Source organism: Stutzerimonas stutzeri KOS6, assembly GCF_000307775.2.
GTDB classification, from domain to species: Bacteria; Pseudomonadota; Gammaproteobacteria; order Pseudomonadales; family Pseudomonadaceae; genus Stutzerimonas; species Stutzerimonas stutzeri_B.
Genome location: NZ_KK020679.1, coordinates 75,547 through 117,534, shown reverse-complemented (window position 1 = coordinate 117,534; position 41,988 = coordinate 75,547). Strand labels below are relative to the sequence as shown.

Annotated in this window: 31 protein-coding genes; 14 read left to right on the top strand and 17 right to left on the bottom strand. The window is 60.6% G+C overall.

What is annotated here, in order from left to right; all coding sequences use genetic code 11:
• Nucleotides 1-299: 299 nt before the first annotated feature.
• From B597_RS46005 to B597_RS45990, 4 genes are all read left to right on the top strand, one after another.
• Nucleotides 300-1,640 carry a TRZ/ATZ family hydrolase gene (locus tag B597_RS46005; protein WP_031323871.1) on the top strand — a complete coding sequence of 447 codons (1,341 nt, stop codon included), beginning with the start codon at nucleotides 300-302 and terminating at the stop codon, nucleotides 1,638-1,640.
• A gap of 131 nt (nucleotides 1,641-1,771) precedes the next feature.
• Complete coding sequence (gene ubiG / locus B597_RS46000) at nucleotides 1,772-2,470, top strand: bifunctional 2-polyprenyl-6-hydroxyphenol methylase/3-demethylubiquinol 3-O-methyltransferase UbiG (RefSeq protein WP_003296646.1); 699 nt, start codon at nucleotides 1,772-1,774, stop codon at nucleotides 2,468-2,470.
• Complete coding sequence (gene mupP, locus B597_RS45995; RefSeq protein ID WP_003296647.1) at nucleotides 2,470-3,141, top strand: N-acetylmuramic acid 6-phosphate phosphatase MupP; 672 nt, start codon at nucleotides 2,470-2,472, stop codon at nucleotides 3,139-3,141. The genes ubiG and mupP overlap by 1 nt, the downstream gene beginning before the upstream one ends.
• 78 nt (nucleotides 3,142-3,219) lie before the next feature.
• Nucleotides 3,220-3,966 carry a YciK family oxidoreductase gene (locus B597_RS45990; RefSeq protein WP_003296648.1) on the top strand — a complete coding sequence of 249 codons (747 nt, stop codon included), beginning with the start codon at nucleotides 3,220-3,222 and terminating at the stop codon, nucleotides 3,964-3,966.
• Between the two features lie 65 nt (nucleotides 3,967-4,031).
• On the opposite strand, the gene rluB is transcribed toward B597_RS45990, so the two are convergent.
• The 5 genes from rluB to prmB all read right to left on the bottom strand — a co-directional run bounded on the left by rluB (nucleotide 4,032) and on the right by prmB (nucleotide 9,256).
• Nucleotides 4,032-5,171 (bottom strand): 23S rRNA pseudouridine(2605) synthase RluB, encoded by a 1,140-nt coding sequence (rluB, locus tag B597_RS45985; RefSeq protein ID WP_003296649.1) that lies wholly within the window; start codon nucleotides 5,169-5,171, stop codon nucleotides 4,032-4,034.
• A gap of 108 nt (nucleotides 5,172-5,279) precedes the next feature.
• On the bottom strand, nucleotides 5,280-5,924 hold the full coding sequence (locus B597_RS45980; RefSeq protein WP_024162592.1) for a bifunctional 4-hydroxy-2-oxoglutarate aldolase/2-dehydro-3-deoxy-phosphogluconate aldolase: 645 nt from the start codon (nucleotides 5,922-5,924) through the stop codon (nucleotides 5,280-5,282).
• A 17-nt stretch (nucleotides 5,925-5,941) separates the two neighbouring features.
• The gene (gene pgl / locus B597_RS45975) at nucleotides 5,942-6,655 is read right to left on the bottom strand and encodes a 6-phosphogluconolactonase (RefSeq protein ID WP_003296652.1); all 714 of its coding nucleotides are present in this window, start codon (nucleotides 6,653-6,655) and stop codon (nucleotides 5,942-5,944) included.
• Nucleotides 6,642-8,111, bottom strand: coding sequence for a glucose-6-phosphate dehydrogenase (gene zwf, locus B597_RS45970; RefSeq protein ID WP_003296653.1), 1,470 nt, complete (start codon nucleotides 8,109-8,111; stop codon nucleotides 6,642-6,644). The genes pgl and zwf overlap by 14 nt, the downstream gene beginning before the upstream one ends.
• 221 nt (nucleotides 8,112-8,332) lie before the next feature.
• Nucleotides 8,333-9,256, bottom strand: a complete 924-nt coding sequence (gene prmB, locus B597_RS45965; RefSeq protein ID WP_003296654.1) for a 50S ribosomal protein L3 N(5)-glutamine methyltransferase — start codon at nucleotides 9,254-9,256, stop codon at nucleotides 8,333-8,335.
• A 294-nt stretch (nucleotides 9,257-9,550) separates the two neighbouring features.
• Here prmB and B597_RS45960 point away from each other — a divergent pair, with 294 nt between their 5' ends.
• The 3 genes from B597_RS45960 (at nucleotide 9,551) to folE (ending at nucleotide 11,564) form a co-directional block, all read left to right on the top strand.
• The gene (locus B597_RS45960; RefSeq protein ID WP_003296655.1) at nucleotides 9,551-10,147 is read left to right on the top strand and encodes a cysteine hydrolase family protein; all 597 of its coding nucleotides are present in this window, start codon (nucleotides 9,551-9,553) and stop codon (nucleotides 10,145-10,147) included.
• Between the two features lie 208 nt (nucleotides 10,148-10,355).
• The gene (locus tag B597_RS45955; protein ID WP_003296657.1) at nucleotides 10,356-10,913 is read left to right on the top strand and encodes a Smr/MutS family protein; all 558 of its coding nucleotides are present in this window, start codon (nucleotides 10,356-10,358) and stop codon (nucleotides 10,911-10,913) included.
• Nucleotides 10,914-11,018: 105 nt separating this feature from the next.
• On the top strand, nucleotides 11,019-11,564 hold the full coding sequence (folE, locus tag B597_RS45950) for a GTP cyclohydrolase I FolE (protein ID WP_003296659.1): 546 nt from the start codon (nucleotides 11,019-11,021) through the stop codon (nucleotides 11,562-11,564).
• Between the two features lie 46 nt (nucleotides 11,565-11,610).
• Here folE and B597_RS45945 read toward each other — a convergent pair whose 3' ends face one another.
• Together B597_RS45945 and B597_RS45940 are read right to left on the bottom strand one after the other, a co-directional pair.
• Entirely contained in the window at nucleotides 11,611-12,213 is a 603-nt protein-coding gene (locus B597_RS45945; RefSeq protein WP_003296660.1) for a glutathione S-transferase family protein, read from the bottom strand.
• Between the two features lie 40 nt (nucleotides 12,214-12,253).
• Complete coding sequence (locus B597_RS45940) at nucleotides 12,254-13,420, bottom strand: aminotransferase-like domain-containing protein (protein ID WP_003296662.1); 1,167 nt, start codon at nucleotides 13,418-13,420, stop codon at nucleotides 12,254-12,256.
• A gap of 80 nt (nucleotides 13,421-13,500) precedes the next feature.
• Here B597_RS45940 and B597_RS45935 point away from each other — a divergent pair, with 80 nt between their 5' ends.
• A complete protein-coding gene (locus tag B597_RS45935) occupies nucleotides 13,501-13,944 on the top strand; it encodes a MarR family winged helix-turn-helix transcriptional regulator (RefSeq protein ID WP_031323869.1) in 444 nt (147 codons plus the stop codon).
• 104 nt (nucleotides 13,945-14,048) lie between these two features.
• Here the strand turns inward: B597_RS45935 and rpsA are convergent, their stop codons facing one another.
• The 8 genes from rpsA to mtnA form a co-directional block, all read right to left on the bottom strand.
• Nucleotides 14,049-15,731: a 30S ribosomal protein S1 gene (gene rpsA, locus B597_RS45930; RefSeq protein ID WP_003296664.1), complete on the bottom strand. Its 1,683-nt coding sequence runs from the start codon at nucleotides 15,729-15,731 to the stop codon at nucleotides 14,049-14,051.
• Between the two features lie 195 nt (nucleotides 15,732-15,926).
• Nucleotides 15,927-16,616: a (d)CMP kinase gene (gene cmk, locus B597_RS45925; RefSeq protein ID WP_003296665.1), complete on the bottom strand. Its 690-nt coding sequence runs from the start codon at nucleotides 16,614-16,616 to the stop codon at nucleotides 15,927-15,929.
• Nucleotides 16,613-18,856: a bifunctional prephenate dehydrogenase/3-phosphoshikimate 1-carboxyvinyltransferase gene (locus B597_RS45920; RefSeq protein ID WP_003296666.1), complete on the bottom strand. Its 2,244-nt coding sequence runs from the start codon at nucleotides 18,854-18,856 to the stop codon at nucleotides 16,613-16,615. The genes cmk and B597_RS45920 overlap by 4 nt, the downstream gene beginning before the upstream one ends.
• Entirely contained in the window at nucleotides 18,853-19,962 is a 1,110-nt protein-coding gene (gene hisC, locus B597_RS45915) for a histidinol-phosphate transaminase (RefSeq protein WP_003296667.1), read from the bottom strand. Before hisC ends, B597_RS45920 begins: the two co-directional genes overlap by 4 nt.
• Nucleotides 19,963-20,043: 81 nt before the next feature.
• Nucleotides 20,044-21,141, bottom strand: coding sequence for a prephenate dehydratase (gene pheA / locus B597_RS45910; RefSeq protein ID WP_003296669.1), 1,098 nt, complete (start codon nucleotides 21,139-21,141; stop codon nucleotides 20,044-20,046).
• Nucleotides 21,141-22,226: a 3-phosphoserine/phosphohydroxythreonine transaminase gene (gene serC, locus B597_RS45905; RefSeq protein ID WP_003296670.1), complete on the bottom strand. Its 1,086-nt coding sequence runs from the start codon at nucleotides 22,224-22,226 to the stop codon at nucleotides 21,141-21,143. The genes pheA and serC overlap by 1 nt, the downstream gene beginning before the upstream one ends.
• Nucleotides 22,227-22,341: 115 nt before the next feature.
• On the bottom strand, nucleotides 22,342-25,152 hold the full coding sequence (gene gyrA / locus B597_RS45900; protein WP_003296672.1) for a DNA gyrase subunit A: 2,811 nt from the start codon (nucleotides 25,150-25,152) through the stop codon (nucleotides 22,342-22,344).
• A gap of 145 nt (nucleotides 25,153-25,297) precedes the next feature.
• Nucleotides 25,298-26,374, bottom strand: coding sequence for an S-methyl-5-thioribose-1-phosphate isomerase (gene mtnA / locus B597_RS45895; protein ID WP_003296674.1), 1,077 nt, complete (start codon nucleotides 26,372-26,374; stop codon nucleotides 25,298-25,300).
• 400 nt (nucleotides 26,375-26,774) lie between these two features.
• Between mtnA and imuA the strand changes: the two genes are divergently transcribed.
• The 6 genes from imuA (at nucleotide 26,775) to B597_RS46135 (ending at nucleotide 39,131) form a co-directional block, all read left to right on the top strand.
• Entirely contained in the window at nucleotides 26,775-27,401 is a 627-nt protein-coding gene (imuA, locus tag B597_RS45890; RefSeq protein ID WP_003296675.1) for a translesion DNA synthesis-associated protein ImuA, read from the top strand.
• A gap of 35 nt (nucleotides 27,402-27,436) precedes the next feature.
• A complete protein-coding gene (locus tag B597_RS45885) occupies nucleotides 27,437-28,816 on the top strand; it encodes a Y-family DNA polymerase (protein WP_051519772.1) in 1,380 nt (459 codons plus the stop codon).
• Nucleotides 28,813-31,890 (top strand): error-prone DNA polymerase, encoded by a 3,078-nt coding sequence (locus B597_RS45880; protein ID WP_024162589.1) that lies wholly within the window; start codon nucleotides 28,813-28,815, stop codon nucleotides 31,888-31,890. The genes B597_RS45885 and B597_RS45880 overlap by 4 nt, the downstream gene beginning before the upstream one ends.
• Nucleotides 31,891-32,539: 649 nt before the next feature.
• Nucleotides 32,540-34,159, top strand: a complete 1,620-nt coding sequence (locus B597_RS45875; RefSeq protein ID WP_003296678.1) for a methyl-accepting chemotaxis protein — start codon at nucleotides 32,540-32,542, stop codon at nucleotides 34,157-34,159.
• A gap of 206 nt (nucleotides 34,160-34,365) precedes the next feature.
• Nucleotides 34,366-37,347, top strand: coding sequence for an EAL domain-containing protein (locus B597_RS45870; RefSeq protein WP_003296679.1), 2,982 nt, complete (start codon nucleotides 34,366-34,368; stop codon nucleotides 37,345-37,347).
• A 308-nt stretch (nucleotides 37,348-37,655) separates the two neighbouring features.
• Nucleotides 37,656-39,131 carry a sensor domain-containing diguanylate cyclase gene (locus tag B597_RS46135; protein WP_051519770.1) on the top strand — a complete coding sequence of 492 codons (1,476 nt, stop codon included), beginning with the start codon at nucleotides 37,656-37,658 and terminating at the stop codon, nucleotides 39,129-39,131.
• Between the two features lie 289 nt (nucleotides 39,132-39,420).
• On the opposite strand, the gene B597_RS45865 is transcribed toward B597_RS46135, so the two are convergent.
• Both B597_RS45865 and phnX read right to left on the bottom strand, forming a co-directional pair.
• The gene (locus B597_RS45865) at nucleotides 39,421-40,941 is read right to left on the bottom strand and encodes an acetaldehyde dehydrogenase ExaC (protein ID WP_003296681.1); all 1,521 of its coding nucleotides are present in this window, start codon (nucleotides 40,939-40,941) and stop codon (nucleotides 39,421-39,423) included.
• A 113-nt stretch (nucleotides 40,942-41,054) separates the two neighbouring features.
• Complete coding sequence (gene phnX, locus B597_RS45860; RefSeq protein ID WP_003296682.1) at nucleotides 41,055-41,882, bottom strand: phosphonoacetaldehyde hydrolase; 828 nt, start codon at nucleotides 41,880-41,882, stop codon at nucleotides 41,055-41,057.
• Nucleotides 41,883-41,988 lie beyond the last annotated feature (106 nt).

Sequence of the window (41,988 nt, the reverse complement as noted above, 5' to 3'; positions counted from 1 at the left end):
ACCCTGTCAGCGCGGCGCATTCTACTCGAATCCGCCATCCGTGCAACCCTTTTTTTTCGCTAACCTTTTGATTTACAAGAGGTTTTGCTTAAGGACTGCGCCGGAAGTGGTGCGCATTATAGGGGCCTGAGAATCAACGTCAACCGTTTATTTCAAAAACATTCCTGCCCGCTCCCGACCCACGAGCACTATATATAGAGGAGAGGAAACACACGCAGCACAGGAGACTCCGAACAGCTGTCTTCAATCCAGCACCTCCAGCCATTACACTAAACGCCCTACTCCAGCCACGGCTTCCCATGTCCCGGCAAAGCTATCCTCCGTTAGATCTGCTGCTATTTCCAACCTGGCTTGTTCCAGTAGAGCCAGCAGGGGTAGTACTGAAAGGCCACGGACTCGGCATACGGGACGGACGTATCGCACTTGTCGCCCCGCGAACCGAGGCGCTCAAGCACCCTGCCAACGAGACCCGAGATCTCGAGGGAATGCTACTCGCGCCCGGCCTGATCAACGCACACGGCCACGCGGCGATGACGCTATTTCGAGGTCTTGCCGACGACTTACCGCTTCAACGCTGGCTTCAGGACCACATTTGGCCCGCCGAATCGCACTGGGTCGATGAGGATTTCGTGCGATGCGGTACCGAGCTGGCCATCGCCGAACAGCTGAAAAGCGGGATCACCTGCTTTTCGGACATGTATTTCTATCCCGGTGTAGTGAGCGAACTGGCACACAAGCACGGCGTGCGAGCACAGATCACCGTTCCGGTATTGGATTTCCCCGTTCCTGGGGCGCGGGATGCTGACGAAGCGATACGAAAAGGCGTCGCCCTTTTCGACGACCTCAAGCATCACCCCCGCATCACCATCGCCTTCGGCCCACATGCGCCCTATTCGATTACGGACAACAAGCTCGAGAGCATCCGAATTCTGGTGGCAGAGATGGATACCGGCATTCACATGCATGTCCATGAAACCGCGCATGAAATTCAGGAAGCGCTGCAGGCTTATGGCGAGCGACCACTGGCTCGACTTGCAAGATTGCAGTTACTGGGGCCTCGCTTCCAGGCGGTGCATATGACTCAGGTCAACGATGAAGATCTTGCGTTGCTTACAGAGCATAACTGCAGCGTAATTCACTGCCCGGAATCCAATCTCAAGCTAGCCAGTGGCTTCTGCCCCGTTGAGCGTTTATGGGAGGCCGGAGTCAACGTGGCGATCGGGACCGACGGCGCAGCAAGCAACAACGATCTGGATCTGCTGGGCGAAACCCGTACCGCCGCCTTGCTGGCCAAAGCAGTTGCCAGCTCGGCCACTGCATTGGACGCGCATCGTGCTTTGCGCATGGCTACGCTCAATGGCGCGCGCGCATTGGGCATCGACGATCACACCGGTTCGCTGGAGATTGGCAAATTTGCCGATCTGGTAGCGTTCGATCTGTCCGGCCTGTCTCAACAACCCATATACGACCCCGTTTCCCAACTGATCTACTCCACCGGAAGGGACTCGGCACGGCATCTCTGGGTTGGCGGCAAGCAACTACTCCAGGACGGTTGCCTGACCCGGATGGACGAACAACGTGTTATCGCAGACGCTCGCCGCTGGGGCGAGCGAATCGCTAGCACGAACAGGTGTCGATGAGGGCAAAACGTTCTAGCGCGACAAACTGACATATGAACGGCAGGGGCAGCGAGGCCCCTTCCATATTCGAAGCTGGCAACATGAGCGCTTGCAGCTCAAGCTTCCCCATCAAGCTTTAAACGGACCGCACCATGAGCAATGTCGACCACGCTGAAATTGCTAAATTCGAAGCCCTTGCACATCGCTGGTGGGATCGCGAAAGCGAATTCAAACCGCTGCACGAGATCAATCCGCTGCGCGTGAACTGGATAGACGAGCATATCTCTCTGGCCGGAAAGAAGGTCATCGATATTGGCTGCGGCGGCGGCATTCTCAGCGAAGCCATGGCCCACCGGGGAGCCCAGGTGACCGGTATCGACATGGGGGAAGCACCGCTGTCAGTGGCCCGCCTGCATCTTCTCGAATCCGGACTCGAGATCGACTACCGGCAGATAACCGCCGAAGCCATGGCGAAGGAAGCGCCGGGGCAATTCGATGTCGTCACTTGCCTCGAGATGCTCGAGCACGTGCCCGATCCGGCATCGGTCATTCAGGCATGTTGCACGTTGGTCAAGCCGGGCGGCCATGTGTTCTTTTCGACGATCAACCGCAACCCGAAAGCCTATGCGTTCGCCATCATTGGGGCGGAATACGTGCTTCAACTGCTACCGCGTGGTACGCACGACTTCAAGAAATTCATCCGCCCATCGGAGCTTGGGGCCTGGAGCCGCGAAGCCGGCCTGGCGGTCAAGGACATCATCGGGCTTACCTACAATCCGCTGACCAAGCACTACAAGCTTTCTGCGGACGTCGATGTCAACTATATGGTCCAGGCCATCAAGGAGGCGTGATGCGCCTGCGCGCTGTTCTCTTCGACATGGACGGTACCCTGCTCGATACCGCTCCCGACTTCATAGCCGTGGCACAAGCCATGCGGGCTGTCCGCGACCTGCCGCCAGTGTCCGAACAACAGATACGCGACGTAGTCTCGGGTGGCGCCAGAGCGATGGTACTCGGTGCGTTCGACGTCGATCCTTTCTCTGACGAGTTCGAGCAGTTGCGCCTCGAGTTCCTGGCGCGCTATCAGGAACATTGCGCCATACACAGTCACCTGTACGACGGCATGGCCGAGCTTCTGGACGAGATCGAGCGATCAAACCTGCGCTGGGGTGTCGTAACCAACAAGCCACTGCGATTCGCCGAGCCAATCATGCAGCAGTTGGGTCTCGCCTCGCGATCGGCCGTCCTGGTCTGCCCAGACCACGTCACCAACAGTAAACCCGACCCCGAGCCCATGCTTCTGGCATGCAAGCAGCTCGATCTGGATCCTTCCGCCGTCCTGTTCGTTGGTGACGACCTCAGGGACATCGAGTCCGGCCGCGCAGCGGGAAGCAGGACAGCCGCAGTTCGCTATGGCTATATCCATCCCGAAGACAACCCCAGCAATTGGGGCGCGGACGTCGTGGTGGATCATCCGCTGGAGCTCCGGCAAATCCTGGATAGGGCACTGTGCAGCTGTTAAAACGCCAACCACGGTGCTAACCGCTCGACATCAGCTGTTGAGCGCAAACAAACACCATAACGATTTACGAGGCAACCGATGTTCGAGTACTCCGCCCGCCCCGACCTGCTCGCAGGGCGTATCATTCTGGTTACCGGAGCCGGTCGCGGCATCGGCGAAGCTGCCGCGAAAGCCTATGCCGCGCATGGCGCAATTGTGCTGTTGCTGGGCAAGAACGAAGACAATCTGAATCGCGTCTACGACGATATCGAAGCGGCAGGATATCCGCGCCCCGCCGTTATCCCGTTCAACCTGGAAACCGCATTGCCACACCAGTACGACGAACTGGCGGCCATGATCGAGCAAGAGTTCGGGCACCTTGACGGTCTGCTGCACAATGCAGCGATCGTCGGCCCACGCACACCGCTAGAGCAGTTGTCTGGAGACAACTTCATGCGGGTGATGCAGGTGAATGTGAACGCAATGTTCATGCTGACCAGCACTCTGCTACCACTGCTCAAGCTCGCCAAAGACGCCTCGGTGATCTTCACATCAAGCAGTGTCGGCCGCAAAGGACGCGCCTATTGGGGAGCCTATGCAGTCTCGAAATTTGCTACCGAGGGCATGATGCAGGTGCTTGCCGATGAAGTGGATGACACTGCACCGATTCGGGCCAACAGCGTCAACCCCGGCGCAACCCGCACGGACATGCGGGCAAAGGCCTATCCTGGCGAGAATCCGACAGCCAATCCGCTTCCGGCTGACATCATGCCCGTTTACCTGTACCTGATGGGTCCGGACAGCATCGGGGTCAACGGCCAGGCACTGGATGCACAGACGAAATAGCCAAGTGTCGCGAAGTGGCTGCGCAGTTGGACAGACCATCCAACTGCGCTTTGTGCAGGAGTCGATCAGGGGCGCTTGGTGCGATCCCGACCGAAACCCGGGCGCTGGCCATCACCGGCGGGCTTTCTGGAAGGACCTGACGAACGGCCGGCCCCATCGTTGCGTTTTCCACCCTTGCGCGCATCGCCCGGACGCTCCGCGACGGGTGTGCCCCGGCCCTTGTCATTACGCCCCTCGCTAACGCGAGGCTTGCGCCCGCCTTGATCGCCCCTTGGGGCCCTCGGGTTTTCAGAGGCAGGCACATCGGCCTCGTTCGCCGAACGCAATATCCGCGGGCGTCGCTCACCGCGCCCCAGCGGCTTGGCCACCTTGCGCTGCATACGGTCGATCTTTTCCTTGGCCTTGGCCTTCATGCTCGGCAGCGCGACCGGCTTGAGCCCGACCTCCTGACTGAGGATATCTACCTCGGTTTGCGACATCTCTCGCCAACGGCCCATCGGCAAATCGGATGTCATGAACACCGGACCGAAACGAACGCGCTTCAATCGGCTCACGACGAGCCCCTGAGATTCCCACAGCCGGCGGACCTCACGGTTACGGCCTTCCATCACCACGCAGTGATACCAATGGTTGAAGCCTTCACCGCCAGGTGCTTCCTGGATGTCGGTGAAGCGGGCCGGACCATCTTCCAGCATCACGCCGGTTTTGAGCCGCTCAATCATTTCATCGTCGACTTCGCCACGCACCCGAACCGCATACTCGCGATCCATCTCATAAGAAGGGTGCATCAGCCGATTGGCCAGCTCGCCGTCAGTCGTAAACAGAAGAAGGCCGGTAGTATTGATATCGAGGCGGCCAATGTTGATCCAGCGCCCTTCTTTGGGTCGGGGCAAGCGATCGAACACGGTCGGCCGACCTTCCGGATCGTTGCGGGTGCATATCTCGCCATCAGGCTTGTTATAGATCAGCACGCGGCGAACCACTTCGCTGGCTTCTTCCCGCTTGAGCAGCCGGCCGTCCACCGCAATCGCATCGTGGGAATCGACGCGCTGCCCCAAGCTGGCAACAGCACCGTTGACCTTGACCCGGCCCTCGACGATCCATTTTTCAACATCGCGGCGCGATGCCATGCCCAGGCGGGCCAGGACTTTCTGCAGCTTTTCGCCGTGCGTTACGTGAGTGCTTGTTTCTTCGTGCTCGGTCATCTGGGCACCTCCCGGTGTGGCATTCCGATTGAAAGGGCGCGAATCATACGCGCATCGAAGACGTTGCACCAACCACAGTCGAGATCAAAGACAATGCGCAGGCCGGCGCTAGCTCAGCGCAACGAGGGCTTCGGCCGTCTTTTGCTGGATGCCGGACCAATCTTCACTGGTCAGCTGCTCGCTGTCGATCATCCATGTCCCCCCTACGCACATCACGTTGGGCAGCGTCAGGTACTGAGCGGCATTGGCTGCATTGATACCGCCGGTCGGACAGAAGCGAACATCGGTGAACGGACCGCCCAAGGCCTTCAGCGCGGCAACGCCACCGCAGACCTCGGCGGGAAAAAGTTTGAAACGACGATAGCCCAGAGCATAGCCTTCCATGACGTCCGAGGCGCTGCCGGTACCGGGCAGCAACGGAACCGAGCAATTTAGCCCCGCTTCCAGCATTTCTCGTGTAGAGCCAGGCGTGACGATGAATTGCGCTCCTGCTGCCTCGACCTCATCCATCATGCGTCGATCCAGTACGGTTCCTGCGCCAATACAGAGCTCGGGGCGCTCTGCGCGCAACCGGCGGATCGCCGTCAGCCCATGGCTGGAGCGCAGGGTAATCTCCAATGTACGCAGGCCGCCGGCTGCCAGTGCGTCGGCGAGCGGCAGGATCTGCGCTTCGCTGCCAATCGTGATAACCGGCAAGATCCGCGCCTCGACACAAATACGTTCGATCAGAGCATTTTTCTGAGTCATGTTCATGCAGGAGTCCTCAGCCCTCACGGGCACCAGTAAATCTCGAGCGGTGAATGCAAGAGCGCCCGGATCGGCATCTGCAGCGGATCGACGCCCAACGCTGTGCGCAAGGTGTCCAGCTTGTTCGCACCCTGTATGGCGAGACACTGCATTCGTGAGCCTGCCAGCAACGGGTAAGTCAGGCTGAGCCGCTCTTGCGGCTCGGTGGGTGCCAACATGGGCAGGCAGCGCGCCTCACAGTCCGCGCGCAAGGCGCGGGCAAGCTCCGGGTTCCCGGGGAACAGCGAAGCGGTGTGGCCGTCATCTCCCATCCCCAGGACCAGCACGTCGATCGGGCGCTGCAGCTGCGCCAACGTCCTGTCCGCGAGCGTCGCCGCTTGCGCAAGGGTGTCGGCAGGCTGATAGAGCCCTAACAGGCGAGCCTCGCGCGCCTCGTTCTGCAACAGATAGCGACGCACCAGACCCTCGTTGCTGGCGGCATCGCTGGGCGGCACCCAGCGCTCGTCCGCCAGACAAATCTGCACCCGCGACCAGTTCAGCTCACGCCGGGAGAGCGCCTCGAAAAAAGGAACGGGGCTGCGCCCGCCGGACACAACGAGACTGGCCAGACCATGGGTCTGCACAGCATATGCCAGTGCCTTGGCGACATTGTCCGCCATCAGTTCAGCCTGTCGCTGCACATTGGCCGAGCTATGCGCCACCACACCGGTGGGAAGATCCAGTTCAGAGATCGCCATACCACGCCCTCCCGTCACGTGTAATCATTGCAATCGAAGCGACCGGCCCCCATGAGCCAGCCGGGTAAAGCTTGAGTTCAGCGCCGAGTCGACTCCAGCCTTCAATGAGTTGATCGCACCATTGCCAGGCGTACTCGACTTCATCCCGTCGCACGAACAGATTCTGATTGCCCTGCATGAGCTCAAGCAACAGGCGCTCGTAAGCGTCCGGAATACGAGCGCTCTTGTAGGTTTCGGAAAAATTCAGTTGTAACGGGCCGCTTCTCAGATGCATGCCTTTGTCGAGCCCTTGCTCTTTCGTCATCACTTGCAGCGCAATGCCTTCGTCAGGCTGCAGCCGGATGATCAGGCGATTGCTGATCAGTGAGCGCTGCTCGGGCGCGAAGATATAAAAAGGCGGCTCCTTGAAGTGAATGACGATCTGCGAAAGCTTCTGTGCCATGCGTTTACCGGTGCGCAGATAAAAAGGCACGCCTGACCAACGCCAGTTACAGATATCTGCCCGCAACGCTATGAATGTCTCGGTACTGCTTTGGCTATTGGAATTTTCCTCATCCAGATATCCAGGCACCGTAACACCCTCTACGTTCCCAGCCGCATATTGCCCGCGGACGACCCGCTGATGGATATCTTGCGCCGTGATCGGAGCGAGTGCCTTGAGCACCTTGACCTTTTCGTCGCGAATACTGTCAGCCGTCAGGTTGCTAGGCGGGTCCATCGCGATCAGGCACAGCAACTGCAGCAGATGATTCTGCACCATGTCACGCAATTGGCCGGCCTGATCGAAATATCCCCAGCGCCCTTCGATCCCTATGGTTTCGGCAACCGTGATTTCCACATGAGAAATGTGGTGCTGGTTCCACTGTGTTTCGAACAGACTGTTGGCGAATCGCAGCGCGATCAGGTTCTGAACGGTTTCCTTGCCCAGATAATGGTCAATGCGATAGATGCGGCTCTCCGGGAAATGCTCGGCAACCGCATCGTTGATGACGCGAGAGGAATGCAGGTCATGTCCAATGGGCTTTTCCAGCACAATCCGCGTCTGTTCGGCGAGCCCAGCCGCGGCAAGGAATCTGCAAATGTCCCCGTATACGGCCGCAGGGGTCGCAAGATAGGCGATCAGGGGCAGCCCAGCTGTTACACATTCTTCAAGCGCTGCGTAATCCTCACCCCGGCGAAAATCCATGGACAGGTAATGCAGTCTGCCAATGAAGCACTCGAGTGCCAGCTCATCGAGCTCGCCTGCGACAATCCGCATGCGCAGCGCCTGCTCGATTCGCGCCTTCTGCGCGGCGGGCTCGCCGCTGTCTCGCGACAAAGCCAGGATCTGCGTGTCGGCGTGCAACAGCCCAGCGCGGTCCAGCTGGTACAACGCTGGAAACAGCTTGCGCAGCGCCAGATCGCCCAAGGCGCCGAACAGGACGAAGGTGATGGGCTCTACGGTGATGCCTGCCATGGTCCGTCCGCTTGAAATACTGGAGTTCAGTGAGTGCGGCTTGAGCACTACGACGATCCATCAGGCAAGGGCAAAGCTAACGCAGCACCGCATGAGGATCGGACGTCAAAGCAACAGACCACCTGCAAGGGCAAACGCTCGGAACACGGGCGCTTTTTCGTGCCCCGCTGACGTATCCGCCCAGCCCAGCTATGCGCACAGCCCAGCTATGCGCACAGCCCTTAACTATTCGTCAGGCGAGCGCGGAACAGCGCCTGATGATCACGGCACTGCTTCGCTGCCAGCAGAAATACACCATGCCCACCGCGCGCGAACTCCAACCAGGTGAAATCCACTTCCGGGTACAGCGCCTGAACATGAACCTGGCTGTTACCCACCTCAATGATCAGCACGCCATCATCGCTAAGGTGATCCGCTGCTTCTGCCAGCATGCGGCGCACGAGATCCAGGCCATCGTCACCGCAAGCCAGCCCAAGGGCCGGCTCATGCCGGAATTCATCGGGCATGTCGGCAAAATCCTCGGCATCGACATACGGCGGATTCGAAACGATCAAATCGAAGCGCTGCTTGGGCAGAGCATCGAACCCATCGCTCTGAACGGTATAAACACGATCGTCCAGCCCATGCTGCTCGATATTGCGGTTGGCCACTTCGAGCGCATCGAACGACAGATCGGCCAGCACCACTTCCGCCTCGAGGAACTCGTAGGCGCAGGCGATGCCGATGCAACCAGAGCCTGTGCAGAGATCCAGTATCCGCGCGGGCGTCTTCGCCAACCAGGGCTCGAAACGATGCTCTATGAGTTCTGCTATGGGGGATCGCGGTACCAGCACCCGCTCGTCCACGATGAACGGCAGACCGCAGAACCATGCCTGCCCCAGTAGATAGGCCGTCGGTACACGCTCATCGATACGACGCCGCAGCAAAGCCTGCAGGTATTCGCATTCGTCTGCCTCTAGGCGGCAGTCCAGATAGCTGTCGGACATTTCCCAGGGCAGATGCAGTGCGCCCAACACCAACTGGCGCGCGTCGTCCCAAGCATTGTCGGTGCCATGACCGAAGAACAATTGCTCCGCCTGAAATCGACTGACGGCCCAGCGGATGTAATCGCGCAGGGTGCGCAAACGGGAGAGCGAAGCAGTCAAGAGCAAATCCCCTGTAAAAAAGGCGCAAGTCTAACAGGCAACCGGAAACTCGAACCACGCCGGCAATGGCTTGCATGACTGCGCGCCAGGCCAGCCCGCAGCCTTGCTATCGTCCTCAAGCGCACGGCCGGTGAGCGCGTTACTGTCCCGGGCCTGTGCCGAACATCGCACGTCACAGTCGGTCGAGGCGATGACGGTTCGACTCACGGGTCACTAACGAAACACTGCGCAGACGGTTCACATCCGGACGATCTGGCGCCACAATCAGCCCCCTCACAGCACAAGGAGTCGACAATGACCAAGCCACAGACCATGCTCCAGCTCAGTGGTCGCAGCTATAACCCGGCGGCGCTGACGAACGCCACCCTGTTGGTCATCGACGTGCAGGAGGAATACCGCAGCGGAGTTCTTGCGCTGCCAGCCCTGGATCGGGCGCTGCCGGAAATTGCTCGCCTGCTGGCTGCCGCACGGGAAGCCGGCGCCCCCATCGTTCACGTCCACCACCTGGGCATCAGTGGCGGCTTGTTCGACCCGCAGGGGTTTCGCGGACAGATAATGCCCGAAGCGGCACCCCAGCCCGGCGAGTCCATCGTGGCAAAGCGACTGCCCAACGCTTTTTCCGGTACCGAACTGCACGAACTGCTACAGAAACTCGGCCGTCTCGACCTGATCGTGTGCGGCTTCATGACCCATTCGAGCGTCAGTACCACGGTACGAGCCGCCAAGGACTACGGCTACCGCTGCACTCTGGTCGACAGCGCCTGCGCAACCCGCGATCTGCCGATGGGTGATGGCAGCATCGATGCCGAGCAGGTCCACCGCATGGAAATGACCATCCTCGCAGACAATTTCGCCGTCTGCGTTCCGAATGTCGACGCCCTGAGACGCTGACGCCCACGCTTCTGCCGACTGAATTTGCATGCGCCTATCGGCCTACGAAAGACGATCGCATGGGTATCTGACCATCGTCTTTCGCTGGCAGCATTTCGTCTCGTCGCTGCAGCTGGTCAGGACGATGCGTCACGAACCCCCAGGGGCAAGGGATGGCATTCGCCAACCACCTCGGCTGGGGTAAACTGGCGCCCGGTTCGGAGGCCCCATGCAAGACGACGACTTTTCCTTATTCCAATCGGCAGTGCGCGGCGTCAGGCCGATCCGGCATGACCGCGCCGAAATCGGTAAAGCACGCAGCAATCGTGAGCAGATCGCGACCCGCCGCAGCAATGCCACCGTCAGTAATGAAACGGCTCGTGTCGACGGTCTATCCGATCAGTTCGTCATCGATGTTGGTGCCGAAGATGAGCTTTACTGGGCTCGCGATGGCGTTCAGGACAGCCAGGTGCGCAAGTTGAAAGCCGGCCAGATTCCATTCGAGGGGAGTCTGGATCTGCACGGCATGACCGTGGAGAAGGCGCGCGAACAGCTGTGGGACTTCATCGCCGAAGCCACGAAGCTCGAGATTCGTTGCGTCCGCGTGACTCATGGCAAAGCGGCCAGAGTGGATGGCAAGCGGCCGCTGATCAAGAGCCACGTCAATACCTGGCTTCGACAGCACCCTCAGGTGCTGGGATTCACCTCCTGCCTGCCACGTCATGGCGGGACCGGAGCAGTCTATGTGATGCTCAAGCGCACCATGCTCGAAGGTCGTGACGAATAGCCGAACTCCAGATGGCGTGCTGGCGGCTACTCGACACACTTGCCAGCGGAGCGGCCTCAACCTACCCTGCGCGTCTGCGCCCCATGAACCCTGACAGGTAGTTCAATGTCCCTGGAACAACACTACACCGCGATTCTCGGCCAACTCGGCGAGGACGTTAGCCGCGAAGGGCTGCTCGACACGCCCAAGCGCGCCGCCAAAGCCATGCAGTACCTGTGCAAGGGCTATCAGCAAACCCTCGAGGAAGTCACCAACGGCGCGCTGTTCACCTCAGATAACAGCGAGATGGTGCTGGTCAAGAATATCGAGCTGTACTCGCTGTGCGAACACCACATGCTGCCCTTCATCGGCAAGGCCCATGTCGCTTACCTGCCTAACGGCAAGGTACTTGGACTATCAAAGGTGGCTCGCATCGTGGATATGTATGCTCGTCGACTCCAGATCCAGGAAAACCTGACTCGCGAAATCGCCGAAGCGATGCAACAAGTCACCGGCGCATCTGGCGTTGCGGTGGTCATCGAAGCCCAGCACATGTGCATGATGATGCGCGGCGTGGAGAAGCAGAACTCGTCGATGGTCACATCGGTGATGCTGGGTCAGTTCCGCAATAACGCCGCGACCCGCAGCGAGTTTCTCGGCCTGGTGAAGTAGCGCCGCTCCCACAGTAAGACAGGGCCCTTGCGGCCCTGCTTTTCGTTCAATCGTACATGCCGACATGCCGTGGATGGCTGGCGACACGCTCCAGCCATCGGCGAATTGCAGGGTAGTCCTCGAGGCTGAAGCCTCCCTCTTCAGCCACATGCGTGTAGGCATACAGTGCAACGTCGGCAATCGAGTAATGCTCACCCACCAGGTAGGGCGTGCGTAGCAACTGCTGCTCCATTACGTTCAACGCGTGGTAGCCATCGAGCTGCTTGGCTTGGTATTCCTCCCGGCGATCCTCGGGCATGCCGAGATACACCTTGATATAGCGGGCGACAGCCAGGAATGGCTCATGGCTGTACTGCTCGAAGAACTGCCACTGCAGCACCTGAGTGCGCAGCCGCGGGTCCGTTGGCAGGAACTCGCTACCGTCGGCCAGATAGTTGAGGATAGCGTTGGACTCCCACAGGCAGGCTCCATCCTCGAGTTCCAGAACCGGAATCTTGCCATTCGGGTTCTTCTTGAGAAACTCCTCGGAACGGGACTCACCGCGGAGGATATTGATAGGAATCCATTCGTATGGCTGGTCCAGCAAATGCAGCATCAGCTTGACCTTGTAGCAATTACCCGATCTGTAATCACCATAGACTTTCAACATGATCCCTCCGATCGACCCGCAAAGCAGGTCACGATATTCCTCAGGCGGCTTCCAGCGCTTTAGCTTCGCGGATGACCTGCGCCAGACGACGTACCCCTTCTTCCATTCTCGCAGCGGCAACATGGCTGAAGTTCAGCCGCAAGTAACCGGGATTGGCATCCGGGTCCACGAAGAAGGGCTCGCCGGGCATGAACACCACATCATTGGCGAGCGCCTGATCAAGCAGGGTTCGGGTATCCAGCGGCTGCTTCAGCGTCAGCCAGAAGAACAGCCCGCCCTGCGGCAGCTGCCAGGTCGCCAGATCGCCGAAATGCTCGCTGAGCGCAGCCTGCATGGCATCACGACGAACACGGTAGAAGTCCCGCAACTCCGCAAGATGCTCTCGATAACGCTCACTACCCAGCCACTGCAGCGCCTGCCATTGTCCGATCCGATTGGTATGCAGATCAGCCGATTGCTTCAGTCGTAGCAAATAAGGGAACAGATCCGGCGAGGCGATCAGATAGCCGACGCGCAACCCAGGCAGCAGCGTTTTGGATACGGTGCCGGTGTAAATCCAGCTTGCTCGTTGCAGACGTGAAACGATGGGCCTGGCGCTGCCCTGATCGAAAACCAGCTCCCGGTATGGTTCATCCTCCAGCAGCGTCACGCCAAACTCGTCGAGCAGGCTGGCGACGGCGTCACGCTTGTCCTCGCTGTAGCGAACTGCAGAAGGATTCTGGAATGTGGGAATCAGATAGGCGAAGGCAGGCTGGTGCTGCTCCAGCGTGGCGCGCAGGGTAGCCAGATCCGGTCCATCGACCTGCTGGGGAACCGCCAGGCATTCGGCTCCGAACAATTGAAAGGACTGTAGCGCGGCGAGATAGGTTGGCGCCTCGACCAGCACCTCGGTACCCGAATCGATAAAAAGCTTCGATGCGAGGTCCAGCGTCTGCTGCGAGCCACTGACGATCAGCACCTGGCTCGCCTCACAGGGCACGCCTAAAGCTCGTGCTTGCGCGGCGAGAGCCTCACGAAGAGCAGGCTCGCCTTCGCTCATGCCGTACTGCCCCATGCCAGCCGGCAGCTCGGTCCAATCGACCGCGGGCAGCATCGCCTCGGCCGGCAGTCCGCCAGCGAAGGACATTACTTCCGGGCGCTGGGCTGCAGCGAGGATTTCACGAATGAGAGAACTTTTAAGGCGAGTAATGCGTTCGGAGAAGGCCATTTTCATACCAGATGCGAGGCGCTGCAAAACAAGTCAAACTTCTTGACCGAAATTACGCCTCTCAAGACAAATACGTCAATATGCCTGACCTAAAAAAAAGCGCAGTGCAGCGCCAGATCATGGAGAGCTTCTTTCTCGGCTATCAGGCCTTCACGGCCAAGCCTGACGAAATGCTCGCCCGCCGCGGCCTGTCCCGCGTACACCACCGCATCCTGTTCTTCATCGCGAGTTATCCGGACCTGAGTGTCAAGGAGCTATTGAGCTATCTCGGCGTTTCCAAACAGGCACTGAATACGCCGATGCGCCAGCTGATCGAGATGCATCTGGTCGAAAGCCTCACCGCCGAAGATGACAAGCGAAAGCGCATGCTGCGCTTTACCGCAGAAGGGGCGAAGCTGGAGCAGGCCTTACGCAGGGAGCAGGTCCGCCTGCTTCAACGCGCCTTCAATGATGTCGGCGAGCAGGCCGTGGATGGCTGGCTGGCTGTCAACCAGGCGCTTGCCATGGAGAAGGCCAAAGGCTAGACGAACATCCCGCGACTCTACCGAATGGCTTCATCGTTCGAGCGCTTTCTCGCAGACACAAAAAAGGGCGACCGAAGTCGCCCTTTTTCATGAAGAACCCGAACTTAGTTCTGGTTTTCCATCTGAGCACGGATCAGATCACCAATGGTGGTCGGACCGGTGCTTTCTACTTCCTGCTTGGTGCGCAACTCTTTCATCGCATCCTTTTCGTCTTCGACGTCTTTGGACTTGATGGACAGGCTGATCACGCGGGACTTGCGATCGATGCTGATGATCTTGGCTTCGACTTCGTCGCCTTCCTTCAGCACGTTGCGTGCATCTTCAACGCGGTCGCGGCTGATTTCGGAAGCCTTCAGAGTGGCCTCGATATCGTTGCCCAGGTCGATGATCGCACCCTTGGCATCAACTTCCTTGACGGTACCGCGAACGATGCTGCCCTTGTCATTGACGGCGGCATAGTTGGAGAACGGATCGTCTTCCAGCTGCTTGATGCCCAGGGAGATGCGCTCACGCTCCGGATCGACCGACAGAATGACGGTGTCCAGCTCGTCGCCCTTCTTGAAGCGGCGGACAGCTTCCTCACCCTGCTCGTTCCAGGAGATGTCGGACAGGTGAACCAGACCGTCGATGCCGCCGTCCAGACCAATGAAGATACCGAAATCGGTGATCGACTTGATGGTGCCGGAGATGCGGTCGCCCTTGTTGAACTGGCCGGAGAAGTCTTCCCACGGATTGGACTTGCACTGCTTGATGCCCAGGGAGATACGACGACGCTCTTCGTCGATGTCCAGAACCATGACTTCCACTTCGTCGCCGACCTGAACGACCTTCGACGGGTGGATGTTCTTGTTGGTCCAGTCCATTTCGGAGACGTGCACCAGACCCTCGACACCCTCTTCCAGCTCGGCGAAGCAGCCGTAATCGGTCAGGTTGGTGACGCGCGCCTGCACGCGGGTGCCTTCCGGGTAGCGAGCCTTGATGGCAACCCATGGGTCTTCGCCCAGTTGCTTCAGACCCAGCGATACGCGGTTGCGCTCGCGGTCGAACTTCAGCACCTTGACATCGATCTCGTCGCCAACATTGACGATCTCGGACGGATGCTTGATGCGCTTCCAGGCCATGTCGGTGATGTGCAGCAGACCATCGACGCCGCCCAGATCAACGAACGCACCGTAGTCGGTGAGGTTCTTGACGATACCTTTGACCTGCTGGCCTTCCTGCAGGGACTCGAGCAGAGCTTCGCGCTCGGCACTGTTCTCGGCTTCCAGCACGCTGCGACGGGAAACGACAACGTTGTTGCGCTTCTGGTCGAGCTTGATGACCTTGAACTCGAGCTCTTTGCCTTCCAGGTGGGTGGTGTCGCGCACAGGGCGGACATCGACCAGCGAACCCGGCAGGAACGCGCGGATACCGTTGACATCGACGGTAAAGCCACCCTTGACCTTGCCGTTGATGACACCCTTGACCACTTCTTCTGCAGCGAAAGCCGCTTCCAGAACAATCCAGGATTCCGCGCGCTTGGCTTTTTCACGGGACAGCTTGGTTTCGCCAAAGCCATCTTCAACCGCGTCCAGAGCAACGTGAACCTCGTCACCCACCTTGATGGTCAGCTCGCCCTGCTCGTTGTAGAACTGCTCGACCGGGATGACGCCCTCGGACTTGAGGCCGGCATGCACGGTGACCCAGTCACCGTCGATGTCGACCACGATGCCGGTGATGATGGCACCCGGCTGCATGTCGAGGGATTTAAGGCTTTCTTCAAAAAGTTCTGCGAAGCTTTCGCTCATGTTGATTCCTGCTGTTTTCAGGCGAGGATCCGCCCAATCTCCACATCCCAGACAATGTGGGTTCATTCATATAAAAAAAGGCCTGCGGGACTGGATCTGGTCTCCCACATGCCTCCTTGTTAACGGCCCGGGGCCGCACATCCTATTGGCTGCGCCAGCCTCGAAGTCCGTCTGGCCACCTTTCGGCAGCTCCGCTCATCCAGCCAAATCGCGGTCGGCGACTTCGCTCAGAATTCGTTGCAGCACGTCTTCGATGGAGAGTGTAGTGGAATCCAGCTGAATGGCATCGTCTGCCGGCTTCAGCGGGGCCACCGCACGCTGGGTATCGCGATCGTCGCGCTCCCGGATCTCCTCAAGAAGACTCGCGAGATTAACATCATCACCTCGTGCCTTCAACTGCAAGAAGCGCCTGCGCGCCCGTTCCTCCGCACTCGCGGTGAGGAATATCTTCAACGGCGCATCAGGAAAGACGACCGTGCCCATGTCACGACCGTCCGCTACAAGCCCTGGAAACTCGCGAAACGCCTTCTGCCGCTGCAGCAGTGCAGTACGGACGACCGGCAGCGCTGCCACTTGGGATGCACCAGCGCCGACGCTCTCGTTGCGGATGGATTCGGTGACCTCCTCCCCTTCCAGAGTGATGATCATGCCATGCCCGTCGCGGGCTGCGCCGAACTGCACGTCGAGGTGTTCGGCCAGTACCTTCAGCGCTTCTTCGTTGGTGAGGTCGACACCATGGTTGCGCGCGGCAAAGGCCAGCAGACGATACAAGGCACCTGAATCGAGAAAATTCCAGCCGAGTTGCCCGGCGAGCAATGCCGCGACCGTCCCCTTCCCGGAGCCGCTCGGCCCGTCGATGGTGATGACCGGTATGGGCTTGATCATGAAGCGCCCTCCGAATGAACGTGCATCCCGGCCCGCTGGGCCAGGTCGAGGAAGTTGGGGAACGACGTCGCCACGTTCGCGCAATCGTGGATGCGAATCGGACCACTGGCACGCAGCGCCGCCACGCTGAACGACATGGCTATACGATGATCGCCATGCGCCCACACCTCTCCGGAGCCAATCGCCCCTCCCTCGATGACAATGCCGTCTGGAGTCGGTTCTGCCTGGATGCCCAAGGTCTGCAGTCCGTCAGCCATGACCTGAATGCGGTCCGACTCCTTGACGCGCAGCTCCTCGGCACCGCGCAGGGTGGTGCGCCCCTCCGCGCAGGCCGCTGCAACGAAGAGCACCGGGAATTCGTCGATAGCCAGCGGCACCAGATCTTCAGGAATGTCGATGCCCTTGAGCTGCGCGCCACGCACGCGGATGTCCGCCACAGGCTCACCGCCCACCTCACGGGGATTCTCCAGGGAGATATCGCCACCCATCAGCTTGAGAATGTCGATCACGCCGGTCCGGGTCGGATTCACGCCAACATGCTCGAGCACGATCTCGGACCCCTGCGCGATACTCGCCGCCACCATGAAGAATGCCGCGGAAGAAATATCGGCAGGGACCTCGATATGGGTGCCGCGCAATTTGTGCCCGGGCTCGACGCTCGCGGTACTGCCTTTGACCGTTACCGGGTAGCCGAAGCCCCGAAGCATCCGCTCGGTATGATCACGAGTCGGCGCCGGCTCGGTCACAGAAGTCTGGTCAGCCGCATACAGGCCGGCCAGCAGCAGACAGGATTTGACCTGCGCACTGGCCATCGGCATTTCGTAGTGCATGCCGGATAGCCGCTGGCCGCCACGAATGGTCAGCGGCGGGCGCCCTTCGGGCGCCGTCTCGATAACGGCTCCCATCTCACGCAAGGGCTTGGCGACGCGATTCATAGGGCGCTTGGACAGCGATGCATCGCCGGTCAGCGTGGTATCGAACGGCTGCGCAGCAAGCAAGCCGGAGAGCAGCCGCATGGAAGTGCCGGAGTTACCGAGATAGATCGGGCCAGGCGGAGGCTTCAGCCCGTGCAAGCCAACGCCATGGACTGTCACGCGGCCCTGCTGTGGCCCCTCGATCACTACGCCCATGTCTCGAAAGGCCTGAATGGTGGCAAGGGCATCTTCGCCTTCGAGGAAACCCTCGACCTCCGTCACGCCCTCGGCCAGAGAACCGAGCATGATCGAACGATGGGAGATGGATTTGTCGCCAGGGACCCGCAGATGGCCAGTCAGGCTGCCACCGGGGTTGGCGAGGAAAACTAGGTCATTGGAATGCATAACGTCCACATAGGCTCGGCGAGCCAGTATTTTGCTGAAATGTTCTCGGGCAGCCCTGGCGCGTGTGAACACACCTAACAACCTGTGCCCGTCTCCTTCATCGACCGCGGCGCGCAACGCGTCGAGATCGGCACGAAAATCATCGAGGGTATGTAAAACGGCCTCGCGATTGGCGAGAAAAATGTCATGCCACATCACCGGATCACTACCGGCAATGCGGGTGAAATCACGAAAGCCGCCTGCCGCGTAGCGAAAAATCTCGAGATTTTCATGGCGTTTGGCAAGCGAATCAACCAGGCCGAAGGCCAGCAGATGCGGCAAATGACTGGTGGCAGCCAGCACCTCGTCATGGTGCTCTACACCCATGTGTTCGACATCAGCCCCAAGCGCCGACCACAGCCTGGTGACCAGCGCAAGCGACTGCTGATCGGTATTGTCCAGCGGGGTGAGGATCACCTTGTGCCGGCGAAACAAGGTGCTATTGGCCGCCGTCACGCCGCTGGCCTCAGAGCCCGCAATGGGATGCCCCGGGACAAAGCGCGGCGGCATTTCGCCGAACACTTTCCGCGCGCAGCGCACGACATTGCCCTTGGCACTGCCGACATCAGTGATCACGGCATCACCCAGTTCGATCTTCGCCAGCTCGCCGAGCAACCGCTCCAGTGCAAGAATCGGCGTCGCGAGCTGAATCACGTCCGCTTCGCGACAGGCCTCGGCCAGCGTGTCGGCGCAACGATCGACCACGCCCAGTTCGACGGCCAGTTCGCGTGAGCGGGGATCCAGATCGAAACCGACCACCTCGCGGCACAGGCCGGTCTCACGCAACCCCTTGGCGAACGAGCCGCCAATCAGGCCGAGCCCGATCACTACCAGACGATTGAGAGCAGGCGCGACCGGTTGGGCGGCAATGAGGCAGCTCACTTCCCGAGCACCTGCTTCAGCACGTCGAGCAAGCGCGCGTTTTCCTGCTCGGTACCAATGGAGACACGCAAGAACGTGGGCATTCCGTAGCCGGCTACCGGGCGCACGATCACCCCCGCTTGCAACAGCGCCTGATTGATCGGCGCGGCATCACGGGCAAAGTCCACTGCGATGAAATTGCCGCGTGACGGAATCCACTCCAGCCCCAGCTGACGGAAGCCCGCTTCCAGCTGAGCCATCCCGGCATCATTCATCTTGCGGCTGGCGACGAGATACTCGACGTCATCCAGCGCCGCACAGGCACCGGCCAGCGCCAGGCTGTTCACGTTGAATGGCTGGCGGACGCGGTTCAGCACGTCGGCGATTGCTGGCGAACAGATCGCATAACCGACCCGCAATGCTGCCAGCCCGTATGCCTTGGAGAAGGTGCGCGAAACCAGCAGGTTGGGATAGTCGGACAGAAACGCCAGTCCGTCCGGCAGCTCCTGACCCTCGGCATATTCGATATAGGCCTCGTCCAGCACCACCAGGACATGGGCTGGTACACGCGAGAGAAATGCGCCCAGCGCAGCGCTGTCGAACCAGGTTCCCGTAGGGTTATTGGGGTTGGCGACGAAGACGACCCGCGTATCCTCATCAATCGCGGCGGCCATCGCCTCGAGGTCATGCCCCCAGTTCTTCGCCGGCACGGCACGTCCCTGCGCACCAACCGCCTGAGTCGCAATCGGATAGACGGCGAAGGCATGTTCGCTGAACACCGCATTGAGCCCCGGCGCCAGGTAGGCGCGAGCGACGAGTTCCAGGATATCGTTGGAGCCGTTGCCCAGCGTGACCTGATCGATGCCGACAGAATAACGCTCCGCGAGTCGCTGCTTGAGCGCGAAGCCATTGCCGTCAGGGTAGCGGGTAAGCTCCGAAAGCTCGGCCTGGATGGCCGCCAGCACTTTCGGACTGGGACCCAGGGGGTTCTCGTTGCTGGCCAGCTTCACGATCCCCGCAGGGTCCAGGTTCAGCTCGCGCGCCAGCTCGTCGACCGGCTTGCCCGGCACGTACGGCGACAGCTTTTGCACTCCCGGCTGAGCCAGGGCAAGAAAATCACAACTCATAGAATAGCCTCAGGCCGCAGGCTCAGGTCGCCGGCACAAGCCTCTCGCCTGTTGCCCGCCCCCTGCAGCCTGGAGCCGCAATTAAAGTACGGCCTTGGGATAAGAACCCAGCACCTTCAGGGCCACCGCTTCCTGGCCGATCCTCTCCAACACGTCCTTGATCAGCGGGTCCTGATGGTGGCCGAGGAAGTCGATGAAGAACACGTAGGTCCACTTGCCGCTGCGCGACGGCCGCGTTTCGATGCGCGTGAGGTCGATGCCGTTGGTGTGGAACGGCACCAGCAGCTCATGCAACGCCCCCGGCTTGTTGCGCATCGAGACGATGATCGATGTCTTGTCGTCGCCGGTCGGAGGCACTTCCTGACTACCGATGATGAGAAAGCGCGTGGAATTGTCCGGGCGATCCTCGATCTTCTCTGCCAGCTTGGTCAGGCCGTACAACTGGGCCGCCATGTCGCCCGCGATTGCCGCCGAATTCCACTCGCTCTTGACCCGCTTGGCCGCGTCCGCGTTGCTGGAAACCGCCACCCGCTCGACATTCGGATAGTGAGCGTCGAGCCACTTGCGGCACTGCGCCAGCGACTGCGCATGAGAATAGATGCGCGTGATCCGATCGGTCTTGGTCGTCTCGCCCACCAGCAGATGGTGGTGAATGCGCAGCTCCACCTCACCGCAGATGACGATGTCGTGTTCGAGGAAGCTGTCGAGCGTATGGTTGACCGCACCTTCGGTGGAGTTCTCCACCGGCACCACACCGAAATTCACTGCCCCGGCAACCACTTCACGGAAGACTTCGTCGATTGCCGCCATCGGCGTGCTGATCACGGCATGGCCGAAATGCTTGAGCGCAGCGGCCTGGGAGAAGGTGCCTTCCGGACCCAGATAAGCGACCCGCAACGGCTGTTCCAGCGCCAGGCAGGACGACATGATCTCGCGGAACAGGCGCGCCATTTCCTCGTTGTCGAGCGGCCCGCGGTTGAGTTCCATGATGTGCTTGAGCACCCAGGCTTCACGCTCCGGGCGGTAGAATACCGCCGACTCGCCCTCGGCCAACGCCGCGGTCTTGACCCGGGCCACTTCCTGAGCGCAACGGGCGCGCTCGCTGATCAGCTCGAGAATCCGCTCGTCGAGACTGTCGATTCGGACCCGCAGCGCCTTCAGCTGATCGACGTCGCTCATCAGCCGTGCTCCTTTTCGAACTCGGCCATATAGGCCACCAGCGCCTCGACGGCGTCCAGCCCGACAGCGTTATAGATGGACGCACGCATGCCGCCAACGGAGCGGTGACCCTTGAGATTCAACAGGCCCCGCGCATCCGCACCAGCCAGGAACAGCTTGTCCAGACGCTCATCGGCAAGGCGGAACGGTACGTTCATCCAGGAGCGCGCATTGACGGCAATCGGGTTGGTGTAGAAATCGCTGGCATCGATGGCGCCGTAGAGCATGTCCTTCTTTGCGCGATTGCGCTGCTCCATTGCCGCCAAGCCGCCCTGCTCCTTCAGCCATTCGAAGACCAGCCCCGACAGGTACCAGGAGAAGGTTGCCGGCGTGTTGTACATCGAGCCGTTGTCCGCCGCGACCTTGTAATCGAGCATGGTCGGGCAGGCCGAGCGCGCGCGACCGAGCAGGTCCTCACGAACGATGACCACCACCAGCCCGGACGGGCCGATGTTCTTCTGCGCGCCGGCGTAGATCAGGCCGAACTTCGACACGTCGATCTGCCGTGAGAGGATATCGGACGACATGTCGACGACTAGAGGCGTATCACCCAGCTCGGGAACCCAGTCGAACTGCAGGCCACCGATGGTCTCGTTGCTTGCGTAGTGCAGATACGCGGCGTGATCGCTCAGTTGCCAGTCATTCTGCCCGGGAATCGCGAAGTAATCGTGGGCCTTGGCAGTCGCCGCGATATTCACATTGCCGAAACGACGCGCTTCCTCGATCGCCTTGCGCGACCAGATGCCGGTATCGACGTAGTCGGCAACCCCATCCTCGGGCAGCAGGTTCAGCGGGATTTCGGCGAACTGCTGGCTGGCGCCACCCTGTAGAAACAGAACCTTATAGTTCGACGGAATCGCCAGCAGATCGCGCAGATCCTGCTCTGCCTTCTCGGCGATGGCGGTGTAATCGTCGCTGCGGTGGCTCATCTCCATGACCGACAGGCCCTTGCCGTGCCAGTCGAGAAGCTCGGCCTGGGCGCGCTGAAGGACGGCTTCGGGAAGCGCAGCCGGACCGGCACAGAAGTTAAAGGCGCGTTTGCTCACTGCTGTTCTCTCGCTCTTGCTCGATATTGATTCCCGGGATGCGACGACCGGTACCTCTACCGACCGCCTCGCTACCGCCTGCCCGGTGTGCTGCTTTGGGATAGGCCTACGTCAATCAGTCTTGGTCGTCGGTAGGCAGCACATCCGGAGACACATCGCCGCCACCGCCAAGCAATTCATCTTCGCCAGGCTCGGCGCTGACGACAGGCATTTCCTTCTCGAGGGCCTCGTCATCGAGCAATGCCTCGATGTCTTCCAACACATCTTCCTCGGACGGCTCCTGCACACGCTCCAGGCCAACAAGATGCTCGCCCTTGCTCAGCTTGATCAGCGTGACGCCCTGAGTATTGCGGCCCAGCGAAGACACCTCATCGACACGGGTCCGCACGAGCGTGCCCTGGTCGGAGATCAGCATGATCTCCTCGCCCTCGAGCACCTGCACGGCACCAACCAACGCACCGTTGCGCTCGTTGGTCACCATGGCGATGACGCCCTGGCCGCCACGACCGCGGCGCGGGAACTCCTCCATCGAGGTGCGCTTGCCATAGCCACGCACCGAAGCGGTCAGGATCTGGGCGCCAGGCTCCGGGATCAGCATCGAGATGATCCGCTGGCCTTCGACCAGGCGCATGCCGCGCACGCCACGGGCGTTGCGGCCCATGATGCGAACCTTGCTTTCCTTGAAGCGGATCACCTTGCCACCGTCGGAGAACATCATCACTTCCTGGGCACCATCGGTGACGGCGGCGGCGATCAGGGTATCGCCCTCCTCCAGCTTGAGCGCGATGAGACCGGACGTACGCGGCCGGCTGAACTGCACCAGCGGAGTCTTCTTCACCGTACCGTTGGCAGTTGCCATGAAGATGTATGAGCCAGTCGGCTCGTCTTTCTCGTCGCTGTCGGCATCATCGCTTTCGACGTCGTCGGCATCATCGTGCTCGATGACCAGGCCATCGGCGTCATCCAGCTCGTCATCGCCTTCGGCCGCCTGCTTGCGCAGCGCCTCCAGGTCGACCTGGAGCATCGCGGTGATGCGCTCGCCCTCATCGAGCGGCAACAGGTTGACCAGCGGGCGGCCACGCGACGTACGCGAGGCCTCGGGAATCTCGTAGGTCTTCAGCCAGTACACTTTGCCCTTGCTGGAGAACAGCAGCAGCGTGGTGTGGCTGTTGGCGACCAACAGGTGCTCGACATAGTCCTCTTCCTTCACACCGGTCGCAGCCTTGCCCCGACCACCACGGCGCTGCGCCTGATAGGCAGCCAGCGGCTGGGACTTGGCGTAGCCGCCATGGGAAATGGTGACGACGCGCTCTTCTTCGGTGATCAGGTCCGCCAGCGTCAGGTCCAGACGCGACTCGAGAATCTCGGTACGCCGCGCATCGCCGAAATCGCGCTTCACGCCTTCGAGCTCTTCGCGGATGACTTCCATCAGGCGAACCGGATTGGTCAGGATGCGGATCAGCTCGCCGATCTGGGTGAGGATTTCCTGGTATTCGCTGAGCAGCTTCTCGTGCTCGAGGCCGGTCAGGCGGTGCAGACGCAGATCGAGAATCGCCTGCGCCTGTTCCGGCGACAGGAAGTACTTGCCGTCACGCAGGCCAAACTGCGGATCGAGGCCTTCAGGGCGACAGGCATCAGCCCCTGCGCGCTCGACCATCGCCTCGACGGCGCTCGACTCCCAGGCAGTGGAAATCAGCGCGTCCTTGGCTTCGGCCGGCGTCGGCGAGGCCTTGATCAGCGCGATGACCGGATCGATGTTGGACAGCGCTACGGCCTGTCCCTCAAGGATATGTCCACGCTCGCGCGCCTTGCGCAGCTCGTAGACGGTACGCCGGGTAACGACTTCGCGGCGGTGCCGGACGAAGGCTTCCAGCAGCTCCTTCAGGTTCAGCGTGCGCGGCTGGCCATCGATGAGCGCCACCACGTTGATACCGAAAACGCTCTGCAGCTGGGTCTGCGCATACAGGTTGTTGAGGATCACCTCCGGCACTTCGCCGCGGCGCAGCTCGATGACCACGCGCATGCCGTCCTTGTCGGACTCGTCACGCAGCTCGGTGATGCCTTCGATCTTCTTCTCTTTCACCAGCTCGGCGATCTTTTCGATCAGTCGTGCCTTGTTCAGCTGGTAAGGCAGCTCGGTGATGACGATCTGCTGGCGGCCGCCGACCTTGTCGATATCTTCGATATCGGCGCGAGCGCGGATATAGATGCGGCCACGGCCGGTGCGGTAGGCCTCGATGATGCCAGCACGGCCATTGATGATACCGGCAGTGGGGAAATCGGGACCCGGGATGAACTGCATGAGTTCGTCGATGGTGATATCGGCGTTGTCGATCAGCGCCAGGCAACCATCGATCACTTCGCCCAGGTTATGCGGCGGAATGTTGGTCGCCATGCCTACCGCAATACCGCTGGAACCGTTTACCAGCAGGTTGGGAATCTTTGTCGGCATGACCGCCGGGATCTGCTCGGTGCCATCGTAGTTGGGCACCCAGTCGACGGTTTCCTTTTCCAGGTCGGCCAGCAGCTCGTGCGCCAACTTGGCCATGCGCACTTCGGTGTAACGCATCGCTGCAGCGCTGTCGCCATCGACCGAACCGAAGTTGCCCTGGCCATCGACCAGCATATAGCGCAGCGAGAACGGCTGTGCCATCCGCACGATGGTGTCGTATACCGCCGAATCACCGTGGGGGTGATATTTACCGATCACGTCACCGACCACGCGGGCGGATTTCTTGTACGGCTTGTTCCAGTCGTTGCCCAGTTCGCTCATGGCGAACAGCACCCGACGGTGTACCGGTTTCAGGCCATCGCGCGCGTCCGGCAGCGCACGGCCGATGATCACGCTCATGGCGTAATCAAGGTAGGACTGCTTGAGCTCGTCTTCGATATTGACCGGGAGGATTTCTTTGGCCAGTTCGCCCATGGAAGCCTGGTTCCTTATAGTCAGCAGGGTCCTGCGATAAGCGCGGGATAGTAACACAGACGGCGGCTATAAACTGAGCCTTGCACGGAGCAAAGCCCAGCTTGCGCGGCCCTTCTCGGCATGCCTGGCCAGGACCAGCGGGGGTTCAGTGCAGCCGCTTGCGATTCATCAACTCGGTCATCTTCGCGGCGTTCGGGCGCTCGACCACCCCTTTCTCGGTCACGATGACATCGATGAGGTCCGCCGGCGTCACATCGAACACCGGATTGAATGCTTCGACATCAGCAGCGAAACGCTGGCCATTGACCTCTAGCAGCTCACTGCCGGCACGCTCCTCGATGGGAATCTCGTCGCCGCTCTCCAATGCCATGTCGATCGTCGAGCTCGGCGCCACCACCATGAAACGCACACCGTGATGCATCGCCAGTACCGCAAGCTGGTAGGTACCGATCTTATTCGCCACATCGCCATTGGCCGTGATGCGATCCGCCCCGACGATCACCCAGGAAATCCCGCGCGACTTCATCAGGTGGGCAGCAGCCGAGTCGACGTTCAGGGTTGCCGGCACGCCATCACCGAGCAATTCCCAGGCAGTCAGCCGCGAGCCCTGCAGCCAGGGGCGCGTCTCGTCGACGTAAACCCGCTCCACCAGCCCGTCGAGATGCGCCGCGCGGATGACCCCGAGCGCCGTGCCGAAACCACCGGTTGCCAATGCACCCGTATTGCAGTGCGTGAGCAGGTTCTGCGGATTGCCCTGATGACGACGGATGAGTTCGACACCGAACTGCGCCATCGCCAGGTTCGCCTCGCGATCGCTTTCATGTATCGAAACGGCCTGGGCTTCCAATGCCGTGCAAGGGTCCTCACCAAGCTTGAGCCGCTCGAGGCGTTCGCGCATCTGCCTGAGCGCCCAGAACAGGTTCACCCCCGTGGGGCGAGCGTCAGCCAGGAGTTTGAAATCCTCCTCCAGCGCCTGCTGCCAATCCCCACCCGCAGCGATACGCGCACGAGCGGCAAGAAGCAGACCATAGGCCGCACTTATTCCAATTGCCGGTGCACCGCGGACGACCATCTTCCGGATGGCGTCTGCGACCGAAGCTGCCGAATCGTAGCTGTGCCAAATCTCCTCGGCCGGCAATTTGCGCTGATCGAGCAGCATCAAGCGACCATCCTGCCATTCGATTGACTTCAGCCTTTCTGCCGCCAGCAGGCGCTCACGCATGGCATCTCCCTCGTTCAGCTACGTCGAAGCAGGACCCATCATGCGCCCCGCACAGCAAAGAAAAAGCCCGGATCGCGACCGAACCGGGCTTTTGATCTCGATATGACCGGGCGGCACGACACGCATGTACTGGCCCTTGCAGCCCGGGCGCGAATGCTAATCGACTGATTTTCCAAGCACAAGCAGCGCACAACCGGGGGCGGAAGGCTCTGGCGACTTTGCGCCCGACCGCCATGTTCCGCCACACCGGACGATGCTGCCCCTCCTGTTATACCCGCCCGAAACACGAATGCAGCGCCTGAATCGGCACCACGGACGCGCACGTCCATCAGACCGGCTTGACCAATGCCAGGCCAGCCAAATACTGTATTTATATACAGCTAATTGAGGCACTACTCTCATGTCATCCGTGGTCGCTCTCGATCGCCTGCTGGATGCTCGTCACATCTGGCGAGGCCAGGCCATTGTTTCTCGCCCTGTCTCCCAGCCGACCGGACATGCCATGCTGGATGCCATCCTGCCCGGCGGCGGATGGCCGGAGTCGGCACTCAGCGAACTCCTCGTCGCAGCCACCGGCACCGGCGAGCTGCGCCTGCTGTGGCCGACGCTCGCACGACTGACTGCCGCTGGCGAGCGCGTGGTGCTGGTTGCACCACCTCATCGCCCCTGCCCTCAGGCCTGGCTCGCGGCGGGTGTCGATCTGCGCCGATTGATCATTGTCCAGGCAAAGGGGCGCGATGCACTGTGGAGTGCAGAACAGTGCCTGCGCTCAGGCAGCTGCGGCGCCGTGCTGTGCTGGCCAAGCCAGGCCGACGACCGCGCCCTGCGGCGTCTGCAGATAGCTGCCGAGACAGGCAAGACCCTGGCCTTTGCCTATCGCCCGTTGCACGAAGCGGAAAACCCGTCACCCGCGGCGCTGCGCCTGGCCATCGAGGCGCAACCGGCGCAGTTGCGCGTCATCAAGTGCCGTGGCGGCCTGGCTCCGGCCCGGCCACTCCCGGCCAGCGCCTGGGAGTCGCCGCCGTGACGCTCTGGGCCTGCATTCTGCTGCCGCAACTGGCCATGGACGGTGTGCTACGCCATCGCGACGACGCCGACTCGCCACTGGCCCTGCTCGCCGGTCCGCCGCAGCGCCGCATGCTGCAGGCCGTCAACAGGGCCGCGCGCAACCTCGGTCTCAAGCCCGGGCAGCCACTGGTTGCAGCCCAGGCACTGACCCGCAATTTCGCTACCGCCGAGTACGACCCGCTGATGATCGAACGCTGGCGGCGTTTTCTCGCGGCCTGGGGCTACAGCTACAGCGCACAGGTCAGCCTGCACTACCCACGCTGCCTGCTGCTGGAGGTGCGCTCCAGCCTCGGCCTGTTCGGCCCCTGGCCACGTTTCGAGACACGCCTGCGCCAGGAGCTGACGGCCTTGGGCTTTCGTCATCGCATCACCCTGGCGCCCAACCCGGCCGCCGCACGCATCCTGGCCAACGCGCATGATGGTCTGGCAGTCAGCGATGCGGCAACGCTGCACCAGGCCCTCGAGACACTGTCGGTAGAGCGTCTTGGTCTGCCCCGCGGAGTGAGCGCGTCGCTTGTCCGCATGGGCCTGCGCCATCTGCGTCAGCTGCTCGTCCTGCCTCGTGACAGCCTGGCCAGACGCTTTCCCGCCGAAGTGCTGGCCCAGCTCGATACCCTGCTCGGCCATCGCCCGCTTGCGCTGGATTTCTACCGCCCGCCAGATGTGTTCGATGAGCGCCTGGAACTGAACTTCGACGTCGAGTCGCACCAGGCGCTGCTGTTCCCCCTGCGGCGCCTGACAGCCGATCTTGCAACCTTTCTGGCCGGACGCGACAGCGGCGTACAGCGTTTCAGCCTCTATCTGGAGCACCGCAACCAGGCTGAAAGCCAGGTTGCGGTTGGCCTGCTCGCCGCCGAGCGCGAGGCCGGCATGCTCTTCGAGGTGACCCGCGGACGCCTGGAGCACCTGCAATTGCCGGCACCGGTTCAGGCGCTGCGACTGGTCGCCCGCGAATTGCCAGCCTTTACTCCCGAACACCGGCAACTGTTCGATGAGCGCCCGCAGCAATCGTTACCCTGGGAGCAATTGCGCGAGCGCCTGCGTACTCGGTTGGGCGACGACGCCGTCCAGGGCCTCGGCGCGCGCGCCGACCACCGCCCTGAACAGGCCTGGCGAGCCGACGAGCAGCCCCCGGGCAAAGCACTACCGCCCTGCGGGCCACGCCCCGGCTGGCTACTGGACGAACCGAAGCCGCTACCAGAAACGTCCCTGCGCATCCTCGCCGGCCCCGAGCGCATCGAGTCCGGCTGGTGGGACGGCAGCGACGTGCGCCGCGACTATTATCTGGTGGAAACCCGAACCGGCCAGCGTGGCTGGGCGTTCCGCAGGCTCGACAGCGAAGGACCGCTGCTTCTGCACGGCTGGTTCGCATGACCCCCGATTACGCCGAACTGCACTGCCTGTCCAACTTCAGCTTCCAACGTGGAGCCTCCAGCGCTCAGGAGCTGTTCGAGCGAGCCGCCCGACTCGGCTATCGCGCCCTGGCGATCACCGACGAATGCACTCTGGCTGGTATCGTCCGTGCCTGGCAGGCATCGAAGAAGGCAAACCTGCCGTTGATCGTCGGCAGCGAAATGCGCATCGAGAACGGCCCCAAGCTGGTTTTGCTGGCCGAGAACCTCACCGGTTACCAGGCCTTGTGCCGGCTGATCACCCGCGCCCGGCGACGCGCCGAAAAAGGCCGCTATCGCCTGCTGCGCGAGGACCTGAATGAGCGCCTGGACGGCCTCATGGCGATCTGGATTCCCCGGCATATCGCCGCTGACGACACGGAAGGTCGCTGGCTGCGCGAACGGTTTCCTGCCCGCCTGTGGCTGGGCGTTCAACTGCATCGCGGCTCCGACGATGCACGGCAGCTGCGTGAATGTCTGTCCCTGGCCGGACGCCTGGACATCCCCCCGGTCGCTTGCGGCGACGTGCACATGCATGCCCGCGGCCGCCGCGCCCTGCAGGACTGCCTGACCGCCATCCGTCACCACCTGCCGGTGGCCGAGGCCGGTGCGTACCTGTTCGCCAATGGCGAGCACCATCTGCGCCGTCGTGAAGAACTGGCAGAGCTCTACCCCGCCGAACTGCTTGCCGAGACGCTGCGCATTGCCGAACGCTGCAGTTTCGATCTTGGGCAACTGCAATACCACTACCCCCATGAACTGGTACCCGCCGGTCATGATGCAACGTCCTGGCTGCGTACGCTGGTCGAACAGGGCGCTCGCTGGCGCTGGCCGAATGGTGTGCCGGCACATGCGCGCGAACGGATCGAGCACGAACTGGAACTGATCGCCGAACTGCGCTACGAGAGCTACTTCCTCACCGTCCACGACATCGTTCGCTTCGCCCGCGAGCAGCGCATCCTCTGCCAGGGCCGTGGCTCGGCGGCCAACTCGGCGGTGTGCTACACGCTGGGCATCACCGAACTGAACCCCACGGAACACAAACTGCTGTTCGAGCGGTTCCTGTCGCGCGAACGCAAGGAACCACCGGATATCGACGTCGACTTCGAACACGAACGTCGCGAGGAAGTCATCCAGTACGTATTCCGCCGTTACGGTCGCGGGCGCGCCGCGCTCGCGGCGGTGGCCAGCACTTATCACGGCGCCGGTGCCGTGCGCGACGTGGCCAAGACACTCGGCCTGCCCGCGGACCAGATCGATGCGCTGGCCGAGTGCTGTGGGCGTAGGCACGAGGGGGCGCCATCTGCCGCCCGCCTGGTCGAGGCCGGCTTCGATCCGGACAGCCCACTGCTGCGCCGGGTACTGGCGCTGACCGCGTCATTGATCGGCTTTCCTCGGCACCTGTCGCAACATCCCGGCGGCTTCGTCATTTCCGAGCATCCACTGGAAACTCTGGTGCCGGTGGAAAACGCCAGCATGGCCGAGCGCACGGTGATCCAATGGGACAAGGACGACCTCGATCTGGTCGGCCTGCTCAAGGTGGACGTGCTGGCGCTCGGCATGCTCAGCGCCTTGCGCCGCTGCTTCAACCTGATCGAGCACTATCGCGGCACGCGCTGGACTCTCGCCAGCCTGCCGCAGGAAGACCCCGAAACCTACGCCATGATCAGCCGCGCCGACACCGTCGGTGTATTCCAGATCGAGTCTCGGGCACAGATGGCCATGCTCCCGCGCCTGCGACCGAAGACTTTCTACGACCTGGTGATCCAGGTCGCCATCGTCCGCCCCGGGCCGATCCAGGGCGACATGGTGCATCCCTATCTGCGTCGCCGGAACGACGAGGAGCCAGTGGAATACCCGTCAGAGGAACTGATCCCGGTGTTCGAACGCACCCTGGGCGTACCGTTGTTTCAGGAACAGGTCATGGAGCTGGCCATGGTCGCGGCCCTATACACGGCGGGCGAGGCCGATGAATTGCGCCGGAGCATGGCCGCCTGGAAACGCCACGGCGGCCTGGAGCCACATCGACTGCGGCTGACCTCGCGCATGCTCGCCAGGGGCTACACGCCGGAGTTCACCGAGCGCATCTTCCGCCAGATCGAGGGTTTCGGCAGTTACGGCTTTCCCGAGTCACACGCCGCCAGCTTCGCCCTGCTCACCTACGCCAGTTGCTGGCTGAAATGCCACGAGCCGGCGGCCTATGCCTGCGCCCTGATCAACAGCTGGCCCATGGGTTTCTACAACCCCGATCAGATATTGCAGGATGCACGCCGCCATGGCCTCGAAGTGCGTCCGGTCGACGTGCATCACAGCGACTGGGATTGCAGCCTGGAACCTGGCGGCGAACTGCAACCGGCGATCCGCCTCGGGCTACGGATGATTCGCGGCCTGCGCGAAGAAGAGGCACGACGCATCGAGACGGCGCGCCGTGCGAGCCCCTTTACCGACGTCGAAGATCTGAGCCGGCGCGCCGGACTCGACGCCAGCGCCCGCGCCCGGCTGGCGGACGCCAGTGCCCTGCGCACGCTCGCCGGCCATCGACATCGCGCACGCTGGACAGTGGCTGGAATCGAGCCGCAGCTACCCCTGTTCGCTGGCATGGCGACACCGGAAGCCTCCGTCAGCCTGCCACCGCCCAGTCGCGGCGAAGACCTGCTCACCGACTACGCCACGCTGGGCACCACGCTCGGGCCTCACCCATTGAAACTGCTGCGCCCCAAGCTTGCGGCACAGCGCTGCCGCAGCTCGCGAGAACTGACCGGATTCGAGCACAGGCGCCTCGTCAGCGTTGCCGGCCTGGTGATCGGCCGGCAACGCCCGCAGACAGCCAGCGGAGTGATCTTCGTCACCCTCGAGGATGAATTCGGCATGATCAATGTCGTGGTCTGGCACGATCTGGCCGAGCGCCAGCGTCGGGTACTCGTGCAATCGCAGATGCTGCGCATCGACGGTTACCTGGAAATGGCGGAAGGCGTACGCCACGTGATCGCAGGACGTCTTACCGACCTCACCCCACTGCTCATCGGCCTGGATGTGCGCAGCAGGGACTTCCAGTGATCATGTACTGCCGGCGGCTTTCGTCATGGCCATTGGAAACCCCGCCACCAGATGGTGAAACTCATGAAGAAAATCAGCCAGTAGCCCATCAATCGCGATGCGGAGTGGCAAATAGCGTAGTGCACAACTAGATTGGCAATCGATTACAGGCTGATACCGAACAGGCCAGCGCTTTCACAGCCTGCCTGGTCCGTTAGGCCTTTACCGTAGCCCTAACGACGCGCCATGCCAATGAAGCCTCAAGGGCGAGACGGTCAGCATCCATGTGACTCGAAGGTCGATCCAATGCGGGCTCGACGAAAGCATTACAACGAACAGCGCTCGCACAGTGCTATCGACATCAGATCCGCTATCAGAGCCTGCCAGGCGTAATCGAGCCCAGGCATTTGCCCGGAATAGGTACCAACACCTACAGCGCACTAAGTATGCCCAATAAAGGTATCCACTTCGTCTCCGCATTATGCTTGCTAATCTGGCAAGCCAAGTTGAAGACACGGCTATTGAAGCAGGAGAAACAGCTGAATCAGAACAATTCTCGGTGCGCAAAAAAATTTAAGTCAATACACTAAAGTTTGACTTAGTTTGCTCCGACAACTTGATAGGCTTGGCGAAAACGCCATGTAACTCTGTCATGCAACGAGGTTCCCCCATGTCTTTCCGCAATTTGAACGTGTCCAGTCGAGCGGCTTTGGGTTTTGGGCTGATCGGCCTCATCGTGTTGCTGCTCGGTCTGTTCGCCCTCAAACAAATGACCTCGATTCGCGACGAAGCCGGCGAAGTCAGCAATCAGTGGCTGCCGAGCATCACGGCCCTGGGGCAGTTGAATGAGCACACCCTTCGCCTGCGCATCCACGCGCTGCGCCTGCTTGCCGACCGCGCGCACCTCGAAGAGACTCGCGCCACCGTCAATCAATTCATCACCGACCTCAAGCCACTTGAAGATGCCTACGCAAAAACCATCTCCACGGCCGAAGAAAAGGCGATCTATGAGCGTTATCTGAGCGCCCGCCAACGTTTCGAGTCGGTTCTGCGCGAGATCCAGCAACTGGAAAGCAGTGGGCAACTTGAGGAAGCCATTGTCCGGACCAGCGAACAGTTTACCGACGTATCTTCGACCATGAGCCAGGTATTACGTGACTTGGTCACTTACAACAACGAACAGGCCGAGCTTTCGGCGCAGGAGGCGGACAAGCTGTCCAGCAACGCACGCATCTGGATGATCGCGACAATCATCGCAGCCGGCCTGCTGACCTGGCTACTGGCCTGGCTGTTCACCCGCAGCATCGTTCAGCCGCTGAGCCAAGCCGTCGAAGTCGCCGAAAGCGTGGCCAGTGGCGACCTGCGCCGGCCGATCGAGATCGAAGGCAAAGACGAACCGGCCCGGCTCCTGATGGCACTCAAGACCATGCAGGGCAGCCTGCGCGAAACGGTACAGCGCATCGCCGACTCGTCGAACCAGCTCGCCTCGGCCGCCGAGGAACTCAACGTGGTCACCGAAGACTCGACCCGCGGCCTGCATCAGCAGAACGACGAGATAGAGCAGGCAGCCACTGCAGTCAACGAGATGACCACGGCGGTCGATGAAGTAGCCAGCAATGCCGTGGCAACCTCCGAAGCCTCCCGTGAGTCGGATGCAACCACACAACGGGGGCGGCAGCAGGTTATCCAGACCGTCGACTCGATCAGCATGCTGGCCTCCGATGTGACCTCGACGGCAACGGAAGTCGAGCGGCTGGCCATTCAGATACGCGATATCAGCAAGGTGCTGGACGTGATCCGTTCGATTGCCGAGCAGACCAACCTGCTCGCCCTGAATGCTGCCATCGAGGCAGCCCGTGCAGGCGATGCGGGACGTGGTTTTGCCGTGGTGGCCGATGAAGTGCGCGCTCTGGCACACCGCACCCAGCAGTCGACCCAGGAAATCGAGCAGATGATCGGCGCGGTACACCAGGGCAGTGAAAAGGCAGTCCAGGCGATGCAGACAAGCAATCAGCGCGCGCGCTCGACCCTCGAACTGGCCCAGGCCGCAGGCGACGCACTGGACGACATCGCTCGAGCCATCAGCCAGATCAGCGAGCGTAACCTGGTGATTGCCAGTGCCTCCGAGGAACAGGCGCAGGTTGCAAGGGAAGTGGATCGCAATCTGGTGAATATTCGCGACCTGTCGATGCAGTCCGCCGCCGGTGCCAATCAGACCAGCGCTGCCAGTCAGGAACTGGCGCGCCTGGCCGTAGAGCTCAATGGCCTGGTAGAACGCTTCAACTTCTAAACCGACGGACACGCGCCGCCAACAACACCTACCAAGAACTCCCCCTGCTCGCCTAGAGCGACTAAGGGGGAGTTTGTGGTATAGGAGCGGATATTAATTCCTCACTCCCAGCACCAGGGCCGCCACTGCCCCCCAAGGATTGGCTTTAACACGCCTTGGGAAATCCATGCCGGAGCCAAGTCGGGACTACTGAAGGAACCACGAGGATGGCATCGACAGGTACCGTCAAGGCGAAAAGACTCTGGCACTGCTTGCTCGCGTTTTCTTTCGTTCCGCTTGTTGAAGCTTCCCAAGACAGCCCATCGTCGCTACGCGTGGTCACTGACAACAATTACCCCCCCTACGTCATTCAAAGAGCAAACGGCCAGGTTGAAGGCTACCTCATTGACCTCTGGCAACTCTGGGAACGCAAGACGGGTGTCCGGGTCGACCTGAACGCCATGCAGTGGTCAGAGGCACTGCGCTTCATGCAGGACGGCAAGGCAGACGTGATAGACATGCTGTTCCGCACCCCGGCGCGCGAGACCTTATTCGACTATTCGGCACCCTACGCGGTCCTGCCGGTAAGCATCTATGTCGATACATCCATCCACGGCATCCGCGACGTGGAATCACTCGCCGGTTTCACCATAGGTGTTCAGCGCGGCGATGCCTGCGTGGACACGCTCACCAGCCTGGGCATCTCCAGCCTGGAAACCTACCCAAATTACAAGGCCATCCTGTCCGCCGCCGAAACAGGGCACATCAAGATGTTCTGCATGGACGACGAGCCAGCGAGCTACTACCTCTATCTCAATCGTGGGAATTTGAACTTTGCCCGCGCCTTCAAGCTGTACGAGGGACAATTCCATTGGGCCGTCGCCAGTGGCAACCAGACAGTACTCGACCTCGTCAACCACGGCATGAACCTGATCAGCGCCGATGAGCGGGAAGCGCTACGCAAGAAGTGGTTCACGCATCCCTTCGAGTTTCGCCCCTATCTGCGCATCATCCTGGCGATCGTGCTCACGGCGCTGGTGCTGGTGGCCATGGCTGCTCTATGGATCAGGTTTCTACGCCGCGCCGTCTGGGCCAAGACCATTGAGGTACGCCAGCAACATAAACAGCTACAACTCACGACGGACGAACTGCGCCTAGAAAAAGCGCTGCTGCGCACCATCATCGAGAACAGCCCCGATGCCATGACGCTCAAGGATTCGAAGGGTGTCTACCTGGCTTGCAACGCTGCCGCCGAGCAGTTGCTTGGCCTGCCGAGCGAGCAAATTCTCGGCAAGACGGACCGCGAGCTATTTCAGGACAAGGACTATCTCGACCTCGCCCACGCAAACGATCAACAAGCCCAGCGCACGGGACATAGGCAACGCTACGAGGCCGCCGTGACCACGCCGGACGGCGCAACGCTCGAACTCGAAGTGCTCAAGGTTCTAGTCCATGACATCGACGGTGCATCCGTGGGCGTATTGACGACCGCGCGCGATATCACCGAACGCCGCCGCGACGAACGCGAACTCAGGATTGCCGCAGTGGCATTCGAGAGCCATGACGGCCAGATAATCACCAACGGCAATGGCGTCATCGAACGCGTGAACGCTGCCTTCACGCGCATCACAGGTTTCTCGGCGGACGAAGTCATCGGCAAAACCTCCGAGTGCCTCAGGTCGGGCATGCACAGCCAGGCATTCTATGACGATATAACAGCCGCTTTGCAGCGAGACAGGCACTGGCATGGGGAAGTCATCAACCAGCACCGGGACGGCCATCTCTACAGCGCACGGCTGTCCATTTCCGCGGTATCGGATGTTCAGGGCCGCACGATGCGATACATCGGCAACCTTCAGGACATCACGGCCGAAAAAGAGGCGCTCAAACAGGCCGAGCACTTGAAGCTGTTCGACGCTTTGACGGATCTGCCAAATCGCATGTTGATGGAAGATCGCATCCGCCATGCCCTGGACAACAGCTGCGAACTCAGGGAATACGGCGCCATCATGATGCTCGACCTGGACTTCTTCCGGCAGGTGAATGATTCGCTTGGGCATGCCTGCGGCGATCTGGTACTGATCGAAGTCACACGACGAGTCCGCTCGGTTATCCGTGAAGGCGATACCCTTTGTCGCTTCAGTGGCGATAGCTTCGTCCTGCTGGCCGAGAACCTGGGGTTGAACAGGCATACGGCGGCATCCCAGGCTCAGCAGTTGGCCGAAGCCATCAGGCAGGCCGTCAAGAACCCAATGATCGCGAATGGCCATCGCCTCATCTGCACCGTCTCGGTTGGAGTGACCCTGTATTTCGACCATGAGACTAACTCCGATGCGCTCCTGCGCCAGGCCGAACTGGCGATGTACAAGAGCAAGAGTCGGGGTAGAAACATGTGTTACTTCTTCGAAGACGCCATGCAGATCGAGATCGATGAGCGCAGAAAGCTCAAGGAGGAGCTCGGGGAGGCCATAGATCAGCAACAGTTCGTACTTCACTATCAGATCCAGGTCGACGCGCAAGGACACCCCATTGGCGCAGAGGCACTCTTGCGCTGGAATCATCCACAGAAAGGAATCGTATCGCCGGCGAAATTCATCCCACTTGCCGAGGAGACCGGCCTGATTGAGCCAATCGGCCGCTGGGCTCTGGCCACCGCTTGCCGCCAGCTCGCCGACTGGGCGCAGCATGACACGCTGCGGCACCTCACCATTGCCGTGAATGTAAGCCCGCGTCAGTTCAAGTCCGAGCGCTTCGTCAAGGATATCCTTAAAGAGGTTCGGCAGTCGGGAGTTTCGGCCAATCAGCTCAAGCTGGAAGTCACCGAGAGCCTGGCCATCGACGATTTCGAAGACTCCATCGCCAAGCTCGATGCACTCAGAACGCTCGGCTTCCAAATTGCGCTTGATGATTTCGGTACGGGCAACTCCTCGCTAAACTATCTGACCAAGCTGCCTCTGACTCAGTTGAAGATCGATAAGTCATTCGTCGACAACCTACCAGCCAGTCACCGCGACGCCATGGTCGTCCAAACCATCATCGCCATGAGCCGCGGACTTGAGCTCCACGTGATTGCCGAAGGCGTAGAAAATGAGGCGCAGCGCGACTTTCTTGCGACGTTGGGTTGCGAGGCGTTTCAGGGTTATCTCTTCGGTCGCCCGCTGCCAGGGAATGAATTTATGGAAGCTGCCCTGCGCGGGCTGCAAGGTTAAAGCCTGCTATGAGATCCATGCCGCGAAGAATGGCGCCCCGGCGCAATCTCGCCGCAGCTTGCCCATGACACCCGGCGCGCCAACGCCGCCTTCGACAAGAGGTCTCCATCCAATAGGTATATGTCCTTACGCGGCACAGCACCCAACACCCATTACACGTATCGTACGGCGATTTTTTTGCCTTCAAATCAGGAGGCAATGAATGGGCGCAACCCTGAGGATAGCTTTATACCGGCAGCGAAACCCAGACACTCACAATATATTCAACAATAAAAATTCGCTTGAAAATTTTCACAGAGCATCGATAAGTGCCTATAAAGTATGCTTTTCTTAAAGTTTGCATAATTGGATTGCTGGCCACAATAGCCAGCGGAGCCCTTATTTACCAGGAAAACCAACGGCACCGGCACACTATCGACTCTGTAGTAACTGAAATAGAGCTATATCGACTAAACAGACATATCGAGACACTTGCCTTATATCGCCAACGAAGCGCAAAAACCATCAGCACCCTGATCGATATTGAACGATATCTGAGCGCACCCTCGGCCGCATCCAGGAAAAATCTTAATCACCTGCTCAGCGAACTACAAGAAAATCTCGACGCCAGCATCATATACATCCTGAATGAACACGGAACAGCGGTTGCCTCAAGCAACCATAACGCTCGAAACAGCCTTATCGGCCACAATTTTAGCGCTCACTATTATTTCAAGCAGGCGATGCTGGGTCTGCCAGCCCAGCAGATAGACCTGGACGTTGTTACCAACCGCTTCGGAGCCTACTTTAGCCATCCGATCATTGAGGACTCGTCGGCAGGCGACTTGCCTGCCCATATGCTGGGGACCTTGGTAATCAAGGAGTCGCTAAACTTACCGTTGATCGGCATATCGAAGAAAGAAATCGCAACCTTACAAAATGGCAAAACAACAGCACTGACATTACTGATGGGACCAGAGGGAACGGTAGCCGCGTCAAATGCCGACGACTGGGTGGGCAAGATACTGCCGGCAGACATTCATGCCGACAACATGCAGATCTGGGAGCACGAGGGCACTCGCTATAAGATTGCGCGCGTTACGTTAACCGACTTTCCAGGCTGGCAGCTCATCCGCCTTCAGCCGTCGGTTTCCTGGGTAGGTCATGTTCTGGCCCCCTTGCTGACCCTGGCTGGCGGGCTTTATCTGGCAATGTTGTGCGCGGTCTTCCTCGCAATGTTCAGACTTTACAGGCGAGTTACCGTCTGGATCAGGAAGCGAGAGATTTCCCATATTCGCCTGCGCCGCAGCCACCAACGGTACCGCCGACTCTCCTATCGAGACGCACTTACAGGCATTCATAATCGTCGCGCATACGAAAACGATCTAACTCGCGAGATGCAGAGGTCCGAACGATATGAACACCCTCTTACGATCGCATTGCTGGATATCGACTTCTTCAAGAAGATCAACGATCAATACGGCCACGATACCGGCGACCGCGTACTTAAACATTTTGCAAAGCTGATACAGAAAAACATCCGCGACACCGACTCTGCGTATCGATTTGGCGGCGAAGAATTCATTATCATCCTTCCCGAAACGAACCTGAAAGCAGCAAATGCCGTCATAACACGCATTCAAAGCTCGCTACTGGAAGGCGACAACGAAATCCCATATACATTCAGCTGCGGCATCTCCCTCCACCAGCCAAAAGACACAGCCGAACAGCTATTCGAGCGCGCGGATGAACTCTTGTACCAAGTCAAAGAGAACGGTCGAAACGGAATAAGGCTGCAGTCCTGAAAGGCGAACAAGCGGCAGGGTTCCGGCTAATTTCACCAGGCTTTATTAGCCGCCGGCAGAATTTAATTCTGCCGGCAAGGATTGCTGCCGATAATGGACGAACGTTTCATGGATCGGCCTTGGTCGTGATGATCTACAGTGCAGCACCTCGGTGGAATCGCCGAGCGAGTGCCTGATCCACCATGCCACCCTGACCCTCAAGACACCTGCAAATCAATGTTTCCTTCGGTTGTCGTACCACCCGGGCAGAGGACGACAAACGGTCGTCCTCTGCCTGTAACCGATACGCTTAAAAGAAACCGAGCGGATTGATGTCGTAGCTCACCAGCAGGTTCTTGGTCTGCTGGTAGTGGTCGAGCATCATCTTGTGGGTTTCACGGCCGACACCGGACTTCTTGTAACCACCGAAGGCAGCATGCGCCGGGTACAGGTGGTAGCAGTTGGTCCACACGCGGCCAGCCTTGATCGCGCGGCCCATGCGGTAGGCGACGTTCATGTCGCGGCTCCATACGCCGGCGCCCAGGCCGAACTCGGTGTCGTTGGCGATCGCCAGGGCTTCGGCTTCGTCCTTGAAGGTGGTCACGCCAATCACCGGGCCGAAGATCTCTTCCTGGAACACGCGCATCTGGTTGGTACCCTTGAGCAGGGTCGGCTGGATGTAATAACCGCTGGCCAGATCGCCGTCCAGACGCTCGGCGGCGCCACCGGTGAGCACCTGTGCACCTTCCTGCTGGGCGATCTCCAGGTAGCTGAGGATCTTGTCGAACTGCTGCTGCGAGGCCTGGGCGCCGACCATGGTCTCGGTGTCCAGCGGGTTACCGCGCTTGATCTGTTTGATCTTCTTCATCACCTCGACCATGAAGGCGTCGTAGATCGACTCCTGCACCAGCGCGCGCGACGGGCAGGTGCACACCTCGCCCTGGTTGAAGAAGCCCAGCACCAGACCTTCGGCAGCCTTCTCGATGAAGGCCGGCTCGGCGTTCATGATGTCGGCGAAGAAGATGTTGGGCGACTTGCCGCCCAGCTCGACGGTGCTCGGGATGATGTTCTCGGCGGCGCATTTCATGATGTGCGAGCCCACCGGGGTGGAGCCGGTGAAGGCGATCTTGGCGATACGCTTGCTGGTGGCCAGCGCTTCACCGGCTTCGCGGCCAAAGCCCTGGACGATGTTGAGTATGCCGGGCGGCAGGAGGTCGCCGATGATCTCGGCCAGCAGGGTGATCGACAGCGGCGTCTGCTCGGCCGGCTTGAGCACGATGGCGTTACCGGCAGCCAGGGCCGGAGCCAGTTTCCAGGCGGCCATCAGCAGCGGGAAGTTCCACGGAATGATCTGCCCGACCACGCCCAGCGGTTCGTGGAAGTGGTAGGCCACGGTGCCGTCGTTGATCTCGGCGGTGCTGCCTTCCTGGGCGCGGATGCAACCGGCGAAGTAACGGAAGTGGTCGGCAGCCAGCGGCACGTCGGCATTCAGCGTCTCACGCACGGCCTTGCCGTTGTCCCAGGTCTCGGCCACGGCCAGCAGCTCGAGGTTGGCTTCGATGCGGTCGGCGATCTTCAGCAGGATGTGCGAGCGCTCCTGCACGCTGGTGCGGCCCCAGGCATCGGCGGCGGCATGCGCGGCGTCCAGCGCCTTGTCGATATCGGCGGCGTTGGAACGGGGGAATTCGCCAATCACCGAGCCGTCGACCGGGCTGGTGTTGCTGAAGTACTGGCCACTGAGCGGGGCGACGAACTCGCCGTTAATGTAGTTGCCATAGCGCGCCTTGAGGGTGACGACGGCGCCTGCGGTATTCGGTTTTGCATAAATCATGACGATGGCCTCTGTTGTTATTGGCCGGTCGCATCGGACCGGTTACCTCTATTGAGTTCCACTTCATCAGGTGTGTCCTGCTGCCCCAATCAGGGCAGGCAGGACTCTGGTGCTTAGCAGCCCTGTGGCGTCTCGCCGCGTGCCAGACGGGCGTTGATGTCGTCGATAACGGCCGGCAACTCGGCGATGGTGTCGATCAGGTAGTGAGGACGCGAACCTTCAAACATCTGCGCGATACGCTTACGCTCCTGGGCCAGCTTGTCCTGCGGCAGTGCCTTGTATTGTTCATAGGTAAGGCCCAGCGCGTTGCCGGAGCAGGTCAGCGCCACGGTCCACATGCCGGCGCTGCGCCCCTCGAGGATGCCGGGCCAGGTGTCGTCGACTTTGACGCAGGCCGCTACATCGTTGATACCCAGCGCGATCACGTTGGCCAGCGACTGAGCCGGGTAAGGTCGGCCGTTGGGCACTTCGTCGGTAGCGACGACATGATCCGGTACATAACCGTTATCACGGGCAATCTCCACCACCTTGGCCATCACTACTGCCGGATAGCCTGAGCAGGTACCGATCTTCAATCCCTTGTCGCGCAGCGTAGCGATGGCATCGAGTGCGCCCGGAATCAGTGCCGAGTGGAGGCCAATCTTCTCGATCTGCAATGGCATGAAACGCTCGTAGATGGCCGTGACGTCTTCATCGGTCGGCGTGCGGCCGAACTTTTCCCGATAGCGCTCGGCAATCGCCGGAATGTTGCATAGCGTGCGAATGTGATCCCACTTACCCATGCCCATCGGGCCGCGAGCTTCATCCAGGGATACTTGAACGCCGAACTCGCCAAAGGCTTCGACGAAGATTTGTGTCGGTGCGAAGGAGCCGAAGTCGACCACGGTGCCGGCCCAGTCGAGGATGATGGCCTGCAAATGGGTGGGTTGTTGATAGTTCATGTTGGGTATCTCCAATGGCAAGGGTAAACGGTGCCCACCCCTACGCCAGGGCAGGCAAAGGGTCAGTGGGCTGTACCGCCGCCCTCGAAAAGCTCGGCGATCATCG

Coding starts and splice junctions, on each gene's coding strand:
- B597_RS46005 (WP_031323871.1), top strand. CDS start 300: ATGTCCCGGCAAAGCTATCCTCCGTTAGATCTGCTGCTATTTCCAACC.
- ubiG (WP_003296646.1), top strand. CDS start 1,772: ATGAGCAATGTCGACCACGCTGAAATTGCTAAATTCGAAGCCCTTGCA.
- mupP (WP_003296647.1), top strand. CDS start 2,470: ATGCGCCTGCGCGCTGTTCTCTTCGACATGGACGGTACCCTGCTCGAT.
- B597_RS45990 (WP_003296648.1), top strand. CDS start 3,220: ATGTTCGAGTACTCCGCCCGCCCCGACCTGCTCGCAGGGCGTATCATT.
- rluB (WP_003296649.1), bottom strand. CDS start 5,171: ATGACCGAGCACGAAGAAACAAGCACTCACGTAACGCACGGCGAAAAG.
- B597_RS45980 (WP_024162592.1), bottom strand. CDS start 5,924: ATGAACATGACTCAGAAAAATGCTCTGATCGAACGTATTTGTGTCGAG.
- pgl (WP_003296652.1), bottom strand. CDS start 6,655: ATGGCGATCTCTGAACTGGATCTTCCCACCGGTGTGGTGGCGCATAGC.
- zwf (WP_003296653.1), bottom strand. CDS start 8,111: ATGGCAGGCATCACCGTAGAGCCCATCACCTTCGTCCTGTTCGGCGCC.
- B597_RS45960 (WP_003296655.1), top strand. CDS start 9,551: ATGACCAAGCCACAGACCATGCTCCAGCTCAGTGGTCGCAGCTATAAC.
- B597_RS45955 (WP_003296657.1), top strand. CDS start 10,356: ATGCAAGACGACGACTTTTCCTTATTCCAATCGGCAGTGCGCGGCGTC.
- folE (WP_003296659.1), top strand. CDS start 11,019: ATGTCCCTGGAACAACACTACACCGCGATTCTCGGCCAACTCGGCGAG.
- B597_RS45945 (WP_003296660.1), bottom strand. CDS start 12,213: ATGTTGAAAGTCTATGGTGATTACAGATCGGGTAATTGCTACAAGGTC.
- B597_RS45940 (WP_003296662.1), bottom strand. CDS start 13,420: ATGGCCTTCTCCGAACGCATTACTCGCCTTAAAAGTTCTCTCATTCGT.
- B597_RS45935 (WP_031323869.1), top strand. CDS start 13,501: ATGCCTGACCTAAAAAAAAGCGCAGTGCAGCGCCAGATCATGGAGAGC.
- rpsA (WP_003296664.1), bottom strand. CDS start 15,731: ATGAGCGAAAGCTTCGCAGAACTTTTTGAAGAAAGCCTTAAATCCCTC.
- cmk (WP_003296665.1), bottom strand. CDS start 16,616: ATGATCAAGCCCATACCGGTCATCACCATCGACGGGCCGAGCGGCTCC.
- hisC (WP_003296667.1), bottom strand. CDS start 19,962: ATGAGTTGTGATTTTCTTGCCCTGGCTCAGCCGGGAGTGCAAAAGCTG.
- pheA (WP_003296669.1), bottom strand. CDS start 21,141: ATGAGCGACGTCGATCAGCTGAAGGCGCTGCGGGTCCGAATCGACAGT.
- gyrA (WP_003296672.1), bottom strand. CDS start 25,152: ATGGGCGAACTGGCCAAAGAAATCCTCCCGGTCAATATCGAAGACGAG.
- mtnA (WP_003296674.1), bottom strand. CDS start 26,374: ATGCGTGAGCGCCTGCTGGCGGCAGAAAGGCTGAAGTCAATCGAATGG.
- imuA (WP_003296675.1), top strand. CDS start 26,775: ATGTCATCCGTGGTCGCTCTCGATCGCCTGCTGGATGCTCGTCACATC.
- B597_RS45885 (WP_051519772.1), top strand. CDS start 27,437: ATGGACGGTGTGCTACGCCATCGCGACGACGCCGACTCGCCACTGGCC.
- B597_RS45880 (WP_024162589.1), top strand. CDS start 28,813: ATGACCCCCGATTACGCCGAACTGCACTGCCTGTCCAACTTCAGCTTC.
- B597_RS45875 (WP_003296678.1), top strand. CDS start 32,540: ATGTCTTTCCGCAATTTGAACGTGTCCAGTCGAGCGGCTTTGGGTTTT.
- B597_RS45870 (WP_003296679.1), top strand. CDS start 34,366: ATGGCATCGACAGGTACCGTCAAGGCGAAAAGACTCTGGCACTGCTTG.
- B597_RS45865 (WP_003296681.1), bottom strand. CDS start 40,941: ATGATTTATGCAAAACCGAATACCGCAGGCGCCGTCGTCACCCTCAAG.
- phnX (WP_003296682.1), bottom strand. CDS start 41,882: ATGAACTATCAACAACCCACCCATTTGCAGGCCATCATCCTCGACTGG.